Source organism: Streptomyces sp. NPDC052496, assembly GCF_040679095.1.
In the GTDB taxonomy this organism is placed as follows: Bacteria; Actinomycetota; Actinomycetes; order Streptomycetales; family Streptomycetaceae; genus Streptomyces.
The window spans coordinates 57,672-115,342 of record NZ_JBFAUH010000007.1 but is presented as its reverse complement, the minus strand read 5'-3'; the positions used below and the strand labels follow the sequence as shown (position 1 = coordinate 115,342).

The following is a 57,671-nucleotide window of genomic DNA, read 5'->3' as shown; positions in this document are numbered from 1 at the left end:
CTGTGCGAGCGGTCGTAGTCTCGCAGGAGTTGGCCGCGGGGGTACCACGAGCGCGGCCGGGACTGACGGCCGCGCTCGTGCGGACCGAGGACTCAGCCGTTCGCGATCTGGTGCAGCGGGCCCATCGCCACGTCGTTCACCGGGTCGACGGCCGTGTCGTCGGCGGGGGACTGGTGGGGGGTGGCGGGGGCTTGCCTGACGGGCTGCTTGGGGGCCTGCTTGGGGGTTTGTCCGGGAGACTGCTTGTGGGTGGTGCTGGGGGCCTGCTTGTGGGGGGTGTTGGGCGTCTGCTTGTGGGGGGTGTTGGGCGTCTGCTTCCGGGCTGTGCCGGGAGTTTGCTTCTTCGGGGTTCCGGAGGTCTGCTGCTTCGGGGTTCCGGTTGCGGGCGTCTGCTTCTTGGGGGCTTGCTGCTGCGCGCCGGTGCTTCCGGGTGAGGTGCTGCCCGCCGCCTGGGTGGCGAGCCGTGCCGTACCGTCCCCGTCGAACATCCGCCGGCCCGCGCCGAGCGGCGAACGCCCGTGGAAGGCGTCGCGGAAGGCGCCGACACCACGATCGGTCAGGGTGAACGCCATCTGGGCCCGTACCTGTCCGCCGCCCACCTTGATCCGGTTCGGATCCACGCGGAACGCCAGGAAGTCCGTCCGGCGCGCCTTGGAGCCGCCCACGCGCGCGGTGAGACGCGAGGTGGCGAGGTCGCCCCGCAGCGAGTCGACCCTCAGGTGGCGCCGGTCCTGGCGTACGAAGTCGAAGCCGCCCCCGAAGTCGAGGTGCCCGGCGGTGAAGCCGGTGTTGAACTCGCCGCCCGAGATCGGCGCGGACACGCACCGGCGTCCGGCCGGTCCGGTGAGCTTCGCCGGGGCGACCGCGGCGAGGCGGATCCCGGACTTGGCGAGCGCGCGGCCGGCCTCGGGGGTGAGACAGAAGGCGGCGGTGCCGGTGCCCACCCGCACCGTCGCTTCCCGGGGGGTCTGTGGCGCGGCGTACGCGGGTCCGGAGGCGGTCGCGGGGGAGGCGACGAGGGCGGCTCCGGCGCCCAGAGTGGCGGCGAGGGCCAAGGCGCTCGCCGAGGCGATGGGGAGCAGGCGGGGGCGGTCCGTGGGCAAGGGCATGGTGGGGTGATCCGTTCTCGCGCGGGCTCTTCCTGTCAGCAGACGTATTGACGGTGGGGGGCCCGTAGTGACGGGCGTGCGGGCGAATCACCCGGATAGCTGGGCAGCGCGTGCGACAGGGGAGCCGGTTGCCCGTGCGCGTCCGTGCAGGCGAGCTGTAGGTGGCGTGTAGGCGGCGGCTGCGACGGTCGTGTCACTGTCCCGCGCCACCGTTACCGCCGTCATACGTAACCACTCGGTGGCCCGCCCCAAGGAGACGTGTTGCAGCAGCAGAATTCCCGGCCTTCGCCCTTGCCCGTCCGTTACATCCGGGTCACCGCGGTCCGGCGCCTCTCACCGCACCTGATGCGCATCACCTTCGGCGGCCCCGACCTAGCCGGTTTCCGTCTCGACGGACCGGACCAGCAGGTGAAGCTGTACTTCCCCCGGCACGGGCAGGACACCCCGCGGCTGCCGGAGCCGTCCGGCGACGGCGACCTGATGCGGTGGTACCAGGCGTTCCAGGCGATACCCGAGGACGAGCGGCCGTGGATGCGCAGCTACACGATCCGGGCGCACCACCCTGGGGACGGCACGATCGACATCGACTTCGTCCTGCACGGTACGGACACGACGGGCAGTCCGGCGGGTGGCCCGGTGAGCGGTCCGGCGGGTGGCCCTGTGAGCGGTCCGGCGACCCGCTGGGCGGGCGCCGCCGCGCCGGGCGACCTGCTCGGCATGTTCGGCCCGTCGGCGTACTTCGCCCGGCCCGTCCCCCTCGGTACGGCCGACTGGACGCTGCTCGCCGGGGACGAGACCGCGCTGCCCGCCATCGGCACTCTGGCCGAGTGGCTGCCCGAAGGCGCCCGCGCGGTGGCGTACATCGAGGTCGCGGAGGCGGCGGACGAACAGTCCTTCGACACCCGCGGGGACCTGACCGTGCACTGGGTGCACCGCGGTACGGGTCCGGCCGGGCCCGGCGAGCTGCTGGCCGAGGCGGTGCGGAGGGCCCGGTTCCCGGCGGGGTCGGTGTTCGCCTGGCTCGCCGGGGAGGCGGGCGCGGTCCGCGCGCTGCGCAGGCACCTCGTCGAGGACCGCGGCCTGGACAAGCGGGACATCGACTTCACCGGATACTGGCGGCGCGCGCTGACCCAGGACGACGCGCCGACGGAGGAGGACCTGGCGGAGGCACGGGAACGGCTGGCCGACGCCCCGTGATGCGGGTGCCGGTCGGCTGAGGCCGATGGTCGGGGGAGCGCGCAGCCCGGAGAGCGCCGGTCAGATGCGTGCGGCGGCCTCCCGTACGGAGAGGCCGCCGCCCGCGGCCCGGGCGCGCTCGTACGCGTCCGCCGGAAGCACCGCCCGCAGTGCCGCCTCCGCCTGCCGCCGTACCCGCTCCTCGGCCGAGGGCGGCAGGGGCTGGAGGCCGAAGCCCTCGGACGCGGGCGCGTGCCGGTCGTACGCGCCCAGCAGGCGCGCCCCGTCCTCGGCCGCACCCAGATGAGCCATGGCCCAGGCCGCCGCGAGGAACTGGTGGGTGATCAGGCGGGGCGCCACCAGCGGAGCGAGACCGGCGAGCTGCCGGACGGCCCGCCGGAGGTGCTCCCGGGCGCCCGCGAAGTTCCCGTCCAGACAGTCCAGCCAGCCGTGCAGCCCCGTCACCATGCCGGTGAAGAGGTCCGGCGTCCCGGTGGTGAACGCCTGCTGTGCCTCGTGCAGCTGCTCCCGGGCGAGAGCGGTGCGCCCGGTCCGTCCGTAGTGCCGGGCCAGCAGCAGCCGCGCCGTGCTGAGCGTTTCGCCGGCGGACGCACGGGACTCGGCCACGGCCTCCAGCAGCAGCCGCTCGGCCTCCTGCACCCGGAGAGAGAGGGGCGAGCCGGCCGCTGTGCTCTCGCCGCCGCCTCCGTTCCCTTCGCTCCCTTCGTTCCCCTCGTTCCCCTCGTACCCGTCGTACGTCCCTTCCAGCCGTACGGCCGCCAGCCTCGCCTTGAACTCCGGCACCTGCGCGTGCGCCCCGATCCGGGCTGAAGACTCCATGGCACGCGCGAAGTCCGCGTCCGCCAGTGCGTACTGCCCGCGCCGCTCGTAGGAGTCGCCGCGCGCGGACAGGGACTCGGCGATGCCCCACAGGTCCCCGGCCGCCTCGAAGAGCGCCAGCGCTTCCTCCGCGTCGCGCGCCGACCGGTCCAGCCCGGCGGGCCGGCCGCCGAGCAGTTTCGTGCGCAGCAGCAGCGCCAGTCCCACGTCCCAGCCGTCGCCCACGTCCCGGCAGTGCCGCACGACCGCGTCGACGGCCTCGTCGAGTCCCGTGAACTCCCCGGCCATCAGCCGGGCGAAGAACCACATGACACCCGGCTGCCGCGCGGTCTGCGGCAGCCCCGGACGGTACGCGGCGGCGACCGCCTCAGGGCGCACCCGGCCCGCCGGCCCGGCCTGGTCACCGCTGCTCGCCAGCACCAGCAGCCGCACCCCGCGCCGGGCCTCCCACAGCCGCTCCCCGGCCCACGGCGGCGGTACTGCCGTACACCGGTCCGCCAGCGGCTCGGCGGACCGTACGGAACCGGCGGGCGGGCCGGGGGCGGCGGACGGATCGCGCCTCGCGGATGGATCGCGTCCGGCGGGCGAATCGTGACCGGCGGACGGATCGGGACCGGCGAACGGATCCGGGCCCAGTTCCGCGACGGCGGCGGCCCAGTGCCGGGCGTCCGCCTGGTGGTTGCGCAGCTGCCAGAACCAGCTCATGGACAGCGCCAGGCACAGCGCTTCCTGCTCCTCGCCCCGGCCGACCGCCGTGCGCAGCGCGGTCCGCACGTTGTCGTGCTCGGTCTCCAGTCGCTCCAGCCACGACGCCTGCTCCGGCCCGCGCAGCCCGGGATCGCCGGTACGGGCCAGCTCCCGGTACGCCGTCAGGTGCCGCAGCTCCACGCCCGCCCGCTCCCCGGACTCCGCCAGCCGCTCCCCGGCGTACTCGGCGACCGTTTCCAGCAGCCGGTAGCGCATCCCGCGCGGGCTCTCCGGCGCGGCGGCGACGAGCGACTTGTCGACAAGAGAGGTGAGGACGGGCAGGACGTCGACGGGGTGGCGCGGGCCGTCGGCCGGGGCGGGCACGGCACACACGTCCTCCGCCTGCGCCGCTTCACAGCCCCCGGAGAAGACCGACAGCCGGCGCAGCACCGCGCGCTCGTCCGCCGTGAGCAGGTCCCACGACCAGTCCACCACCGCGCGCAGCGTCTGCTGCCGGGGCAGCGCCGTCCGGCTGCCGCCGCCCAGCAGCCGGAACCGGTCGTCCAGCCGCTCCGCGATCTGCCGCGGTGTCAGCGCCCGCAGCCGGGCCGCCGCCAGTTCGATGGCGAGCGGCAGCCCGTCGAGCCTGCGGCAGATCTCCGCGCACGCGGCCGGATCGTCCTCCGTACGGAACCCGGGGCGCGCGGCGGCGCCCCGCTCGGCCAGCAGCCGGAGCGCGGCCCGCGGCGGCAGCGGCTCGACGGGGTGAATGGACTCGCCGGGGACGGTGAGCGGTTCGCGGCTGGTGGCCAGCACCGTCACACCCGGGCAGCCGGCCAGTACGGCGTGCGCCAGCCCGGCCGCCGCGTCGATCACGTGCTCGCAGTTGTCCAGTACGAGCAGCAACCGCCGCTGCCGGCAGTGCTCCACCACCTGGTCGAGCGCCGTCGGGGGGCCGCCGGCCGCGCGCAGCTCGTCGGCGCCGGGCCCCCGCACCTGCGTGGGGTGCCCGCCGAGTGCGGACAGTACGGCTTCGGGCACGCTCTCCGCGTCCCGTACGGAGGCCAGCTCGGCGACCCGTACGCCGTCGGGCCACTGGGCGGGGTGCGCGGCGGAGGCGTCCGCGGCCTCCAGGGCCAGGCGGGTCTTTCCGACACCGCCCGCTCCCAGCAGCGTCACCAGGCGTCGGCCCGCCACCTCGCGTGTGAGCGTGGCCAGTTCTTCGTCGCGGCCCACGAAGGAGGTGAGGCGGGCGCGGAGGTTCCCGAGGGGCGGGGGAGGGGTGAGGGGTGGCGCCGTGGATGGTTCCGGTGCCGGGGGTGCTTCCGGTGCCAGGGATGCTTCCGGTGCCAGGGGTGCTTCCGGAGCCGGGGGTGCTTCCGGAGCCGCGGTTCCGGCCAGCAACCGTGCGTGCAGGGCGCGCAGTTCGGCGCCGGGGTCCGTGCCCAGCCGTTCGGCGAGTCCGGTGCGTACCTCCTCGTACGCCTGCAAGGCCTCGGCCTGCCGCCCCGCCGCCCACAGCGCCCGGATGTGCAGCGCCTGCAAGGGCTCGTCCAGCGGCTCCGCCGCGGCCAGCGACGCCAGCTCGGCCACCGCGTCCGCCGCCCGGCCCAGCGCCACCTCGGCCGCCAGCCGGGCGCGGCGGGCCTCGCCGTGCCGCCGCTCGGCCCGTACGGCGAGCGGGTCGCCGACGCGGCCCGGCAGCTCCGCCAGCGCGGGGCCCTGCCACAGTGCCAGAGCCTCGTCCAGCAGACCGGCCGCCTCCGCGGGGTCGCCTGCGCGCAGCGCGGCCGTCCCCTCCGCCGTCAGCCGCTCGAAGCGGAAGAGGTCGATGTCGTCCGGTCCGGCCGCCAGCCCGTACCCGCCGGGGGACGAGGTGACCGCCGGTCCGCCGAGGGCTCGGCGCAGGCGGCCGACCAGGGCCTGGAGCGCCGCCGAGGTGTCCGCGGGCGGCTCCTCGTCCTCGCCCCACACCTGGGCGATCAGCTGAGCCGCCGGTACCGCCCGCCCGCCGCCCGCCGCGAGCGCCACCAGCAGCGCACGCAGCCGCGCCCCCTTCAGGGGTACCTCGGTGCCGTCGGTGCGGCGCGCCTGAACGGTGCCGAGCACGTGGTAGCGGTAGTTCACCGGCCCATTCTCCACAGACTCCGGCACACGGCCCGACACCGACTCCGGGGGGAGACGGGCCGACACCGACTCCGGGGGGAGACGGGCCGACACCGGCTCCGGGCGGGTCCGGGAGCCTGGTGCGCCACGGGCGCGACACGGGCGCGGCGTGAGGTGCGGCACGGCTTTGTCCTCGGAGAGGAGAAAGCTGGTACGGATCCTGTCCATACTTCTTCCCCGCCCGGACAAGCGCTGCTACGTTCCCCTCGAAAGCTCGCTCCGGCGTCGCTCGGTGCCGGACCACGTACGGCCGACGACGGCTGGAGGGGTGGCGTGAGGCGCATGACGGCGAGGCCCGCCAACGCGCACCAGGCGCGGCTCCTCCGCCTGCTCCGCGACCACGGCCCCAACTCCCGCGCCCAGCTGGGCGACCAGGTCGACCTCTCGCGTTCGAAACTGGCCGTGGAGGTGGACCGGCTGCTGGAGACCGGGCTGGTCGTCGCCGACGGCCTGGCCGCCTCCCGCGGCGGCCGCCGCTCGCACAACGTCCGGCTCGCGCCCTCGCTGCGCTTCCTGGGCATCGACATCGGCGCCACCTCCGTCGACGTGGCCGTCACCAACGCCGAACTGGAGGTGCTGGGCCACCTGACCCAGCCCATGGACGTCCGCGAGGGGCCGGTCGCCGTCTTCGAGCAGGCCCTCGCCCTGGCGGGCAAGCTGAAGGCGAGCGGGGTGGCCGAGGGGTTCGACGGCGCGGGCATCGGCGTGCCGGGGCCGGTCCGCTTCCCCGAGGGCGTGCCGGTGGCGCCGCCGATCATGCCGGGCTGGGACGGCTTTCCCGTACGGGAGGCGCTCAGCCAGGAACTGGGCTGCCCCGTCATGGTCGACAACGACGTCAACCTGATGGCGGTGGGGGAGCAGCACGCGGGCGTCGCCCGCACCGTACAGGACTTCCTCTTCGTCAAGATCGGTACGGGCATCGGCTGCGGCATCGTCGTGGGCGGCGAGGTCTACCGCGGTACGACGGGCAGCGCCGGCGACATCGGCCACATCCAGGTCGAACCGGACGGCCGCCCGTGCGCCTGCGGCAACCGCGGCTGCCTTGAGGCGTACTTCGGCGGCGCCTCCCTCGCCCGGGACGCGGCGGCCGCGGCGCGCGAGGGGACCTCACCGGAGCTGGCGGCGCGGCTGGCGGCGGCCGGTACGCTCGGCGCGCCCGAGGTGGCCGCCGCTGCCGCCTCCGGCGACCCCGTCGCGCTGGACCTGATCCGGTCCGGCGGCACCCGCACCGGCCAGGTCATCGCCGGGCTCGTCAGCTTCTTCAACCCGGGGCTGGTGGTGATCGGGGGCGGCGTGACCGGCCTCGGCCACACCCTCCTCGCCGCGATCCGCACCCAGGTCTACCGCCAGTCACTGCCGCTGGCGACGAACAACCTGCCCATCGTGCTGGGGGAGCTGGGCCAGGTGGCCGGCGTCACCGGCGCCGCCCGCCTCATCAGCGACCACCTGTTCTCACCCGCCTGACGCACCGTCCGCCGCACCACCGCCTGCCGCACCACCCTCCGCCGCACCACCTCACGTGCCCGCCTGAGCGCCTCCGCACGTCGCACCGCAGCGCTTCCGCACGTCGTACCGCAGCGCTTCCGCACTCGTACCGCAGCGCCTCCGTACCTCCGTACCGCACGCCTTCGCGCGCCAGCGCCCCCGCGCCGACGCCTGCCACGCCGCCCGCCCGCCGACGCCCGTCGAGGAGGCTGCCCGCCATGGCACCAGAGCGCCACCCCGGTCCGCCGGTCCCGGCCGGCGCGGGGAGCCCGCCCGGCCCGCCGCCGGAACCCGCCGGCCCCCTGCTGACCATGCACGGCGTCACCAAGTCCTTCCCCGGCGTACGGGCCCTGGACGGCGTCGACCTCGACGTGACGGCCGGTGAGACGCACTGTCTGCTCGGCCAGAACGGCGCCGGCAAGTCCACCCTGATCAAGGTGCTGGCCGGCGTCCACCAGCCCGACGCGGGCGAGATCCGCTGGCAGGGCACGCCGGTCGCGCCGAAGTCCCCGGCCGCCGCCATGCGGCTCGGCATCGCCACCATCTACCAGGAACTCGACCTGGTGGAACACCTGTCGGTGGCCGAGAACGTCTTCCTCGGGCACGAGCGCGCCACCGCCGGCTTCGTCCGCTCCCGCGCGGCGCGGACCGCCACCGCCGCGCTCCTCGGCCGCCTCGGCCATCCCGAGATCGACCCGGACGCGCCGGCCGGCTCACTGTCCGCCGCCGGACAGCAGATCGCCTCCATGGCGCGCGCCCTCTCCCACGACGTCCGGCTGATCGTCATGGACGAGCCGTCCGCCGCCCTCGACCCCGACGAGGTCGGCAACCTCTTCCGTATCGTCACCGGCCTGACCGGCGCGGGTGTCGCGGTCGTGTACATCTCGCACCGGCTGGAGGAGATCCGCCGGATCGGCGACCGGGTCACCGTCCTCAAGGACGGCCGAGCGGCGGCGCGCGGACTGGACGCGCGGACGACCCGTACCCAGGACATCGTGACGCTGATGACGGGCCGCGCCGTCGAGCACGCCTTTCCCGTACGGCGCGGCGGCACCGGCCCCGGCCCCACCGACGCGGCACCCGGCCCCGCTCCCACCACCGATCCCGCTCCCACCACCGATCCCGCTCCCGTCACGGACCCCGCTCCCGTCACGGACCCCGCTCCCACCCCCACCCCCGCCCTCACGGTGCGAGGGCTCACCCGCCGCGGCGAGTTCGCGCCGCTGGACTTCGACCTGTACCCGGGCGAGATCCTCGGGCTCGCCGGGCTCGTCGGGTCCGGGCGCTCGGAGATCCTGGAGACCGTCTTCGGCGCCCGCCGCCCCACCGCGGGCCGCGTCCTGGCCGGCGGGCGCCCGCTGCGCCCCGGCAGCGTCCCCGCCGCCGTACGCGCGGGACTCGGCCTCGCCCCCGAGGAGCGCAAGTCCCAGGCCCTGCTGCTCCTGGAGTCCGTCAGCCGCAACGTCTCGGTCTCCTCGCTGCCGCGCTTCTCCCGCGCCGGGTGGCTGGACCGCGCGGCGGAACGTTCCGCCGCCCGCGCCGCCGCCCGCGGCCTCTCCCTGCGGCCCGACGACCCGGACCGGCCGGTACGGACCCTGTCGGGCGGCAACCAGCAGAAAGCCGTCCTGGCCCGCTGGTTGCTGCGCGGCTGCCGGGTGCTGCTGCTCGACGAGCCCACCCGAGGGGTGGACGTCGGCGCCCGCGCCGAGCTGTACGCGCTGGTGCGGCGGCTCGCCGACGACGGTGTGGCGGTGCTGCTGGTGTCCAGCGAGATCCCCGAAGTCCTGGGCCTTTCCGACCGGGTGCTGGTGCTGCGCGAGGGCCGGGTCGTCCACGAGGACCGCGCGGCCGCGCTGGACGAGCACCGGGTGCTCGACCTGGTCATGGCGGGCGGCGCCGCAGAGCCTGCCGGAAGCGCCGAGAGTGCCGGACGAGCGCGAGGAGACCGACCGTGAACACTTCCGACGAGCGAGTACCCCGCCGGCCCCGCCACCCGGCCCCGGCCGGCACCGGCCGCACCCCGGCGCCCGACCCCGTACCGGGACCGTACGACGGGCCCCCGGCCCGTGCACCCGGCGCCCCCGGCCGGCTGCGCGTCCGTGCCGACGTACGCAACCTCTCCCTGCTCGGTGTGCTCGCGGCGCTCGTGGCCGTCGGCGCCCTCACCCGCCCCGGACAGTTCCTGAGCGTGCAGAACCTGCAACTCGTCCTCACCCAGGCGTCGGTGATCGGTGTGGTGACGGTCGGCGTCACCTTCGTGATCATCGGGGGCGGCATCGACCTGTCCGTCGGCGCGATGGTCGCGCTCGCGACGGTCTGGGCGACGACGGTGGCCACGCAGGAGTACGGCCTCGGCGGCATCCTGCTCTGCGCGCTGCTCGTCGGCCTCGGCTGCGGGCTGGTCAACGGGCTGCTGGTCTCCTTCGGCGGCATGGTGCCGTTCATCGCCACGCTCGCCATGCTCGCCGCCGCCCGCGGCCTCGCCCTCCAGATCAGCCAGGGCGGCACCCAGATCGTGTCGGTCCCGTCCGTGCTGGACCTGGGCCGGCGGGACGCCTACGTCCTCGGCGTCCCGCCCATCGTGCTGGTCTTCGCGGCCGTCACCGTCACCGGCTGGCTGCTGCTGAACCGTACGACTTTCGGGCGGCGCACCGTGGCCGTCGGCGGCAACCCGGAGGCGGCGCGGCTGGCGGGCATCGACGTACGGCGGCAGCGGCTGCTGCTCTACCTGCTGTCCGGGCTGTGCTGCGGCATCGCCGCCTTCCTGCTGATCGTGCTGACCGGATCGGGCCAGAACACCAACGGCAACCTCTACGAACTCGACGCCATCGCCGCCGCGATCATCGGCGGCACCCTGCTCAGCGGCGGCCGCGGCACCGTCACCGGCTCGGTGCTCGGCGTCCTCGTCTTCACCACGATCACCAACCTGTTCGCCCTGAACAACCTGGAGACCGCCGTCCAGCAGATCGCCAAGGGCGCCATCATCGTCATCGCCGTACTGGTCCAGAAGGGACACACGTCATGACCGACAGCACACCGGGTCCGGGCCCGTACGGCACACCGGCCGCGGACGGCGTACCGGGCCCGTACGGCAGGGCGGCGGACGCCGGGGCCGGCCGGAGCAGCAGCCGCCGGGGCGTGCTCTTCGGCGCGGCGGCCGTCTCCGCAGGTGCGCTGCTCAGCGCCTGCACGAGCAACCAGCGCGGCGACGCGCCCGCGGGCGCCACGCAGCAGCAGGCGGCCGGCGCGGACGACAAGCCCGGCAAGAAGGTCACCATCGGCTTCGCCGGGCCGCAGGCCGACCACGGCTGGCTCAACGCCATCAACCAGAACGCCAAGAGCCGCGCGGAGCGCTACCAGGACGTCACCCTCGACATCACCGAAGGCTCCAACGACACCGCCCAGCAGATCGGGCAGATCGAGACCCTCATCAACAAGAAGGTCGACGTCCTGGTGATCCTCCCCGCCGACGGCAAGGCCCTCACCCAGGTCGGGCTGAAGGCCATGCGGGCCGGCATCCCCGTCGTCAACCTCGACCGGATCTTCGCCTCCCCGCAGGCGTACCGCTGCTGGATCGGCGGCGACAATTACGGGATGGGCCTGAACGCCGGCCGCTACATCGGCGAACAGCTCAAGGACAAGCCGAACGCGACGGTCGTCGAACTGGCCGGTATCGACACCCTCGAACTGACCCGGGAGCGCACCAGGGGCTTCGACGACGCCCTGAAGAACTACCCCACCGTCCGCAAGGTGGGCCGCCAGGCCGCCGAGTTCACCGTGGAGTCCGGGCAGGCCAAGATGGCCGGGCTGCTCCAGGCGCACCCCTCCTTCGACGCGCTGTGGAACCACGACGACGACCAGGGCGTGGGCGCCGAACGCGCCATCGAGCAGGCCGGGCGGGACGGCTTCCTGATGGTCGGCGGCGCCGGCTCCCGCCGCGTCATGGAGACCATCAAGGCCGGCCGTTCCGTCCTGCGGGCGACCGTGCTCTACCCGCCGACCATGTCGGCGTCCGCCATCGACCTGGCCCGCGCCCTCGCCCAGGGCCGGGGCATCTCCGGCACCGCCGAACTGGAGATCCCCGCTTCGGTGACCCTCTACTCCGCCGTCGTCACCCGGGACAACGTCGACGCTTACCTCCCCACCGGCTTCAACTGACCCCCGCCACCCAAAAGTTCCCCGGAAGACCGCCGACCACGGCCGACCGACGAGGTGATGCATGGATGAGCACGAGGGCCATGACGAACATGAGGGCCACGACGAACATGAGGGCCACGACGATCACAACAATCATGAGGACCGCGAGGATCACGACGACCGCCTGCGGGAACCGGCACCGCACCCCGCACGCCCGGTTACGCGGGTGACCCCGCCGCGCCGGCAGCCCCCGCCGCCCGGCGGCCCGCAGGCGGAACTGGGCATCGGCATGGTCGGTTACGCGTTCATGGGCGCCGCCCACTCCCAGGGCTGGCGCACCGTGGGCCGCGTCTTCGACCTGCCGCTGCGCCCCGCGATGAACGCGGTGTGCGGCCGGAACCGGGACGCCGTCGCGGCCGCCGCGGCCCGGCACGGCTGGGCCGCCGCCGAGACCGACTGGCGGCGCCTGCTCGACCGCGACGACGTGCAGCTCGTCGACATCTGCACGCCGGGCGACAGCCACGCCGAGATCGCTGTCGCCGCGCTGGAGGCGGGCAAGCACGTGCTGTGCGAGAAGCCGCTGGCCAACTCCGTGGCCGAGGCGGAAGCGATGGCGGCCGCCGCAGGGACCGCCCGCGCCGGCGGCCGGGTCGCGATGGTCGGCTTCAACTACCGCCGCACCCCCGCCGTCGCGCTCGCCCGCCGGATGATCCGCGACGGCCGGATCGGCACCCTGCGGCACGTACGCGCCAGCTACCTCCAGGACTGGCTGGTCGACCCCGAGGCGCCGCTGACCTGGCGGCTGCGCCGGGACCAGGCCGGCTCCGGCGCGCTCGGCGACCTGGGCGCGCACATCGTGGACCTGGCCCAGTACCTGGCGGGGGAACGGCTCACCGGCGTCTCCGCGGTCACCGGCACCTTCGTACGGGAACGGCCGCTGCCGTCGGGCGGCCGCGGCACCGTCACGGTCGACGACGCCGCGCTGTTCACCGGCCGCTTCGCCTCCGGCGCGCTCGCCTCCTTCGAGGCCAGCCGGGTCGCCGCCGGCCGCAAGAACGCGCTGCGCATCGAGCTGAACGGGGAGCGCGGCTCGCTCGCCTTCGACCTGGAGCGGCTCAACGAACTGTCCTTCCACGACCAGACCGAACCGGCCGTCGCGGCCGGATTCCGCCGCATCCTGGTCACCGAACCCGGCCATCCGTACCTGAAGGCCTGGTGGCCGCCCGGCCACGGCCTCGGCTACGAGCACACCTTCGTCCACCAGGCACGCGACCTCGTGCACGCCGTCGCCGCCGGCACCGAGCCCGCACCGTCCTTCGCGGACGGGCTGCAGGTGCAGCGGGTGCTGGCGGCCGTCGAGGCCAGCGCCGCCGGGAACTGCGCGTACACGCCCGTGTCCCCGGCCGTGGCTGACTTCCCCACCTGACGCCGCGGCCCCTCTTGTCAGCCGCGGCCCGGCGCCCGATCGTGTCCCTCTCCCCACCATCCGCCCGCTGCGCCGCCGCCGTACCGTCCGCCCCGCCCGTTCCGAGGAGACCCGTATGGCCAGACCGTTCACGCTCTTCACCGGTCAGTGGGCGGACCTGCCCCTGGAGGAGGTCTGCCGGCTCGCCCGCGACTTCGGCTACGACGGGCTCGAACTCGCCTGCTGGGGCGACCACTTCGAGGTGGACCGGGCGCTGTCCGAACCCGGCTATCTCGCCACCCGGGGCCAGTTGCTCGACACGTACGGCCTGAAGTGCTGGGCCGTCTCCAACCACCTGGTGGGACAGGCCGTCTGCGACGCGATCATCGACGAGCGGCACCGTGCCATCCTGCCCGGCCGCGTCTGGGGCGACGGCGCACCGGAGGGCGTACGGCGCCGGGCCGCGGCCGAGATGGCGGACACCGCGCGCGCCGCCGCGGCCTTCGGCGTACGGACCGTCGTCGGCTTCACCGGCTCCGCGATCTGGCACCTGGTCGCGATGTTCCCGCCCGTACCGCCCTCGATGGTCGAGGCCGGATACACGGACTTCGCCGAGCGCTGGGGGCCGGTCCTGGACGTCTTCGACGCGGAAGGCGTGCGCTTCGCCCACGAGGTGCACCCCGGCGAGATCGCGTACGACTACTGGACCACCCGCCGCGCCCTGGAGGCGGTCGGCCACCGCCCCGCCTTCGGCCTCAACTTCGACCCCAGCCACTTCGTCTGGCAGGACCTGGACCCGGTCGGCTTCCTCTACGACTTCCGGGACCGGATCTACCACGTGGACTGCAAGGAGGCGCGGCGCCGCCTGGACGGCCGCAACGGCCGCCTCGGCTCCCACCTGCCCTGGGGCGACCCGCGCCGCGGCTGGGACTTCGTCTCGGCCGGGCACGGTGAGGTGCCCTGGGAGGACGTGTTCCGGATGCTGCGCTCGATCGGTTACGAGGGGCCGGTGTCGGTCGAGTGGGAGGACCCGGGCATGGACCGCCTCCAGGGCGCCCCCGAGGCGCTGCTGCACCTCAAGTCGTACGACTACGAGCCGCCCGCCGCCGCGTTCGACGCGGCGTTCGGGGCGGGGCCGTCCGATGTCGGGGATCCGTCCGGCGCCTGAAGACGGGACCGTCCGCCGGGCCGGCAGGCCGACAGGCCGACGGCCGCCAGACCGAGTGACATCCCGCTGCCCACCACCCGTAAGGGAGGCACCGTGCACCGAAGACCACGCCGAGGCACCCTGCGCCCGGCACTCGCGCTGTGCGCGAGCGCGCTGCTGGCCGCCACGTCCCTGTCCCTGGCCGGCGTCCCGGCCGCCACCGCCGCGTCTGCCGCCGCACCGGGCGCTGCCGCCGCCGAGGACTACCAGCAGGTCACCCTCGCCAAGGGCGAGCCCGAGATGGGCGAGCCGATGACGCTCGCCGTACTGCCGGACCGGTCCGTCCTGCACACCTCGCGGGACGGAACGGTTCGCCTGACCGACGCGGGCGGCACCACGAAGATCGCGGGCAGACTCCCCGTCTACAGCCACGACGAGGAAGGCCTCCAGGGCGTCGGCATCGACCCCGGCTTCGCCGCCAACCGCTTCGTCTACCTCTACTACGCGCCGCAGCTCGGCACCCCGCCCGGTGACGCCCCCGACGAGGGCACCGCCGCGGACTTCGCGAAGTTCGACGGCGTCAACCGCCTCTCCCGCTTCGTGCTCAAGGCCGACGGCACCCTGGACACGGCGAGCGAAAAGAAGATCCTGGACGTGCCCGCGTCCCGCGGCATCTGCTGCCACGTCGGCGGCGACATCGACTTCGACGCCCAGGGCAACCTCTACCTCTCCACCGGCGACGACTCCAACCCGTTCGCCTCCGACGGCTACACGCCCATCGACGAACGCGCGATCCGCAACCCCGCCTACGACGCCCAGCGCAGCGCGGGGAACACCGACGATCTGCGCGGCAAGATCCTGCGCATCAAGGTGCACGCGGACGGCACGTACACCGTTCCCGACGGCAACCTCTTCCCGGCCGGCACCGCGAAGACCCGGCCCGAGATCTACGCGATGGGCTTCCGCAACCCCTTCCGGATGAGCGTCGACAAGCCCACCGGCACCGTCTACGTCGGGGACTACGGCCCGGACGCGGGCACCGCCGACCCGAAGCGGGGCCCCGCCGGCCAGGTCGAGTTCACCCGCGTCACCAAGCCCGGCAACTACGGCTGGCCGTACTGCACCGGCGACAACGACGCCTACGTCGATTACGACTTCGCCACCGAGACCCCGGGCACCGCCTTCGACTGCGCCGCACCCAGGAACTCCTCGCCGCGCAACACCGGCCTGACCGGCCTGCCGGCCGCCCAGCCCGCGTGGATCCCGTACGACGGCGGGTCGGTGCCCGAGTTCGGCACCGGCTCCGAGTCCCCGATGGCCGGGCCGGTCTACCGCTACGACGCCGCCTCCACCTCGCAGGTCAAGTTCCCGCAGGCGTACGACGGGAACTTCTTCGCCGGCGAGTTCGGGCGCCGCTGGATCAAACGCATCGAACCGGCCGCCGACGGCACGGGCCGCACCATCAACGCCTTCCCCTGGAAGGGCACCCAGGTCATGGACATGGCCTTCGGCCCGGACGGCGCCCTGTACGTCCTGGACTACGGGACCGGCTACTTCAACGGCGACGAGAACTCCGCCCTCTACCGCATCGAGAACGCCACCGGCGGCCACTCACCGGTCGCCGAGGCCAAGGCCGACCGTACGTCCGGCCAGGCGCCGCTGACGGTGCGGTTCGGCGCCTCGGCCACCGACGCGGACGGCGACGCACTCACGTACACCTGGAACTTCGGCGACGGCACCACCTCGGCGCAGCAGAACCCCGCCCACACCTACCGCAGGAACGGCACCTACACCGCGACCGTGACCGCCGAGGACCCCGGCGGCCGGACCGGCACGGCGAGCGTCCACCTGACCGTCGGCAACACCGCGCCCAAGGTCACGCTCCAGCTCCCCGGCGACGGACAGCTGTTCACCTTCGGCGACAAGGTCCCGTTCAGGGTCCAGGTCACCGACCCCGAGGACCGCGCCGTCGACTGCGCCCGGGTCAAGGTCACCCACATCCTCGGCCACGACAGCCACGGCCACCCCGTCACCTCCGCCACCGGCTGCTCCGGCACCCTCCAGACCAGGGCGGACGGCGAACACGACCCCAACGCCAACATCTTCGGGGTCTTCGACGCCGAGTACACCGACCAGGGCGCGAACGGCCAGCCGCCCCTGACCACCCACGACCAGGCCGTCACCCAGCCCCGGCACCGCCAGGCCGAACACTTCGGCACCTCCCAGGGCGTACGGATCGTCACCCACGCACCGGCGCACGGCGGCCGGACCGTCGGCGACATCCACCACGGCGACTGGATCGCGTTCAAGCCGTACCTCGTCAAGAACGCCAGGACGTTCACCGCCCGGGTCTCCTCCGCCGGCGCCGGCGGCACGCTGGAGATCCGCGCGGGACGGGCGGACGGGCGGCTGCTCGGCAGCGTCAAGGTCCCGGTGACCGGCGGCTGGGAGACCTTCACCGACGTCTCGGCCACCCTCGGCGGCAAACCGCCGGCCGGTACCACCACCCTCTACCTCGTCTTCAAGGGCAGCGGCACGGGCGCCCTCTTCGACGTGGACGACTTCACCTTCACCACCGGCTGACCCGAGGTGGCCACCGGGGCGGGCGGACGGCGCCCGGGGCGACCGGACGCACGAGCGCCGGACGCCCGCCCCGTGGCCGGCGGAAGGAGAACCGACATGTATCCCTGTGCCCGGCTGGCCACCACCGCGGCGGCCGCCGCCACCCTGCTGGCGACCATGACCCTGCCCGGCGGCCCCGACCGCGCACCCGAGGACCGCGTCCTGGTCTTCGCCAAGACCGCCGGGTTCCGGCACGACTCGATCCCCGACGGCATCGCCGCCGTCAGGGAGCTCGGCGAGCGGCACGGCTTCACCGTGGACGCCACCGAGGACGCCGCGGCTTTCGACGACAAGCGCCTCGCCCGGTACGCCGCCGTCGTCTTCCTCTCCACCACCGGCGACGTGCTGGGGCCCGCCCAGCAGCGGGCCTTCGAACGCTACATCGCGCGCGGCGGCGGATACGTCGGTGTGCACGCCGCCGCCGACACCGAGTACGACTGGCCGTTCTACGGCGGCCTGGCCGGCGCCTACTTCCAGTCCCACCCCGCCGTGCAGCCCGCCACCGTACGCGTCGAGGACCGCGCCCACCCGGCCACCGCCCACCTCGCCGCAGCCTGGAACCGCACCGACGAGTGGTACAACTACCGCAGCAACCCGCGCGCCCGCGCCCACGTCCTGGCCGCCCTCGACGAGTCCACGTACAGCGGCGGCACGATGCGCGGCGACCACCCCATCGCCTGGTGCCAGGAGTACCGCGGCGGCCGGGCCTTCTACACCGGCGGCGGGCACACCGCGCAGTCCTTCGCCGACCCCGCCTTCCGTACGCACCTGCTGGGCGGCATCCGCTGGGCCACCGGCGCCGCACGGGCCGACTGCCGCCCGGAGACCGGCTACCGGGCCCTGTTCGACGGCACCTCCACCCGTGGCTGGCAGCAGGCGGGCCCAGGCTCCTTCACCCTGGAGGACGCCACGCTCACCTCGGACGGTGGCATGGGCCTGCTCTGGTACGCGGCCCGGGAGTTCGGCTCGTACTCCCTCAAACTCGACTGGCGGATGTCCGGCGCCGACGGCGACGACAACTCCGGGGTCTTCCTCGGCTTCCCGCCCTCCGACGACCCCTGGTCGGCCGTGAACAACGGCTACGAGATCCAGATCGACGCCACCGACGCACCCGACCGCACCACCGGGTCCGTGTACGGCTTCCAGGCCGCGGACGCCCCGGCACGCGACGCCGCGCTCAACCCGCCGGGGGAGTGGAACACCTACGAACTGCGCGTCGAGGGCGAACGGCTGCGCATCTACCTCAACGGACACCAGATCAACGACTTCACGAACACGGACCCGGCGCGCAGCCTGCGCCAGGGCCACATCGGCATCCAGAACCACGGTGCCGAGGACCGGGTCTCCTTCCGCAACATCCGGGTGAAGGAGTTCGAGGCGGCGGGGAAGGGTGGTCGGGGATGACGGGGATGACGGGGATGACGGGGAAGGCAGGGAAGGCGGGGGTGACGGGGAAGGCAGGGAAGGCGGGGGTGACGGGGAACGTGGGGTTGGCGGGGAAGGCGGGGGTGGCGGGGTCGGGATGGGGGGACGGGGGGCGTACGGGGGTGTGGCTGGTCGGGGCGCGTGGTTCGGTCGCGACCACCGTGATCGCCGGGTGTGCCGCGGTCGCCGCCGGACTGCACCCGCCGACCGGCATGGTCACCGAGACCGCGCCGTTCGACGGGGTACCGCTGCCGCCCCTGGCCTCCCTCGTCTTCGGCGGCCACGACACCGCGACGTACCCGCTGCCCAAACGGGCCGAGGAACTGGCGGCGGGCGGCGTGCTCCCGCACGACCTGCCGCGCGCCGTGCACGCCGAACTGACGGTGGCGGACGACGCGGTACGGCCCGGCGGCCCGCTCCCCGGCGACACCCGCGGGGACGCGGAACTGGTCACGGCCTTCACCGCCGACCTGCGGGCCTTCGTACGCACCCACGGCCTGGACCGCGCGGTCGTCGTCAACGTCGCCTCGACGGAGCCGGCCGCCACGGAGCCGGTCGGTACGGAACCGGCCGGCACAGAATCGGCCGGCACAGAATCGGCGTCCGGCAGCGGAGGCGGAGGCGACCGTCTCCCGCCCAGCTCCCTCTACGCCCACGCGGCGCTGCGCGCGGGCTGCCCGTACGTCAACTTCACGCCGTCCACCGGCATGCACCACCCGCTGCTCCAGCAGATGGCCGTGTGCAGCGGGCTGCCGTACGCGGGCCGCGACGGCAAGACCGGCCAGACCCTGCTGCGATCCGTCCTCGCCCCGATGTTCGCCCAGCGGGCCCTTCCCGTACGCGCCTGGTCCGGCACCAACCTGCTCGGCGGCGGCGACGGCGCCACCCTGACCGACCCGGCGGCCGCCGCCGCCAAGAACGCGGGCAAGGCACGCGTCCTCGCGGACAACCTCGGCGCGGCGCCGCCCGGCGAGGTGCACATCGACAACGTTCCGGCGCTCGGCGACTGGAAGACCGCCTGGGACCACGTCGCCTTCGAGGGCTTCCTCGGCAACCGCATGATCCTCCAGACCGTCTGGCAGGGCTGCGACTCGGCGCTGGCCGCCCCGCTGGTCCTCGACCTCGTACGCCTGGCCGCCGCCGCGCACGCGGCCGGACTCTCCGGGCCCCTCACCCCGCTGGGCTTCTACTTCAAGGACCCGGACGGCGGCCCCGCCGCACTGGCCGACCAGTACGCCGAACTGCTCGCGTTCGCGCGAGGGCTCGGGGGGCGGCGATGAGAGTGGTACCGGGGGCGGGTGGGGGAGTGGGTATGGGTGTGAGGGCGGGTGCGTCTCGTGCCGCTGGGGCTGGGGCTGGGGCTGGGATTGCGGCTGCCTCTTCCGGGGCGGGAGCGCTCGCCCCTTCTCCTGCCGGCTCTGCCTGGCTGGCACTGCTGCGTGTATCCGCGCTGTTCAGCGTGCCGGGGGATCTGCTGGCGGGGGCTGCGGCCGCCGGGTACGGGCCCGGTCCGCGCACCCTCCTCGCCGCCGGCTCGTCCCTCTGCCTCTACGAGGCGGGCATGGCGCTCAACGACTGGGCCGACCGCGACACCGACGCCGTCGAGCGCCCCGAGCGGCCCCTCCCGTCCGGTCGCATCACCCCGGCGGCCGCCCTCGGCGCGGCTGCCGGGCTGACGGCGGCGGGCCTGACCCTGGCGCGAGCCGCCGGGCGCCCGTCCCTGGTCACCGCCACCGCGCTGGCCGCCACCGTCTGGGCCTACGACCTCCGCCTCAAGAACACCCCGGCGGGCCCGCTCGCCATGGCCTGCGCCCGCACCCTCGACGTACTGCAAGGCGCCGCGTCGGCGGTCCCGGCGCGGAGGTCTGGGCGGGGGCCGGGGCCGGGGCAGGGACAGGGAGAGGGGCGGGGGGTGGGCCGGGCGCTGGCCAAGGCGTTGCCGTCGGCGGCGCTGGTCGGCACCCACACCCTCGCGGTCACCACCGTCTCGCGCCGCGAAGCCCAGGGCAGCTCACCGGCCTTGCCACTGGCCGCATGGGGCGTCATGGCGGTGGTGAGCGGGGTGGCCGGCGGAGCCGGAACCAAAGCCGCAGTGGCCACGGCCCGACTCGCGGACGCCACCCCCAAGGCCGCCGCCGCCCTCTACGCCGGGGCCGTCGCGCGCCCCTTCTTCCACGCGGCCCTCAACCCTTCGCCCTACCTCCTCCAGCGCGCCGTCGGCAGCGGGATCCGCGCGCTGATCCCGCTCCAGGCAGCCCTCACCGCACGCGCCGGCGCGCCCCGGACAGGCGCCGCGCTGCTGGCTCTGATGCCCGCCGCCCGGCGGCTGTCCCGGAAGGTCAGCCCGACATGACCACCACGCGTCCGCTCCGTCTCGCCTACGGCACCAACGGCCTGACCGACCTCCGGCTGACCGACGCGCTCGCCCTCCTCGCCGACCTCGGTTACGACGGCGTCGCCCTCACCCTCGACCACATGCACCTGGACCCCGTCGCCCCGGGCCTCGCAGCGCGAACGACCCGGCTGGCGCACCGACTCGACGCGCTGGACCTGTCCATCGCCGTCGAAACCGGCGCCCGGTACGTCCTCGACCCCCGGCGCAAACACCACCCCACTCTCCTCGACCCCGACCCGGACGCCCGCACGGCCCGCGCCGACCTGCTCCGCACCGCCGTCCGCGTCGGCGCGGACCTCGGCGCCACGGCAGTGCACTGCTTCAGCGGGCCCCGCCCTCCCGGCACGCCGGAACCCGCCGCCTGGCAACGCCTCGCCGGCGCACTCACCCCCGTACTCGACACGGCCACCACCGCCCGCATCCCGCTGGCCGTCGAACCCGAACCGGGCCACCTCCTCTCCGACCTCGCCGGTTTCCACCGCCTGCGCACCACACTCGACGCACCGCCCGCCGACGTCCTCGGCCTGACCCTGGACATCGGCCACTGCCAGTGTCTGGAACCCGACCCGCCGGCCGCGTGCGTCCGCGCCGCCGCGCCCTGGCTGCGGCACGTCCAGATCGAGGACATGCGGCGCGGCGTGCACGAGCACCTGCCGTTCGGCGCGGGCGAGATCGACTTCCCGCCGGTCCTGGCAGCGCTCCGGGACACCGGTTACCAGGGCCTGGTCAGCGTCGAGCTGCCCCGCCACTCCCACGCGGGCCCGGACCTGGCCCGCACCTCCCTCTCCTTCCTCCGCACCGCCGAACTGGCCCGGGCCGCCGACCCGGTCCGGCCCTCCGAACTGGCCCGGCCCTCCGAACTGGCCCGGTCCGCCGAGCCGGTCCGGCCCGCCGAGCCGGTCCGGCCTGCCGAACTGGCCCGGCCTGCCGAACTGGCCCGGTCCGCCGACCCGGTCCGGTCCGCCGACCCGGCCCGGCCTGCCGAACTGGCCCGGTCCGCCGACCCGGTCCGGTCCGCCGACCCGGTCCGACCTGCCGACCCGGTCCGACCCGCCGAACTGGCCCGGCCCGCCGAGCCGGCCCGGTCCGCCGACCCGGCCCGATCCGCCGAACTGGCCCGGTCCGCCGAGCCGTTACGTGCTCCCGCCCCGTCGCACCCGTCCGCCCGGCCCTCAGGAGGATCACGATGCTGACGCCGGAGGACTGGATGGCCCAGCTCCACACGGCCCTGCGCGACCGGCTCGGCGGCGCTGCGCGCGCCTGGCTCGACGAGGCACTGGACGAGGCGCACGCCGAAGCGCAAGCCGTGGCTGCGGCAGCAGCGGCCTCAGCCACAGCCGCGGCTCCAGGCGCCCAGGGCACGGCGGACGGCGACGGCGCGCTCTCCTACACCGCGTACGCCCCGCCCGTGTGGGAGATGCGGTTCGTCTCGGCGGGCCGGCACTGCACCCGCCGTGAGCCGCCGCACGCGCGGGACCGGGAGGCGGCCGAGGCGGCCCGCATCCTGCTCCTGCACACGGCCCGTGCCGACGCCCGGACCGTCACCCGGCTCTACCGGCACGGCACCGCCGCCGAACGCCGCGCCGTGCTGATGGCGCTGCCCCACCTGGACCTGGGCCCGAGCGCCCGGCCGCTCGTCGAGGACGCGCTGCGCACCGACGACACCCGGCTGGTCGCCGCCGCCGTGGGCCCGTACGCCGCCCGTCACCTCGACGCGCACACCTGGCGGCACGCCGTACTGAAGTGCCTGTTCACCGGCGTCCCGGTGACCGCCGTGGCCGGCCTGGCAGAACGCGCCCGCGGAGACACGGAGCTGGCCCACATGCTCGCCGCATACGCCCGTGAGCGCACCGCCGCGTACCGCTCCGTACCCGCCGACGTCCAGCGCGTCCTGGACCTCACCGCACCGCCCGTACCTACCGCACCGCCCGTATCCACCGCTCCCTCAGCATCCCCCTTCCCGTCACCCACCGACACCGACCGCTTCCCGATACCCGAGGTACCTCAGGTATCCGACCCGGCCGGAACCTGACCCCCACCGGTGCCGAGCCCGGCCGCCGGGCCGCCGGGCCGCCGGCACCGTGCCCCGGCACGCGAGGAGACCGATGCGCATCTTCGACCCGCACATCCACATGACCTCCCGCACCACGGACGACTACGAAGCCATGTACGCCGCGGGTGTCCGCGCCGTCGTCGAGCCCTCCTTCTGGCTGGGGCAGCCCCGCACCTCACCCGCCAGTTTCTTCGACTACTTCGACTCCCTCCTGGGCTGGGAACCCTTCCGTGCCGCGCAGTACGGCATCGCCCACCACTGCACGCTCGCCCTCAATCCCAAGGAGGCGAACGACCCCCGCTGTACCCCCGTCCTCGAAGCCCTGCCCCGCTACCTCGTAAAAGACCCGGTCGTCGCCGTCGGCGAGATCGGCTACGACTCGATGACGCCCGCCGAGGACACCGCCCTCGCCGCCCAGCTCCAGCTCGCCGTGGACCACGGCCTGCCGGCCCTCGTCCACACCCCCCACCGCGACAAGGCGGCGGGCCTCAGGCGCACCCTCGACGTCCTGCGTGAATCCGACCTGCCCCCCGATCACGTCGTCCTGGACCATCTCAATGAGACAACGGTAGGGCAGGCCACTGACAGTGGCTGCTGGCTGGGCTTTTCCCTCTATCCGGACACCAAGATGGACCCCGACCGCATGGTGCGCTTCCTGCGCCTGCACGGCACCGACCGCGTGCTGGTCAACTCCGCCGCCGACTGGGGCCGCAGCGACCCGCTGAAGACCCGGCACGTCGGCGAGGCGATGCTGGCCGCCGGTTTCTCCGAGGACGACGTGGACCAGGTCCTGTGGCGCAACCCCGTCGCGTTCTACGGCCTCAGCGGCCGGCTGGACCTCACCGCCCAGCCCCCGGGTGCCCTGCACGAGGGCAACTCCGTCCTCCGCGGCGGGGAATGAGGAGGGCGAGGGCACATGCGGTTCCGGCACCCCGACGGGTCGACCGTCCACCTGGCGTACTGCACCAACGTCCACCCCGCCGAAACCCTGCACGGGGTACTCGCCCAACTCCGCGACCACTGCGAACCCGTACGCAGACGCCTCGGCCGGGACCGTCTCGGCATCGGCCTGTGGCTCGCCCGCGACGCCGCCCGCACGCTCGTCCGCGACCCCGCCGCGCTGCGCGGGCTGCGCCGCGAACTCGGCGCCCGCGGCCTCGAAGTCGTCACCCTGAACGGGTTCCCGTACCGGGGGTTCGGCGACAGCCGCGTCAAGTACCGCGTCTACCGGCCCGACTGGACCGAGCCCGCGCGCCTGGACCACACCGCCGACCTCGCCCGGCTGCTCGCCGCGCTGCTCCCCGACGACGTGGCCGAGGGCACCGTCTCCACGCTGCCGCTCGCGTGGCGCACCGACTTCGACGCCGTACGCGACGCTGCCGGCCGCCGGGCCGCCGCACTCGGCGCGCTGCACACCCTCGCCGGCCGGCTCGACGCCCTCGAAGAACTCACCGGCCGCTCCGTACGCATCGGCCTGGAGCCCGAACCCGGCTGCCTGATCGAGACCACCGCCGACGCCGTCGACGCCCTCGGACCCGGGCGGGGCGAGCCGTCCGGACCCGCCGCGCCCCCGGCCCACCGCATCGGCGTCTGCGTCGACACCTGCCACCTCGCCACCTCCTTCGAGGACCCGCACACGGCCCTCGAAGCCCTCCGCCGGGCGCACATCCCGGTCGTCAAGGCCCAGTTGTCGGCCGCGCTGCACGCCGAACACCCCGACCGCCCGGACGTACGCGCCGCCCTGCGCGCCTTCGCCGAACCCCGCTTCCTCCACCAGGCACGCACCCGCACCCCCGACGGGCGGCTGCACGCCACGGACGACCTCGACGAAGCCCTGGCCGGGGAAGCCGCCGGCGGCCTGCCGTGCACGGCGCCGTGGCGCACGCACTTCCACGTACCGCTGCACACCCCGCCCGAGCCGCCGCTCACCTCCACGCTGCCCGTCCTCCGGGACACGCTCGCCCTCCTCGTAGGCGGACCCGTACCGCGCACCCACCACCTCGAAGTCGAGACCTACACCTGGCAAGCCCTCCCACCGGGCCTGCGCCCCCGCAGCAGGAGCCGCCTCGCCGACGGCATCGCGTCCGAACTCGCCCTCGTCCGCGACCTGCTGGCCGACCTCGGACTCAAGGAACTCCCATGAGCGCAGCACCGAACCGTCTGCTCGTCCTGGACGTCGTCGGCCTCACCCCCCGCCTCCTCACCCACATGCCGCACCTCCAAGCGCTCGCGGACACCGGCGCGTACACGCCGCTGGACACCGTGCTGCCCGCCGTGACCTGTACGGTCCAGTCCACGTTCCTCACCGGCACGCCACCCGCCCAGCACGGCATCGTCGGCAACGGCTGGTACTTCCGGGACGTCGGCGAAGTCCACCTCTGGCGTCAGCACAACGCCCTCGTCGCAGGCGACAAGGTCTGGGACGCCGCCCGCCGCGAACACCCGGGCTACACGGTCGCCAACGTCTGCTGGTGGTACGCCATGGGCGCCGGCACCGACTGGACCGTCACCCCGCGCCCCGTCTACTACGCCGACGGCCGCAAGGAACCCGACTGCTACACCCGGCCGCCGTCCCTCCACGACGAACTCACCAGCCGCTTCGGCACCTTCCCCCTCTTCACCTACTGGGGCCCCACCGCATCCCTCCCCTCCTCACAGTGGATCGCCGACGCGACCCGGCACCTGCTGCACACCCGCCGTCCCGACCTCACCCTCTGCTACCTCCCGCACCTCGATTACGACCTGCAGCGCTACGGCCCCGACGACCCCCGCGCCGCCACGGCCGCCGCCGCGCTCGACACCGTCATCGGCCCCCTCCTGGCCGACGCGCGCACCGCGGACATCACAGTCGTCGCCCTGTCCGAATACGGCATCAGGCCCGTCCGCCGCCCCGTGGACGTCAACCGCGCCCTGCGCCGCGCCGGCCTGCTGGACGTGCACACGCAGGACGGGATGGAATACCTGGACCCCACCGCTTCCCGCGCGTTCGCCGTCGCCGACCACCAGATCGCGCACGTGTACGTCCGCCGTCCCGAAGACCTCGACGCGACCCGCGCGGCCCTGGCCGGACTGCCCGGTCTGGACCGGCTGCTCGACGACGAGGGCAAGAAGGCGTACGGCCTCGACCACCCCCGCTCCGGCGAACTCGTCGCCCTCGCCGAACCCGACGCCTGGTTCACGTACTACTACTGGCTCGACGACGCCCGCGCGCCCGACTTCGCGCGCCTCGTCGACATCCACCGCAAACCCGGCTACGACCCGGCCGAACTCTTCATGGACCCCCGCGACCCGTACGTACGGCTCCGCGCGGCGACCGCCCTGGCCCGCAAGAAGGCCGGCCTGCGCTACCGCATGGCGGTCGTCCCGCTCGACCCCGAGCCCGTACGCGGCAGCCACGGACTGCTCCCCGCACCCGGCGCCGACCCGGCCGACGGCCCGCTCCTCATCTGCTCCGCATCCGACGCACCCCTGCCCACCCCCTTCGCCGCCACCGACGTGAAGTCACTGCTCCTTCATCTTGCCCGCACCCACTGACAACGCGCCCCCTCCGGCCGACCGCTACGCCGGTCCACCGCCCGGCCGGCCCACCCGACCGCCCACCGCCCACCGGACACCGCCCACCGATCAAGGAGCCCACCCGCCATGCCCGCTCACCGGAATCCCCACGACCACGACGACCCCCGCCGAGCCGCCCTCAGACGCACCCTCCACCGCCGCGGCTTCCTCGGCGTGGCCGCCGGCGCGTCGGCAGCCGCCCTCCTCGGCCCCGGGACCGGCCCCGCGCACGCCGCCCAGCACGGAACGCACCGGTCCGCCGCACCGGCCGCCCCCGCCCGGCACCCCCACCACCGCCCCGTCCTCCCGCCCGGCCGCCTCGGCATCCAGCTCTACACCCTCCGCGACCAGACCTCGTCCCTCGGCTTCGCCCGCGTCTTCGAGGACCTCGCGTGCTACGGCTACGACGAGGTCGAGTTCGCCGGTTACACCCAGGGCTCCGCCGGGACGATCACCCTGCGCCGGCTCAGGCGGCTGCTCAGCGACAACGGGCTGCGCGGCATCGGCAGCCACGTCGGGTACGCCTCGGCCGACCCCACCGCGTACACGTTCGCCACCCGCCTGACCCAGGTCCTCGACGACGCCGAGGCCCTCGGCCTGCCGTACATCGGCACCCCGTCCAGCCCCGACCGGTACGGCAACACCGTCGACGCCTGGAAACGCGCCGCCGCCGACTTCAACGCGTACGGCGCTGCCGCCCGCGCCCGCGGCATGCGTTTCTACCACCACAACCACGCCGGGGAATTCGCCTTCGCCACCGACGACCCACGCGTCCGCCTGTACGACGTCCTGCTCGCGGAGACCGACCCCCGTCTCGTCTTCTTCGAGATGGACATCTTCTGGGCCTACGTCGCGCAGTACCGTTTCTCCCGGCGCCCGGACGGCACCCCCGCCCCCTTCGACCCCCTCGCGTACGTCCTGGCGGCCCCCACCCGCTACCCCCTCTTCCACGTCAAGGACGGCGAGCACGACACCGCCACCCGGGACGGCTACCGCATGGTCGACGTCGGCGACGGCGACATCGATCACCGCCGCTTCATCTCGGCGGTGGAACGCCGCCGCGGCCGCCGCTCCGCCCACTGGATCGTCGAACGCGACGACGCCGTGGACCCGGCCGCCAACCCGGCGGGCTCCCTGTCCACCGCCCGCCGCTCCGCCCGCCATCTGCGGGGCCTGCGCGCTCCGCGCGGTTAAGCCCGCCGCCCGTGGCCGGGTAGTGTGCACAGGATCAGCACTGCCCGACCGGGGCGACCGGTACGACCAGATTGGCGAGACGTACATGAGCGAGGGGACCGCACCACTGGCGGGCGACGCGACCTCCGTGGCCGACGAGGAGGCGCGGGAGCGCCTGATCTACCTGCGCGGCAGCATCGACAATCTGGACGCCGCACTGGTCCACCTGCTCGCCGAGCGCTTCAAGTGCACCCAGCAGGTCGGCGAACTCAAGGCCCGGCACAACCTGCCGCCCGCGGATCCGGCCCGCGAGGCCACCCAGATCGCCCGCCTGCGCAAACTGGCGGAGGACGCCAAACTGGATCCGGCGTTCGCCGAGAAATTCCTGAATTTCATCATCGGCGAGGTCGTTCGCCACCACAAGGCCATCGCGGACCAGGGGACCGGCCGGGACGACGCGCCGGGACGACGCGACGAGCCCGTGAAGAGCTGACCTGACATCCAGCAGGTGCGCCGGGGCGGTGCCGTCGAGGCCGGTGCCCCCGCCACGGCCTGCCGCGATGCCGGCCGGACGCCCACCCGAACAGGATTTCCCCGCCCGGCCCGTACAACCCTCCCCAGCGGTCGCCGGTCTCCGTCTCCGTCACGGCCTGTCATGACGCCACTCCCGTAAGGCGTCTTCCCGTTCTGGGGGAACCATGTACCGCACCACCGTTTCCGCCGCCGCCCTCGGGGTGCTCTGCCTCGGGCTCGTCGCCTGCCGGCCCGCGGGGAGCGCTGCTGGAGGCGGGGGTACGGCCACGAAGGCGGCGGAGCCCAGTGTCGCCGCGGAGACCACGCCGGGGCCCGCCCCGGCGCGTCAGGCCGCGTTGCCCGACATGGTGGGGAAGGGGCTGCAGAGCGCGCAGGACGCCGCGCAGGCGGCCGGGTTCCGGCTGCTGCGGAGCCATGACGCCCTGGGGCGCGGGCGGATGCAGGCGTTCGACCGGAACTGGAAGGTCTGCTCGCAGACGCCCCGGCCCGGGCAGGCCGACACCACCAAGACGGTGGACTTCGGCGCGGTGAAGCTGGACGAGTCCTGCCCCGGGACCGACGCCGGTGCCGGGGCCGTGGCGGACGGGTCCGCCACGGCCGGCTCCGCCATGCCCGACTTCCGCGACACATCGGTGAAGGCCGCCCGGCGGGCTCTCGACGCCGGGACCAGCATCACGGTCGAGGACGCGTCGGGGCGCGGCCGGATGGTGCTCGTGGAGTCCCACTGGAAGGTGTGCCGGCAGAGCCCGGCCGCGGGCACGAAGGTGGACGGACGGCCGGTGACGCTGGAAGCGGTGAAGTTCCAGGAGGGGTGTTAGCGGGGTTCGGTGACGGCGGCCCGTAGGGCCGTGTGGTCAGCGCGGGCGGCGGGCCCGTAGGACGGTGTCGTGGGTGTGGTGCGTGCCGGCGGGGGCGGGAACCGTCCGGGGACGGGTTTCGTTGATCTGTACGGTCCAGCCGGGGTCGAGGAGCCGGGCGATGTCGGCGGGCTGGTAAAAGGCGCGCGGATCGACGTCGGGTACCGGCCGCGCGGTCGGGCCGGCGATGTCGTGACCGACGAAGAGCAGGGTGCCGCCGGGGGCGACGGCGTTCAGCAGGCCGCGCAGGGCAGCATGGCCCGGCTGGTGCGGAAGCGGGAAGTACTGGACGGACACCAGGTCGAACGCGGCGGCCGGCGGCGGTGTGACGTTCAGGTCGGCCCGCGCCCAGGCGACGCGGTCGGCGACGTCCGCGGCCGCCTCGGCGGCGCGCCGCAGGGCGACCGCGGAGATGTCGACCCCGGTGACGTGCCAGCCGTGCCGGGCGAGCCACAGCGCGTCGGCGCCCTCGCCGCAGCCCACGTCGAGCGCCTGCCCCGGCGGGCAGCCGGTGATCTCGGTGACGAGCACTCCGTTGGGCGCGCCGCTGAAGAGCTGGTCGCGGCTGCCGTACCTGTCGTCCCAGAACTGGGCGTCCATGTCTGACTCCTGTAGGGGTGCGGGGAGGGGGATGGGCGGGTGGTCACAGTCCGTGGCGCCGGTCGCCTGCCACCAGCGCGCAGACGCGGGCTTCCGCCTCGGCCGAGAAGGGGTCCTTACGGGCCCGTACCGCGCGGTGGGTGTCCTCGGTGACGAGGTCGGCGTTGATCGCCCCCGCGGCGGCCGAGCCGGAGGCGGCGGAGGCGAGGACGTTCGCGGTGAGGTCGGCGACGTTGCCCGCGACCCACACGCCCGGTACGGGCGTCAGGCCGGTCCGGTCGGCGGCGATGTACGAGCCCAGGCCGCTCGGGTGCGCGGTGGGGACCAGCCCCAGGGTGTCCAGGAACGCGGCGCGCGGGACGGCACGGGGCGCCACGGTCAGCGCCTGGAGCGGGACCGGCCCGCCGCCGCGCAGGCGGACCCCGGTGAGGCGGTCGTCGCTGATCTCCAGGCCGGTCACTTCGCCGGGTACGACCGCGATGCCGCGCGCGGCCAGCTGCTCGTACTCCTCGTCCGTGGGACGGGGACCGGTGTGCAGCAGGAGGGTGAGCCGGTCGGTCCACTGGCGGAACAGCAGGGCCTGGTGCACGCTCATCGGGCCGGTGGCCAGGACACCGATCGGCTGGTCACGGACTTCCCAGCCGTGGCAGTACGGGCAGTGCAGCACGTCGCGCCCCCACCGCGCGGCCAGGCCGGGGACGTCGGGCAGCTCGTCGGTGAACCCGGTGGTCACCAGCAGCCGCCGGGCCCGTACGGTGCGCCCCGCGTCGTCGGTGACCGCGAACAGGCCGCCGTCCCGCACCGCCGACCGCACCCGGCCGGCGCGCACCCCGACCCCGTAGGCGGCCGCTTCCCGCCGCCCCGCCGCCAGCAGCTCTCCGGGCGGAGTGCCGTCCTGGGAGAGGAAGCCGTGCAGGTGCGCCGCCGGCGCGTTGCGGGGCTCACCGGCGTCGATCACCAAGACGGACCGCCGGGCACGACCCAGCATGAGCGCCGCGCTCAGCCCCGCCGGACCGCCTCCGACGATCACCACGTCGTACCGGTCGCCGTCGTGCCGCTCCCGCGGCCGGATGTCTGAAGTCTCTCGGGTCATCGTGACCACCTCCGCTCCCCAACCTGCGCCCTCTCCCGCCGAACCGACAAAGTTCTTTGCGGAAACCGCAAAACGGGGCGCAGTGAAGAGGTGAGCGGCAGCGGGGGCGAGGGAGCGACGGCCTCGACGCCGTACTGGCCGACGGTTCACCCCCATAACCTGCGCTTATGCCCGCAGGGGATACGCAGGTGAAACCCACTCCAAAACCTTGGTATTGTTGTCCATGTCGCCGCGGGGAACGCCCCGCGAAGACCACACCTGGTCCGGGTGGCGGAATGGCAGACGCGCTAGCTTGAGGTGCTAGTGCCCTTTATCGGGCGTGGGGGTTCAAGTCCCCCCTCGGACACACACGAAGAACCCCGCGGTCCTCAGGGACCACGGGGTTCTTGTCGTTCGGTACGGCCGGCGCCTCCGATACGCCCGAGGCGATCGGGTCGGCCGATGCGGTCGCGGCAGTCGGGGTGCGCGGGGCAGTGGTGGCGATCAGGGCAGCCGGGGCGCCCGGGGTGATTGGTTCCCTGTGGGTTTTCCTGGGGTGTTTTTCTGTGTGCCCTCCGGTGATTTCCGCTACGCCCGGTGAGGGCTTCGTCAAAGCTCGCGGAGAGTCGGCCGGAGGGGAATGGTGGACTCCTGAAATACTTTCCGGGGCGGCCTGGTCGGGGGGCTCGGGCGGGGTAATGTTGAGGTAATGCGGAACATGTCGGGTGGGGCGGTCGGCGCCGGGGTGCGGACGCGGGCGGTGACTGTTCCTGGGGCCGGGAATGCCGGCCTGTGTGGATTTCCTGTGACCGTTGGAGCCGAAGGGTCGGTTGCGGCTGGATATCCGTCCAACTGAACAACACGAGTCCGGATACGGGGGTGAACCGGCTCATGAAGTTGGTGGAGCGGGACACGGAGCTCTCCGTCCTGGAGGGCCTGCTCGACGCCTGCGCGGCCGGGCGCGGGGGCGTGGTGGTGGTCAGCGGCGCGGTGGCCGGCGGCAAGACGGCCCTGTTGCGCGCCTTCCGGGAGCGGGCGGCGCCCACGGGCGCGCTGTGGTTGCAGGCCACGGCGACCGCGGCGGAGAAGGACGTGCCGCTGCGGGTGGCCGGGCAGCTGCTGCGTACCGCGGAGCCGGCCGGTGCCGGCGGGGAACCGGTGGTGTGGCTGCCGCCGCCGGCCGGCGGCGGTGACGCGCCGGCCCGGGCGGCCGCGGGGACCATTCCCGCGGAAATCGCCGTGAACGTCTTTCCACGGGTGTGCGGCATTCTGTTCGCCCAGGCCAGGAAGCGGCCGGTCGTGGTGTGTGTTGACGATGTGCAGCAGATCGACGCCTATTCGCTGGAATGCGTGTTGTACGTGGTGCGGCGGCTGGATGTCAGCAGGATTCTGGTGGTTCTCGGGGAAAGTACGGGTACGGAGTGGGAGGACAGTGCGGCGCGGCGGGAATTGCTGCGGCGTCCGGCGTGCCGATTCCTGCACGTCGGTCCGTTGCCGCGGGACGGTGTCGTCGCCATGCTGGCCGACGGGCAGAAAGGGCGGCGGTCGGCGCCGCCGGTGGCGGAATTCCACCGGCTGAGCGGCGGCAGTCCGCTGCTGATGCGGGCGCTGCTGGACGATTACGCGGACGCGGAGCCGGCCGGGAGCGCCGAGCTGGTGCCCGGTGAGGCGTACGAGCGTGCTGTGGCGCAGTGCCTGAGCCGCGGTGACCTTCTCATCCGCCGTACGGCATGGCTGCTGGCGGTGCTCGGGGAGCGGGCCATGCGCGTGGGGCCCGCCGAGTTGCTGGGCGTCTCCCGGCAGGCCGGTGAGCGCGCGCTGCGGGCCTTGCACGACATGGGGCTGCTCGCCCATGGCCGGTTCCGCCACGAGGCGGGCCGGACGGCGGTGCTGCGCCGGGCGGAACCGCCGCGCAGCGCGCGCCTGGAGGCCCGCGTCGCCCAGGTGCTGTACGAGCACGGTGCCCCGGCGGCCGTGCTGGCCCCCCACCTGGTCGCCGCGGAGACCGTGGACGCGCCGTGGGCGCTGCCCGTACTGCTGGAGGCGGCCGAGGCCGCGCTGGCCCGCGACGAGGCGGGCACCGCGCTGGACTGCCTGCGGGTGGCCAGGGCCAGCTGCGCGGACGAGGAGCAGGCGCTCGCGGTCAGGGCCGCGCTGGTGCGGGCCGGGTGGCGGGTCGACCCGTCCGCCGCCGTACCGCACCTGCCGGCGCTCACCGACGCGGCGCTGGCCGGGCGGCTCCCGGCGCGCGACGTGAAGGCGCTGGCCGGGCAGCTGCTGTGGGCCGGCCGGGCGGACGACGCCCTGGAAGTCCTCCGGGTCGCGGAGGAGGCAGGGGAGGAAGGCGAGGGGCAGGACGGGGGAGGGGGAGGAGGGCTGGAGTCGGTGCGCGTCTGGGTCGCTTACGGGTATCCGGAGTCGGCGGGGCGGTACCGCGCCGAGGTGGCCGCAGGTCCGTACCGCGCCGGGGCGGCGGGGGCCCGCGACGCAGGCCCGGCGGCCGAGCAGGACACCCAGCAGCGTGCGCTCGCCCTGATGGCCTCCGTACTGGACCAGCGGGTGACCGGGGACGTGATCGGCCGCGCGGAGCGCATCCTCCAGGAGACCCGGCCGGAGGACCGTGCCCCGGAGGCGGGCCTGGCGGCGCTGGTCGCGCTCATCGTCGCGGACGGGCTGCGGGAGGCCGCCCGCTGGTGCGACATCCTCCTCGCCGAGGCACGGGAGCACCGGACGCCGATGTGGCAGTCGCTGTTCGCCTCGGCCAAGGCGTTCATCGAGATCAGACTCGGCGAGCTGGCCGCGGCGGAGGAGTCGGCGCACACCGCGCTCACCGTCGTACCGCCGGAGGGATGGGGGGCCGCCGTCGCCGCCCCGGTCGCCGCGCTGCTGTACACGAAGGCCGCCACGGGGCGGCTGGACGAGGCGGCGGCGCACCTGAAGGTGCCCGTGCCCGACGCGGCGTTCCGGACGCCCGGCGGGCTGCTGTACCTCTGGGCGCGCGGCCACTACCAGCTCGCCGCAGGCCGCCCGTACGCCGCGCTGGAGGACTTCCACCGCTGCGGGGACCTGATGGCCCGGTGGCGCCTGGACCTGTCCGGGCTGGTGCCGTGGCGGACCGACGCCGCGCAGGTGCACGTCTCGCTGGGGGACGACCGCCGCGCCCGGGCCCTGCTGGACGAGGAGCTGGCCCGTACCGGGCCCCGCACGCTGTGGACGCGCGGCGTGGCGCTGCGGGTGCTGGCGGCGCTGGCCGAGCGCGCGGACCGCCCGCGGCTCCTGGGGGAGGCGATGGACATCCTCCAGCGCGGCGGGCACCGGCTGGAGCTGGCGTACGCGATGGCGGAACTGTCGTACAGCTACTGGGACAGGAACGACGACAGCCGGGCGCGGATGGCGGCGCGCAAGGCGCAGCAGCTGATGCGGGAGTGCGGCATCAAGGCGCCCGTCCTGAAGGCCTGGCCGGTCGGCGCGGCGAGCGCGGGCCCGCCCGAGCGGTCCGGTACGGGCGGTGCGGGCCGGCCGCCCGCCGAGCTGAGCGGCGCTGAGCTGCGCGTCGCGACGCTCGCCGCCCGGGGGCACACCAACCGGCAGATCGCCGGGGCGCTGTTCATCACGATCAGTACGGTGGAGCAGCACCTGACGCGGGCCTACCGGAAGCTGGGGGTGCAGCGCCGTACCGACCTGGCGACGCGGCTGGAGCAGGACGCCGTGGCGGACACCGGGCTCGACGGGTGCGGTGACGGGGCCGCGCGGGACTGCCTGCGTGCCGGGTAGGCGGGGCGGGCGCGAGGCGCCGGCGGGCCGCGGTGGACGTTGCGCGGTTGGACACTCCGGCGAGCGGGTGTGGAATGATTGACGACGCTACCACCACGTTCCGTGAACTCCATTGCTCAGTAAGGGAGTTGGGGCTGAACCCGGCTCCGCAGGGGTTGGCGGGTGGGGGTGCGCAGGGCCGTGGCCCGGAGGTGTCCGGGCCCGTGGGACCGCACGGACGGTGCCGCGGCGCGCGGCCGCTCGGCGCCGGCGGCGCGGTGGCCGTACCGCCTTCACGAGCCCCGGCGGCCGTTTCGGCGTACGGCGGTGCGGGCGTGCGCCGGTTTCCCGACCAACCACATCCGGCCGGCCGTTGCCGGCCGATCAACGGGAGGAACCCCTCATGGTGGTGGTGATGGCCCCAGGGGCCACGCAGGAGGATGTCGACGCCGTCGTCGGCCTGGTGCGCGCGGCGGGCGGTGACGCCTTCGTCAGCCGGGGGGTGACCCGGACGATCGTCGGACTCGTCGGTGACGTGGACGAGTTCGAGGCGCTCAACCTGCGCAGCCGCAGAGGCGTCCTCGACGTCGTACGGATCTCCGTGCCGCACAAGCTGGTCAGCCGGGAGCACCACCCCGCGCGGTCGGTCGTGCGGGTCGGCGGTGTGCCGATCGGGCCCGACACCCTGTCCGTCATCGCGGGGCCGTGCGCGGTGGAGTCCGCCGAGCAGACCCTCACCGCGGCGCGGATGGCGCAGACCGCCGGGGCGTCGTTGCTGCGCGGCGGCGCGTTCAAGCCGCGCACCTCGCCGTACGCCTACCAGGGGCTGGGCGAGGCCGGGCTGCGCATCCTCGCCGACGTACGGGCCGAGACCGGGCTGCCGGTGGTGACCGAGGTCATCGACCCCGGCAGCGTCGAACTGGTCGCCTCCTACGCGGACATGCTCCAGATCGGCACCCGCAACATGCAGAACTTCGCGCTGCTGCAGGCGGTGGGGTCCGCGGGCAAACCCGTCCTGCTCAAGCGCGGGTTCGGTGCGACGATCGACGAGTGGCTGATGGCCGCCGAGTACATCGCACAGCGCGGCAACCTGGACATCGTGCTGTGCGAGCGCGGCATCCGCACGTTCGAGACCGCGACCCGCAACACGCTGGACATCAGCGCGGTGCCGGTGGTCCAGCGGCTGTCGCACCTGCCGGTGATCGTGGACCCGTCGCACTCGGGCGGCCGCCGGGAACTGGTACTGCCGCTGATGCGGGCGGCGCTGGCGGTCGGCGCGGACGGTGTGATGATCGATGTGCACCCGGCGCCGGAGACCGCGCGGTGCGACGGCGACCAGGCGCTGCTGGAGGCCGACATGCGGGAGATCGCCAGTACGGCCACGATCCTGTCACCGCTGATGGGCCGCTCGCTCACGCAGCCGGTGCCGCGGGCCGCGGCCGTCTCCTGAGGCGCCTGCGGCTCCCGAGGTCCCCGGCCCCGGCCGGCGGGGTGCGCACCGCCGGTAGGGGTACCCCGACGGGCGGCCGGACGAAAGCGCACACGACCCACCGTCCGGCCGCTTGGTACAGGCCATTTTCCGCGCGGGCGGCCGGACGCGTGTGGCGTCCGGGAACCGGTGTTCCCCGGTGCACGGCGCCCACCGCGATAGGGGTACCGGTGCTGAACCCGTGATGTCGCCGGAGGCTGACGCGGCGCGCGCCCTGCGGTATGTCCAAGGGATGCGATACGCACAGGGCGGCGGACTGACCGCCGAGCGGCGGGAGTTCCGCGCACGGCTGCGGCTGAAGGCGGTCGAGCGGTTCGCGCGGGGCGAGACCAACGCGGTGATCGCCAGGGATCTGCGGGTGAGCGTGCGGTCGGTGCAGCGGTGGCGCAGATCCTGGCAGCAGGAGGGGGAGCGGGCGCTCGGCTCGAAGGGGCCGGCGTCCCGGCCGCGGCTGAGCCCGGCCCAGTTCCGCCGGCTGGAGGCGGAGCTGGCCAGGGGGCCGGCGGCCTACGGCTGGGCGGAGGACCGCTGGACGCTGGAGCGCATCCAGACCGTCATCGTGCGGCGGTTCCACGTCACCTACACGGTGCAGGGCGTACGCAAGCTGATGCGCCGGCACGGCTGGACGTACGTGGCACCGGCGGCCGGCGGGGGCGCCGGTGGCTGGACGCGGCGGGAGGAGGGGCGCGGCGGGGCCGCGTCGCGTGAGCCGCGGGCCAAATGATCGTCAATGTGCGGAAGCCGTCGTTCCGCGGGCGGGGGCCGGCCGTGAAGAACGCCATTCCGGAGGCCCGCGGAATGCGACATCGCGGGTTCAGGCGCGTCAGGTAGGGGTGCCCCGTAGATAAAGGCACTGTTAGAGTATGTATCTGAATGGGGGAAGATGGTTTGTTTGCATATGTGTTCCGCTTCGCATGGGGCGAATTCTGCGGTTCGGGAACCTTCCTCCCCCGCCGGGAGTTGTCACCGGTCGAGAAGCGGGGGTGGGTTCTACACACCTGAACGGCCCGGCGATGTCCTCCTCAGGCCGGCATCGCCGAAGCACGGGCCTGCCGTACGTCGTTAGGGTGCGTCGGCGCGAGCTTGCGCACGGGGGAATCACAACGCGAGGAGCCTGGAGTGGAACCTGGGCAGGCACACCTGGATATGCAGACGGTCGTCGAAGTGGAGATCGATTCACTTTCGGTGGCCGGTTCTCCGCGCATATCCGGGGAAGACGCAGAACACGTGGAAATGCTGACGGTGGCACAGGCACCGCTGCCGCCCATCATCGCGCACCGCGCGACGATGCGGGTCATCGACGGCGTCCACCGGCTACGAGCCGCGGAGCGGCGCGGCGACGACAAGATCGCGGTCCGGTTCTTCGACGGGGACGAGGCCGACGCCTTCGTCCTCGCCGTCGAATCCAACATCACGCACGGCCTTCCGCTGTCCATGGCGGACCGCAAGAACGCGGCCGAACGCATCATCCGCACCCACCCGTTGTGGTCGGACCGGATGATCGCCTCGGTCACCGGCATCGCACCGGGCACCGTCGCGGAGATCCGCCGGCGGGTCTCGGGCGCGGCGGCGGGGCGCGGCAGGATCGGCCAGGACGGCCGCTTCCGGCCGCTCAACGGCGCCGAGGGCCGCCGGCTCGCCGGCAACCTCATCGCCGAGAACCCCGGCCTGTCGCTGCGGCAGATCGCCCGGGCGTCCGGCATCTCGCCGGAGACGGCGCGCGATGTGCGCAACCGGCTGCGCCGCGGCGAGGAGCCGCTGCTGAAGGCGCGGGGCCGGCAGCAGCGGGCACCGCAGGAGCCGGTGGCCGCCGCGTCCGCCGGTGCGGGGGACGGCGCCGCGGCTCCGGCACCCGCCCGGATGCCCGTGCAGGACCGGACGGGGGTCGTCCGCCGCCTCAAGGTCGACCCGGCCCTGCGGTTCAGCGAGACCGGGCGCACGCTGCTGCGGCTGCTGAGCATTCACACGATCAGTGCGGAGGAGTGGGACGACATCATGGCAAACATTCCCCCGCACTGCAGCGGCATCATCGCCCAGCTGGCCCGGGAATGCGCGGACATCTGGGCGGACTTCGCCCAGCGGGCCGAGCGGAATGTCGCCGAGGCCGTGTGACAGGCGGCCGGACCATGTCCAAGTGAGGAAATCGACCGGTTGGACGGACTCCGGTCCGTCCAGCCGCACCTGGTGGAAATGCGCGATACGGTCGGTACCGGCGGACGGCGAAACCACGGCCGCCCGCCGGGCCGTCCGGCACCCGGCACCGTGAATTCTCCGGTGCACCGGCGTGCCGTGGACCGGTGATTCACCTTCACCTTTTCCGCGGGCCGGCGAGAAATCCCTGGAGCCGCCCCTGGCCCATCGGCCTGGCTGGCGGGGATCGATATGGGTATCGTCGCAACGGCGCACCGCACCAGGGCAATATGCCGGGCTCCGCGGCCGGTGGCCCGGATTTCACCAGAACCCGCCGAACTCGACGGCACGGGCGCCCTCGGGGTGCCGCCTTTTCCATGCGGTCGACCGCATGGCCAGGAATCCCGACCCAGGAGGTTTCCGCTGATATGTTTGCCGGACAAGGCTCGGGCATCATGCTGGCGACGTACGACGACCCGGGTAATTCCACGGCTGCGCAGCGGCTCCGGCCGGGAACGCTCCGCCGGATTCTCGCCTATGCGAAACCGCATTCCCGCGAGACCGTCCTGCTGTTGCTGCTGACCCTGGTGGACTCGCTCATCATCGTGTCCACGCCGCTGCTCCTCAAGGAGATCATCGACGTCGGCATCCTGCAGCGGGACACCTCGGTGCTGACGGTGGTCTCCCTCGTCGTCGCGGGCCTCGCCGTCCTCGACGCGGCACTGCAGCTCGCCCAGAGCTACTACGCGGGCCGGATCAGCCAGGGCGTCAGCTACGACCTGCGGGTGCAGGCGTTCACCCACGTACAGCGCCAGCCGCTGGCCTTCTTCACCCGGACCCAGACCGGATCCCTGGTCAGCCGGCTCAACACGGACGTGGTCGGCGCGCAGCACGCGCTGGGCACCCTGCTGGGTTCACTGTCCAGCGTGTTCACGCTGGTCCTGGTCCTGGCCAGCATGTTCTACCTGTCGTGGCTGGTCAGCCTGGTGGCGCTGGTGATCCTGCCGGTGTTCATGGTGCCCGGCGCGCTGGTCGGGCGGCGGCTGACGCGCTACTCCCGCGAACAGATGCAGATGAACGCCGAGATGGGCGCGACCATCGGCGAGCGCTTCAACGTGGCGGGCGCGATGCTCTCCAAGCTCTTCGGCCGCCCGCGCGAGGAGGCGAAACTGTTCGCCGAGCGCGCGGAGAAGGTGCGCAAGGTGGGCGTCACCTGGACGGTGCTGAGCCGCCTGACGGTCATCATCATGACGCTGCTCGCCGCCGTCATCACGGCTCTCGTGTACGGCCTCGGCGGCGCCATGGTGGTCAACGGCACCTTCCAGGTCGGCACGCTGGTGGCCCTGGCCGCCCTGCTGGCCCGTCTGTACGGCCCGATCACCCAGCTCTCCAGCGTCCAGGGCGACGCGCACACCGCGATGGTCAGCTTCGACCGGATCTTCGAACTGCTCGACCTGAAGCCGCTGATCACCGAGCGCCCGGACGCCACCGAACTGACCGCGCCGAACGACGGCGCGGCCCCCGAGGTCACCTTCGACCAGGTGTCCTTCCGCTACCCGCGGGCCAGCGAGGTCTCGCTGGCGTCCCTGGAGTCCCGCGCGCTGCCGGCCGGCGAGCGGGCCCAGGAGCCGCCCGAGGTGCTGCGCGACCTGAGTTTCACGGCGCCGTCCGGCAAGCTCACCGCGCTGGTGGGCCCCTCCGGTGTGGGCAAGACGACCGCCACGCACCTGGTGTCGCGGCTGTACGACCCTTCGGCGGGCAGCGTCCGCATCGCCGGGCAGGACCTGCGCGACGTCACCCTCGACTCGCTGCGCCGCACCGTCGGTGTGGTGTCCCAGGACGCCCACCTCTTCCACGACACCATCCGCAACAACCTGACGTACGCCCGGCCCGGCGCCACCGAGGAGGAGCTGATCGAGGCGTGCCGGGCCGCGCAGATCTGGGACACGATCAGTTCCCTGCCCAGCGGTCTGGACACGGTGGCGGGCGACCGCGGCTACCGCCTCTCGGGTGGTGAGAAGCAGCGCCTGGCCCTGGCCCGGCTGCTGCTGAAGGCGCCCTCGATCGTCGTCCTGGACGAGGCGACCGCGCACCTGGACTCGGAGTCCGAGGCGGCCGTCCAGCAGGCCCTGCGGACGGCGCTGCACGGCCGGACGTCCCTCGTCATCGCGCACCGGCTGTCCACCATCCGCGAGGCCGACCAGATCCTGGTCTTCGACGAGGGCGGCATCCGCGAGCGGGGCACGCACGAGGAGCTGCTGGCGGCCGGCGGGCTCTACGCGGAGCTGTACCGCACGCAGTTCGCCCGGCAGGCGGCCAACGGCAGCGGTCCCGAGCCGGACGCCCACGGCGCCGAGGAGGACCGCAGGCCGCAGGAGGCGGCCGCGCAGATGATGCCGGGCGGCATGGTCTTCTTCGACGGGTCCGGACCCGACGAGGGGGACGGCCCGGGCGGTCCGGGCGGCGGTGTGTGGCACACCACCGGTCAGGGCCCCGGCGGCCGCTGACCGACGGCCGCCCGCGGCGGCCGCGTACACGGGGAACGACGCGCCACCGCGACGGGCGACCGCCGCGGTGGCGCAGCAGGCAGGAGCGAGTAACGGGTTGTCCGTCGAAGGGGGAGACATGGAAGGCCAGGCACAGTTCACTGCGCCCCTGACCGACTGCCAGGAGGGGACGTGGCTGGCCCAGCGCGCGGAGAACCCGCCCCGGCAGTACGACATCAGGCAGTACGCCGATGTTCCGGGCCCGCTCGACACGGGTGTCTTCCAGCGGGCGCTGCGGCAGGCCGTCGCCGAGACGGAGGCGCTCCGGCTGCGGTTCACGCAGGACGGCGGGGCCCCGGCGCAGGTGATCGGGGCGGCCGGGGAGCGCACCGCGCTGCGGTACGTCGACCTCACCGCCGAGAACGCGCCGTGGGAAGCGGCGCAGGCGCTGATGCGCGCCGACGGCCGGCACCCGGCGGACCCCACCGAGGGGGACCTCGGTGCGCACATCCTCTTCAAGCTGGCCCCCGACCGGTACGTCTGGTACCAGCGCCACCACCAGCTGCTGCTCGACCACTTCGGGAGCACGCTGCTGGCCCGTCGCGTCGCCGCCCTGTACAGCGCGGTCCTGCGCGGTGAGCCGTACCGGGCCCCCGGGCACGCCCCGCTGCGGGAGCTGTGGGAGCAGGAGGCCGCCTACCGGGAGTCGCCGGACCGCGAGGCCGACCGCCGGTACTGGCACGAGCACTTCGCGGACCGCCCGGAGCCGGTCACCGTGCCGGGCCACCGGTCGGCCGCCCGCGACGCCCGCCCCCGCGCGACCGGCCGTCTGTCGGCCGCGGGCCGGGAAGCGCTGCGGACGGCCGCGGACCGTACGGGAGTCAGCCGGGGCGCGCTCGTCGTCGCCGCGGTCGCCATCTTCGTGTGCCGCACGACGGGCGCGGACGAGGCGCTGCTGAGCTTCCCGGTCGACGGCCGTACGGGCCCCGCGGCCCGGCGGACGCCCTGCGCGACGGCCAACGTGCTGCCGCTGCGGCTGCCCGCGTCGCCCGGCGACAGCCTGTCCGGACTGGCCCGCGCGGCACAGCGGGAGATCGACGGGCTGCTGGAGCACCGGCGGTACCGCGGTGAGCACCTGCACGCCGAACTGGGACGGCCGGGCGGGCGCCGCGACTTCGGGCCCTCGGTCGCCGTCCCGGCGAGCGGCACGGGCCTGCGGTTCGGCGACGTCCGGGGCGTCCTCCACGACCTGCCGGGCGGGCCCGTCGAGGCGTTCTCCGTGGTGGTGCGTGAGCTGCCGGACGACGCCGGGGCGAGCGTCGCCCTCGAAGCCGACCCCGCGCTGTACGACCAGGAGTGGGCCGGGGCCGGCCACCGGGCCTTCGTGCGGCTGCTGGAGCAGACGGCGGCCGAACCCGAGGCGCCCGTCGGCCGGTTCGGCGTGCTGGGCGCGCCGGAGCACGGGCTGGTCGTGGAGGGCTGGAACGCGACCGGCGCCGAGCGGCCGGGCACTTCGGTGCCGGAGCTGGTCGCCCGCCAGGCCGCGCGGCGGCCCGGTTCCGTCGCGGTGTCCGACGACGGACGCTCGCTGACCTACGCGGAGCTGGACGCGGAAGCGGGCCGGCTGGCCGCGTACCTGACCGGGCTGGGGGTGACGCGCGGCAGCCGGGTCGCCGTGCTGATGGAGCGGTCGGCCGGGCTGCTGGTGGCGCTGCTCGGCGTCTGGAAGGCGGGCGCGGCGTACGTACCGGTGGACGCGGCGTACCCGGCGGGACGGGTGGCGGTCATGCTGGCCGACTCCGCGCCGGCGGTCGTGCTGTGCACCGGGAGCACCCGGGCCGCGGTGCCGCCGGGCGTGCCGGGTGAGCTGGTGGTCCTGGACGACCCGCGGGTACGGGCGGCGGTGGCCACCGGCCCGGCACCCGCCCCGGCGGTCCGGGTGGGGCCCGAGGACCTGGCGTACGTGATGTACACCTCCGGCTCGACCGGGGTGCCCAAGGGCGTGTCGATGCCGCACGGCAGCGTCGCCGGGCTCGTCGGGCAGCGGGACTGGTCCGTCGGCGCGGACGACGCGGTGCTGATGCACGCACCGCACGCCTTCGACGCGTCGCTGTTCGAGGTGTGGGTGCCGCTGGTCTCCGGCGCGCGGGTGGTGGTGGACGGGCAGGGCGTGGTGGACGGGCCGCGGATCCGTGCGGCCGTGGCGGCGGGGGTCACGGCGCTCCATCTGACCGCGGGGTCCTTCCGGGTGGTGGCCGAGGAGTCGCCGGAGTGCTTCGCCGGGCTGCGCGAGGTGCTGACCGGCGGTGACGTGGTGCCGCCCGCCGCCGTGGCGCGCGTGCGCGAGGCGTGCCCCGAGGTGGCCGTACGGCACCTGTACGGGCCGACCGAGGCCGCGTTGTGCGCCACCTGGCACCGGCTGCGGCCCGGCGACCCGGTGCCGTCCGTACTGCCGGTCGGCCGCCCGCTGGACAACCGGCAGGTGTACGTCCTGGACGCGTTCCTCCAGCCCGTACCGCCGGGTGTGACGGGTGAACTGTGCATCGCCGGGACCGGGCTGGCGCGCGGCTACCTCTCCCGCCCCGGGCTGACGGCGGAGCGTTTCACCGCCAGCCCGTTCGTCCCCGGTGAGCGGATGTACCGCACCGGCGACATGGTCCGCTGGACCGACGACGGCGAACTGGTCTTCGTCGGGCGGGCGGACGCGCAGGTCAAGGTGCGCGGGTTCCGTATCGAGCCGGGGGAGATCGAAGCGGCGCTGGCGGCCCACCCGGCGGTCGGCGAGGCGGTGGTGGTGGCCCGGGAGGACCGGCCGGGCGAACGCCGCCTGGTCGCGTACGTCGTCGCGCAGACGCCGGAGCCGGCTCCCGGCGAGCCGGCGGCCGGCGGGCCGCGCGAGGGCAAGCCGCCGCGCGACGGGCAGCCGTTCCGCGACGAGCCGTCCCGGGACGGCCCGTTCCGCGACGAACCGGGCGGCGAACGGGCCGCGGCGGGCGCGGGCAGCGCCCCGGACGCCCTGCTCACCGGCGAGTCCGGCGGCAGCGCCGCCGCGGGCCGGGACACCGGCGCGCTGCTCGCCGCGCTGCGCGAGTTCGTCGGCGGCCGGCTGCCCGAGTACATGGTGCCGTCGGCGTTCGTGCCGCTGGACGGGCTGCCGCTGACCGTGAACGGCAAGGTGGACCACCAGGCTCTGCCCGCCCCCGACTTCACCGGGAGCGGGGCGGCGCGGGAGCCGCGCGGACCCGCCGAGGAAGCCCTGTGCGCACTGTTCGCGCAGGTGCTCGGCCTCGGACGGGTGGGGCCCGAGGACAGCTTCTTCGAGCGGGGCGGCGACTCGATCATGGCGGTGCAGCTCGCCGCGCGGGCCCGCCGCGCCGGGCTGGTGCTGACCACGACGCAGGTCTTCGACGAGCAGACCCCGGAACGGCTGGCCCGGGTGGCGGCCTCCCCGGCGGACGCACGGCCGGGCACGGACACCGAGACCGGCGAGGTGCCCTGGACACCGGCGGACGCCGCTCCGGGCTACGCGCGCTGGGCGGTGCTGGCGGCCCCGGACGGCCTGCGGGCGGACACCCTGCCGCCCGCCGTCACCGCCCTCCTGGACACCCACGCCGTGCTGCGCGCCCGGACGTCCCCCGAGGGCTCCGCCCCGCGCCTGGTGATCCCCGGCCGCGGCACGGTCGACGCGGCGGCCCTGACCACCCGCGAGTCCGTGGCCGCGGCCGACCTCGATCACGCCGCCGAGCGAGCGGCCCGCGAAGCGGTGGCACGGCTCGATCCGACAGCCGGCGCGAACCTCCAGGTGGTGTGGCTCGACCCGGGCCCCGCGCGGCCCGGCCGCCTGGTGCTCGCCGTCCACCACGCGGTGGCGGACGCGGCGTCCTGGCGCGTCCTGGTGGCGGACTTCGCGGCCTGCTGCGCAGCCGTCGCCGCCGGCCGCACACCCGCGCCCGGCCCGGTGGGCACCTCGTTCAGGCGCTGGGCGGACCTGCTGGCCGGACAGGCCACGCAGGAGGACCGGGCCGCGGAACTGGACGCCTGGCGCGCCGTGCTGGACGGTGACGCCGGGGCCGGTGCCCTCCCGGACGGCTTCGGACCGGCGGGTACGGACACGGAAACGGCCCCCGCCGGAACGGCGCGCCGCATGGTCTGGACGGTGCCGCCGCAGCAGGCGGCCGTGCTGGTGGACCGGGCACCCGCCGCGTTCCACTGCACCGCCGACGACGTGCTGCTGACCGCGCTGGCCGCCGCCGTGGCGTACGGGCGCGAGGACGTCCGGGCCGGTGCTCCGGCAGGCCGCCAGGCAGACCGTCCGGCCGGTGTCCTGCTGGACATCGAGACGGACGGCCGGCGCCGGGGCCCGGACGGGCTCGACCTGTCCCGTACGGTGGGCCGGTTCACCGGCGTGCACCCCGTACGGCTGGACCTGTCCGGCACCGCCCTCGGCGAGGTCCTGGCAGGCGGCCCGGCGGCCGGGACGCTGCTGAAGTCGGTCAAGGAACAGGTGCGTTCGGTCCCCGGGGACGGCTTCGGCCACGGCCTGCTGCGGCACCGCAACCCGCGGACGGGCCCCGCGCTCGCCGCCCTCCCGGCGCCCCGGATCGCGTTCAGCTGCTCGGGACGCCCGGAACAGGGCGGCCCGTACCTCTCGGCCGGAGCAGCGGCGGCCGGCCGCGCCGAACCGTCCCCGTACGCCCTGGAGGCCGGGGCGGCCGTCGGCGGGACCGCCGGCGGACCCACCCTGACGCTCACGCTCACCTGGCAGCACCGGGAGGGGGACGGGCGGACCGAGGCGGCGGTGCAGCGGCTCGGCCGCCACTGGGTGGAGATGCTGGGCGGCCTGGCCGCGCACGCCGCCCGGCCGGGAGCGGGCGGCCACACCCCCTCCGACTTCCCGCTGCTCACCCTCACCCAGGACGGCGTCGCGGAGCTGGAGGCCGCCGTGCCGCGGCCGGCGGACATCTGGCCGCTGTCGTCCCTCCAGGAAGGGCTGCTGTTCCAGTCCGCCTTCGAGGAGGAGGGCCCGGACGTCTACGAGACCCAGTGGATGCTGGAGCTGACCGGCCCGCTGGACGCCGCCCGGCTGCGCGCCTCGTGGGAGGCGCTGCTGGACCGGCACGCCGCGCTCCGCGCGAGCTTCCACCGGCGCGCGTCGGGCGAGGCCGTCCAGGTCGTGGCCCGTGACGTACGCCTGCCCTGGCGCGAGATCGACCTCTCCGGCCTGTCGGAGGCCGACGCGCTGTCCGGCATCGAGGAACTGGCCACCCGGGAGCAGGAGCGCCGCTTCGACCCGACGGCGGCGCCGCTGCTGCGGCTGCTGCTGATCCGGCTGGGCGCGGACCGGCACCGGCTCGTCGTCATCAGCCACCACATCCTGATGGACGGCTGGTCCATGCCGGTCCTGCTGTCCGAACTGGCCGAGGTCTACGCGGCGGGCGGCGACGCCGCGGCCCTCGCCCCGGCCGCGTCCTACGGCGACTACCTCGCCTGGCGCGCCCGCCAGGACACGGACGCCGCACGGGACGCCTGGGCCGCCGAGTTCACCGGCACCGACGAGCCCACGCTCGTCGCCCCGGGCGCCGTGGACCGGGGCCCCGTGGACGCCGGCCACCTCATCACCGACCTCCCCGAGGAGACCACCCGCGGCGTGACGGAGCTGGCGCGCCGCCACGGCCTGACGGTCAACACGCTGCTGCAGGGCGCCTGGGCCCTGGCACTGGCCCGCCTGGCAGGCCGTACGGACGTGGTGTTCGGCGCCACCGTCGCGGGCCGCCCGCCCGAGCTGCCCGGCATGGAGTCCATGGTCGGCCTGCTCATCAACACCGTGCCGGTACGGGTACGCCTCGACGCCGCGCAGCCGGCGCTCGCGCTGCTGCGCGACCTCCAGGAGCGGCAGGCCGCGCTGGTGGCCCACCAGCACCTGGGCCTGCCGGAGATCCAGCGCCTGGCCGGTCCCGGCGCGGTCTTCGACACGCTCGTCGTCCACGAGAACTACCCGCGCGCGGTCGCCGCGCCCGGCTCCCCGGACGCGCTCACCTTCGCCGTCCTGGGCACCCGCGAGGCGACCCACTACCCGCTGACCCTGGGCGTCATCCCGGGGGAGCGGCTGCGGGTGCACGTGGCCCACCGCCGCGGCCAGGTCCCGGCGGACCTCGCCCGGACGCTGGTCGGACGGCTGGTGCGGGTCTTCGAGCAGCTGATGGACGACTGCTCGGCGCCGGTGGGCCGGATCGGCGTCCTGGGCCCGGAGGAACGGGCGCTGGTCGTCGCCGGCTTCAACCGTACGGACGCGCCGGTGACCGTCGCGGCCATGCCCGAGCTGTTCCGGGCCCGGGCCGCGCGGACACCGGACGCCGTCGCGGTCCAGGACGGCCGGCGGGCGCTGACCTACGCCGGGCTGGAGCACGAGGCCGGGCAGCTGGCCCGGTACCTGGCCGGCCACGGCGTGGGCCCCGAGTGCCGGGTGGCGGTCGTCGTCGAGCGGTCGGTGGAGATGATCGTCGCGGTGCTGGCCGTGGCGATGGCGGGCGGGGTGTACGTACCGGTCGACCCCGAATACCCGGCCGAGCGCGTCGCGTTCGTCCTGCGGGACGCCGGACCGGCGGTCGTGGTGTGCACGACGGGCACCCGGGCCGCGGTCCCGGCCGCCGCGCACGGCAGTACGGTCGTCCTGGACGACCCGGCGGTGGCCGCGGCGGTGCGGCGCCTCGCGGGCGGCTCGCTGACCGACGCCGAACGGCGCGCGCCGCTGCGCGTGGACCACGCGGCGTACGCGATCTACACCTCCGGCTCGACCGGCGTGCCCAAGGGCGTACTGGTCCCGCACCGCGGGCTGGCCAACCTCGTCGCGGACCGCGCCGCGCGCTACCGGATCGGCGCGGACAGCCGTGTCGTCCAGCGCGTCTCACCCAGCTTCGACGTGTCCATGGGAGACATCTGGCCGGTGCTGTGCGCGGGCGGACGGCTCGTCCTGGCCCCGGCCGGACAGCAGTCCTTCGGCGCGGACCTGGCCGGCCTGCTGCGCGCGGAGCAGGCGACCCATGTGGTGCTGCCCGCGGCCTTCCTGCCCCAGCTGCCGTCCGAGGACCTGCCGCGGTTGCGGGTGCTGGTCACCGGCGGCGAGCCGATGACCGACGAGGTACGCCGCCGCTGGTCGGCCGGGCGGGAGCTGTACAACGAGTACGGCGTCACCGAGGCGACGGTCACCTCCACCGTGACCGCGCCGCTGGACGGCGACAGCGCCCCCGCGATCGGCCGCCCGATCACCAACTCCCGGGCGTACGTCCTGGACGCCTTCCTCCAGCCGGTGCCGCCGGGCGTGCTCGGCGAGCTGTACCTGGCCGGGGTCAACCTGGCGCGCGGCTACCTGGGGCGCGCGGAGCTGAGCGCGGCCCGGTTCGTGGCGAACCCGTTCGCGCCGGGCGGGCGGATGTACCGCACCGGGGACCTGGTGCGCTGGACCGCCGACGGTGAACTGGTCTTCGCGGGCCGGTCGGACGCCCAGGTCAAGGTGCGCGGCTTCCGCGTCGAACTGGGCGAGGTGGAGGCGGCGCTGGCCGCGCACCCCGCGGTGGCGGACGCGGTCGCGGTGGTCCGCGAGGACCGCCCCGGCGAACGCCGGCTGGTCGGTTACGCCGTACCCACCGGGCCGGGGCTGGACGAACGGTCCGTCCGCAGCCACGTGGCCACGACCCTGCCGGACTACATGGTCCCCGCGGCCGTGGTGGCCCTGGACGAACTGCCGCGGACGCCGAACGGGAAACTGGACCGCGCGGCACTGCCCGCGCCGGACTACGCCGGGCACGCCACCGGGCGGGCGCCGCGCACCCGGGACGAGACGGTGCTGTGCGGCCTGTTCGCCGAAGTCCTGGGCCTGGAGCGGGCCGGCGCCGAGGACAGCTTCTTCGAGCTGGGCGGTGACTCGATCATGTCGCTCCAGCTGGTGGCTCGGGCCCGCCGGGCCGGACTGCTGCTGACCTCCCGCCAGGTCTTCGACGAACAGACCCCGGAACGCCTGGCCGAGGTGGCGCGGCCGGCCACGTCCGGACCCGGCGCGCACCCCGCCGGCGCGGACACCGGCGAGGTGCCGTGGACACCGGTGATGCGGCTGCTCGGCGAGCGGATCACCGGCGGCCGGTTCGCGCAGTGGATGACCGTGGGCGCACCGGCCGGGCTCGGCCGGGACGTCCTGGCCGCCGGGCTGGCCGCCGTCCTGGACACCCACGCCATGCTGCGGGCCCGGGTGGTGCCGCGCCCCGGCGGGCCGGTGCTGGCCGTCGGCGGCCGGGGCTCGGTGGACGCCGGCGCGCTGGTCACCCGGGTCGACGCGGCCCGCACGCCGGACGCCGGACTCGACGGCCGCGCCGAACGGGCCGCACAGGAAGCGGTCGGCCGGCTCGACCCGGCCGCGGGCGTCCTCCTCCAGGCGGTCTGGCTGGACGCGGGACCGCACCGGACCGGCCGGCTGGCCCTGGCCGTGCACCACCTCGCGGTCGACGGCGTGTCGTGGCGCATCCTGCTCCCGGACCTGCGGGCTGCCTGCGAAGCGGCGGCCGGCGGACGGACACCGGAACCCGAACCGGCCGGTACGACCTTCCGGCAGTGGGCCGGGCTGCTGGCCGAGCAGGCGACCCAGCCGTGGCGGGTGGCGGAACTGCCGCACTGGACCGCCGTACTCGACGGGCCCGACCCGCTGCTCGGCACCCGCGCCCTCGACCCGGACACGGACACCCAGGCGACCGTGCGCCACCGCGCCTTCCCCGTCCCCCGCGAGCAGGCGGCGGTCCTGGCGGGCCGGACCCCCGCGGTCTTCCACTGCGGCGTGCACGAGGTGCTGCTCGCGGCGCTGGCCGCGGCGGTCGCCGGCACGCGGCCGGACGCGGACGCGGCGGCCGGGGTCCTCGTGGACGTCGAGGGGCACGGCCGGGAGCCGGTCGCCGGCGCCGATCTGTCCCGCACGGTGGGCTGGTTCACCAGCGTGCACCCCGTACGGCTCGACCTGTCCGGCGTGGACCTCGACCAGGTGGCGGCGGGCGGGCCGGCGGCCGGGGCGCTGCTCAAGGCGGTCAAGGAACAGACGCGCGCGGTGCCCGGCGACGGCTTCGGCCACGGGCTGCTGCGCCACCTGAACCCGGAGACCGCGCCCGTACTGGCCGCCCTCCCGGCCCCGCAGATCGGCTTCAACTACCTCGGCCGGTTCCCCGCGGGCGCCCCCGAAGGCACCGCCGGGCCCTGGGAGGCGGCAGGCGGCACCGCACTGGGCGGCTCCGACGACCCGGACATGCCCGCACCGCACGTCCTGGAGGCAGGCGCGGTCATCCGCGACAGCCCCGAAGGGCCCGAACTGACCCTCACGGTCGGCGGACCGGCCGGCGTCCTCGACGACGCGGCCGTCACCCGCCTCGGCCACCGCTGGCGGGAGCTGCTCGGCGGCCTGGCCGCCCACACGGCCGCGCCCGAGGCGGGCGGCCACACGCCCTCCGACTTCCCGCTCCTGGACCTGGGCCAGGACGAGGTCGAGGAGTTCGAAGCGATCGCGGCACGGCTCGAAGGGGGACTGTCGCTGTGAAGACCTCACCACCGGCCACGGGACCGGCATCCGGCAAGGGCTCGGCACTCGCCGAGGTGTGGCCCCTGTCCCCGTTGCAGGAAGGGATGCTCTTCCACGCCGGGTTCGGCGAGCAGGGGCCGGACGTCTACGTCATCCAGCGCACCCTGACGATCGACGGCCCGCTGGACACCGCCCGCTGGCGCGCGTCCTGGCAGGCGCTGGTGGCGCGGCACGCGGCGCTGCGCGCCAGCTTCCACCGCCGCAAGTCGGGCGAGGCGGTCCAGCTGGTCTCCCGCGAGGCCGCACTGCCCTGGCAGGAGACCGACCTGTCCGGTCTGCCCGAGGCCGACGCGCTCGCCGAGACCGGCCGGCTGGCCGCCGACGCGTGCGCGGAACGCTTCGACCTCGGGGTGGCGCCGCTGCTGCGGGTGCTGCTCGTCCGCCTCGGCACCGACCGGCACTGCATGGTGCTGACGGCCCACCACATCCTGCTTGACGGCTGGTCGATGCCGATCCTCTTCGACGAGGCGAGCAGGGTGTACGCGGCGGGCGGCGACGCCTCGGTGCTGCGGCGCACCGCCTCGTACCGCGACTACCTCGCCTGGCTGGGCCGGCAGGACAAGGACGCGGCGCGGGCCGCGTGGCGCGCCGAACTGGCCGGGGACGGCGAGCCGACCCTCGTCGCCCCCGCCGACCCGGCCCGTACCCCGGCGCTGCCCGACCAGATCAAGGCCGACCTGTCCGCCTCCCTCACCCGGGACCTGACCGACCTGGCCCGGCGGCACGGTCTGACCCTCAACACCGTCGTGCAGGGCGCCTGGGCGATGCTCCTGGCCCGGCTGTCCGGACGCGACGACGTGGTGTACGGCACGACCGTGGCCGGCCGGCCGCCGGAACTCCCCGGCGTCGAGTCCATGGTCGGCCTCTTCATCAACACGGTGCCGGTGCGGGTACGGCTCGACGCCGGACAGCCCGTGGTGGAGATGCTCAAGGACGTACAGGCCCGCCAGTCCGCGCTGCTGCCCCACCAGCACCTGGGCCTGGCCGACATCCAGAAGCACGCCGGGCCGGAAGCGGGCTTCGACACGCTGGTGGTGTACGAGAACTACCCCCGCCCGGCCGACGAGCCGGCCGGGCCCGGCACGCTCTCCTTCACCACGCTGGGCCTGCGCCAGGCCACCCACTATCCGCTGACCCTCGGCATCCTTCCCGGCGACCGGCTGGAGGTGGAGGTCTCCTACCGGCCCGACCTGATCCCGGCCGGGCCCGCCCGCGCGCTGACCGGACGGCTGGTGCGGGTACTGGAGCAGCTGGTGGCGGACCCGGCGGCGCCGGTGGGACGTGTCGGCGTCCTGGACGCGGCGGAACGGCACCGGGCCGTGGCGGAGTGGAACGCCACCGCGGCGGAGGCGGTGACCGCCACGGTGCCGCAGCTGTTCGCGGCCCGGGTGGCGTCCGCGCCGGACGCCGTGGCCGTGACGGACGGGCGTCAAAGTGCTCAATATGGCGGGTTGGACACCGCGTCGGACCGCCTTGCCGCGTACTTGGACGGTCTGGGAGTGGGGCGTGGGGGCCGGGTGGCGGTGGTGATGGAGCGGTCCGTCGATCTGATCACGACGCTGCTGGCGGTGTGGAAGGCGGGAGCCGCGTATGTGCCGGTGGACGCCGGGTATCCGGCGGAGCGGGTGGCGTTCCTGCTGGCGGACTCGGGCCCGTCGGTCGTGCTGTGCACGGAGGCGACGCGGGCGGCGGTGCCGGCGGATGTGGCCGGGCAGGTCGTCGTGCTGGACGATCCGGAGGTGCGGGCGGCGGTGGCGGAGGCCACTGGTTCGCAACCGGCGCTCAGCGCTGACGACTTGGCGTATGTGATGTACACCTCCGGTTCCACCGGTGTGCCGAAGGGTGTGGGTGTGCCGCACGGCAGTGTGGCCGCGCTGGTCGCGGACCGCGGCTGGGCGCTCGGCCCGGACGACGCGGTGCTGATGCACGCCCCGCACGCCTTCGACGCGTCCCTCTTCGAGATCTGGGTGCCGCTGGTCTCCGGTGCCCGGGTCGTCGTGGCCGGGGCCGGTGCGGTGGACGCGCAGCGGGTGCGGGAGGCGGTGGCGGCGGGTGTCACGGCGGTGCACCTGACCGCCGGTTCCTTCCGGGTGGCCGCGCAGGAGGACCCGGAGTGCTTCGCGGGGCTGCGGGAGGTGCTGACCGGTGGTGACGTGGTTCCGGCCGGGTCCGTCGCCCGCGTACGCGCGGCGTGCCCCGAGGTGGCCGTACGGCATCTGTACGGGCCGACCGAGACCACGCTGAGCGCCACCTGGCACCGGCTCCCGCCGGGCGGTTCCGCTCCGGACGTGCTGCCGGTCGGGCGTCCGCTGGCCAACCGGCAGGCGTATGTGCTCGACGCGTTCCTCCAGCCCGTACCGCCCGGTGTGGACGGTGAGTTGTATCTGGCGGGCACCGGTCTGGCGCGCGGCTATCTCGACCGTCCGGGGGCGACGGCCGAGCGGTTCGTGGCCTGCCCGTTCCCGCCCGGCGGCCGGATGTACCGTACGGGCGACCTGGCGCACTGGACGTACGACGGTGAGCTGGTCTTCGCCGGGCGCGCCGACACCCAGGTCAAGGTGCGCGGCTACCGGGTCGAGCCGGGCGAGGTCGAGGCCGCGCTCGCCGCGGCGCCGGGAGTCGCCCAGGCCGCCGTCGTCGCCCGCGAGGACCGGCCCGGCGAGCGGCGGCTGGTCGGTTACGTCGTGGCGGCCAAGGAGTACGCGGACGGCCCCGCGCTCGAAGGCCAGGCCCTGCGCGAGCACGTCGCCCGCACCCTGCCGGACCACATGGTGCCCGCCGCCGTCCTCGTCCTGGACGCGCTGCCGGTCACGGCCAACGGCAAGGTGGACCGCAAAGCCCTGCCCGCCCCCGACTTCGCCGGGAAGGCGGCCGGACGCGCACCGCGCACGGTGGCGGAGGACATCCTGTGCGGGCTCTTCGCCGAACTGCTGGGCCTGGAACGGGTCGGCGCGGAGGACGGCTTCTTCGCCCTGGGCGGCGACTCGATCATGTCGATGCAGCTCGCCACCCGGGCCCGCCGGGAAGGGGTGCTGTTCAGCGCCCAGGACGTGTTCGAGCAGGAGACGCCGGGCGGGCTGGCCGCCGTCGCCCGGCTCGCCGACGCGGTACGCGCGGCCCCGGACGCGGGCGTGGGCGAGGTGGCCTGGACGCCGGCCATGGCGGCGCTGGGGGAGTACGCGCTGAGCGGCGAGTTCGCGCAGTGGATGGTCGTCACCACCCCGGCGGGCCTGCGGCCGGACGTCCTCACCGGCGGGCTGGCCGCCGTCCTGGACACGCACGACATGCTGCGGGCCCGGGTGGCGCACGGGGAGGGCGGACCGCGCCTGGTGGTGCCCGGACGCGGCACGGTCGACGCGGCCGCGCTGCTCACCCGTGTCGACGCGGCGGACACCCCGGCCGGCACCCTCGACGACCTCGCCGACCGCGTGGCCCGGGAGGCGACCGGACAGCTGGACACCGCGGCGGGCCGGCTGGTGCGGGCCGTGTGGCTGGACGCCGGGCCCACCGAGCCCGGCCGGCTGGCGCTGGTGGTGCACCACTTGGTGATGGACGGCGTGTCCTGGCGCATCCTGCTCCCCGACCTGCGGGCCGCCTGTGAAGCGGTGGCGGCCGGGCGTACGCCGGAACTCGACCCCGTCGGCACCTCGTTCCGGCAGTGGGCGGGCGCCCTCGCGGCCCAGGCCACCGGCGACCGCCGGGCCGCCGAACTGCCCGCGTGGACCGCCCTGTTCGAGGACGTGGCGCCACCGCTGGGCGGCCGGGCGCTCGACCCGGCCGTGGACACGCTGGCCGGCCTGGAGTGGCACACCTGGACGGTGGCGGGAGCGACGGCGGCCACCCTCGTCGGCAAGGCCCCCGGAGTCTTCCACTGCGGCGTGCACGAGGTACTGCTCGCGACGCTGGCGGGCGCGGCGGCCCACGACCGGCCCGCGGCGGCGCTCGTCGTGGACGTCGAAGGGCACGGGCGCGAACCGGTCGACGGGGCGGACCTGTCCCGGACGGTGGGCTGGTTCACCAGCGTCCACCCGGTCCGCCTGGACGTCTCCGGGATCGGCCTGGACGAGGCGCGGCAGGGCGGCCCGGCCGCCGGTGAACTGCTCAAACGCGTCAAGGAGCAGGCGCGGGCGGTGCCCGGCGACGGCCTCGGCCACGGCCTGCTGCGCCACCTGAACCCGCACACCGCACCGGAGTTGGACACCCTGCCGGACGCCCACATCGGGTTCAATTACCTGGGCAGGTTCGCGGGTGCGGGCCGGGCCGGAGCGCCGGGGGACGCCTGGCAGCCGGCCGGCACCTCGGTGGTCGGCAGTTCGGCCGACCCCCGCACGCCCGCCCCGCACGCCCTGGAAGCAGGGGCGTACGTCCAGGACACCCCGGACGGGCCGGAACTGACCCTCACGCTCGGCCGGCCCGCCGGACTGTGGCCGCACGAGGCCGTCGAGCGGCTGGGCCGGCGCTGGCTGGACCTGCTGGCGGGCCTGGCGGCCCACACCGGCGACCCGGCAGCGGGCGGACACACCGCCTCCGACTTCCCCCTGCTGGACCTCGGCCAGGACGAGGTCGAGGAGTTCGAAGCCGGCTTCGCGGACGGCGCCCCGTAGCGCGCCCCACGAGCCGCCGGCCGCACCTCGTAGCCCGATGAACGCATGCCGTTTTGAGGAGTAAGCGATGACCCGATCTCTTGTCGAGGACGTGTGGCCGCTCTCGCCGTTGCAGGAAGGGCTGCTGTTCCACGCCGCCTTCGACGAGGAGGGCCCGGACGTCTACCAGGGCCAGCGCTCGCTGGCCCTGGACGGCCCGCTGGACGCGGACCGGCTGCGCGCCTCCTGGGAGGCGCTGGTCGCCCGGCACCCGGTGCTGCGGGCGGGCTTCCGGCGGCGCAGGTCGGGTGACGCGGTACAGGTCGTCGCGCGCGAGGTGACCCTGCCGTGGCGGGAGGCCGACGTGTCGGGCCTGGACGCGGCGGAGGCCGCCGCCGAGGCCGGGCGGCTGGCGGCGGAGGAGCGGGCCGAGCGGTTCGACCCGGCGGTGCCGCCGCTGCTGCGCCTGCTGCTGATCCGGTTCGGCGCCGAACGCCACCGGCTGGTCGTCACCTCCCACCACGTCCTGATGGACGGCTGGTCGATGCCGGTCCTGCTCAACGAGCTGACCACGGTGTACGCGGCGGGCGGTGACGCCCGCGGCCTGCCCGGGGCGCCCCGTTACCGCGACTACCTGGCCTGGCTGAACCGCCAGGACAAGGACGCGGCCCGGCAGGCGTGGCGGGCCGAGCTGGCCGGCAACGACGAGCCGACCCTGGTGGCACCGGCCGACCCGGCCCGGCTGCCGGTGGTCCCCGAGAGCCTGATCAGCGAGATCCCCGAGGACCTGACGCGCGGCCTGGTGGGACTGGCCCGCGCCCACGGGCTGACCGTCAACACCGTGGTGCAGGGCGCCTGGGCGCTGCTCCTGGCGCGGCTCGCCGGGCGCGACGACGTGGTGTTCGGCGCCACGGTGGCCGGCCGCCCCGACGAACTGCCCGGCGTCGAGTCGATGGTGGGCCTGTTCATCAACACCCTGCCGGTACGGGTCCGGCTCGACGGCGGACAGCCGCTGCACCGGCTCCTCAGCGGCATCCAGGAGCGGCAGACCGCGCTCATGTCCCACCAGCACCTGGGCCTGGGGGAGATCCAGAAGCTGGCCGGGCCCGGGGCGGTCTTCGACACGCTGGTGGTGTTCGAGAACTACCCGGCGGCACCCGCCGGGGCCACCGGCCCGGACGCCTTCACCCTGCGCTTCCTCGAAGGGCGCGAGACCTCCCACTACCCCTTCACGCTGGTCGTCGTGCCCGGTGAGCGGATGCTCTGCAAGCTCGACTTCCGCCCGGACCTCTTCGACCGCCGTACCGCCGAGGCCGTGTTCGCCCGGCTGGTACGGGTGCTGGAGCAGCTGGTGGCGGACCCGTCGGCGCCGGTGGGCCGGACCGGCGTCCTGCGGGCGGACGAACGGGACCTGGTCGTCGAGGGCTGGAACGCGACGGCGGCCGAGGCGGCGGGGCCGTCGGTCCCGGAGCTGATCGCGCGGCGCGCGGCGTCGGCGCCGGACGCCGTGGCCGTCAGGGACGAGCGGCGGACGCTGACGTACGGCGGGCTGGCGGCGGAGGCGGGGCGGGTGGCCGCGTACCTGGCGGACGCCGGGGTGCGGCGCGGCGATCGCGTCGCGGTGCTGATGGAACGGTCCGCCGACCTGGTGGTGGCCCTGCTGGCGGTGTGGCGGGCGGGTGCCGCGTACGTGCCGGTGGACGCCGGGTACCCGGCGGAACGGATCGCGTTCCTGCTGGCCGACGCGGAGCCGGCGGCCGTCGTGTGCACGACGGCGACCGCTGCGGCGGTCCCGGTGGACGCGGGGGGCCGCCTGGTGGTGCTGGACGCGCCGGAGGTCGCGGTGTACGGCGGTCCGGGCCCGCAACTGCCGCTCGGCGCCCACGACATGGCGTACGTGATGTACACCTCCGGCTCGACCGGTGTGCCGAAGGGCGTGTCCGTGCCGCACGGGAGCGTGGCGGCGCTGACGGGGAGCCGCGGCTGGGCGCTCGGCCCGGACGACGCGGTGCTGATGCACGCCCCGCACGCCTTCGACGTGTCGCTGTTCGAGATCTGGGCGCCGCTGGTGGCCGGCGGCCGGGTCGAGGTGGCGCGGCCGGGCGCGGTGGACGCGCAGCGGATCCGCGAGGCCGTGGCGGGCGGGGTGACGGCCGTGCACGTCACGGCGGGCCTGTTCCGGGTGGTCGCGGAGGAGGACCCGGAGTGCTTCGCGGGGCTGCGCGAGGTGCTGACCGGCGGCGACGTGGTCCCGGCGGCATCCGTCGCCCGCGTCCGCGCGGCGTGCCCCGAGGTGGCCGTACGGCATCTGTACGGACCCACCGAGGTCACCCTGTGCGCCACCTGGCACGTCCTGCGGCCCGGCGACGAAGCGGGCGGGGAACTGCCGGTCGGCCGCCCGCTGGACAACCGCCAGGCGTACGTCCTGGACGCGTTCCTCCAGCCGGTGCCGCCGGACGTGGTCGGCGAACTGTACGTGGCCGGCACCGGCCTGGCGCAGGGGTACTGGCAGCGCGCCGGGCTCAGCGCCGAACGCTTCGTGGCGTGCCCGTTCGCCGACGGCGGGCGGATGTACCGGACCGGTGACCTGGCGCGCTGGACGCCCGAGGGCGAGCTGGTCTTCGCCGGGCGGGCGGACGCGCAGGTCAAGGTGCGCGGCTTCCGGGTCGAACTGGGCGAGGTGGAGGCGGCGCTGGCCGCGCACCCGGCCGTCGGCCAGGCCGTGGTCGTGGCCCGCGCGGACGGCCCCGGCGAGCGGCGCCTGGTGGGCTACGTGGTGCCCGACGGGCAGCAGGCGGACGCGGACGAGATCCGCGAGCACGTCGCCAAGGTGCTGCCGGACTACATGGTCCCGGCGGCCGTGCTGGTGCTGCCGGCCCTGCCGGTGACGGTCAACGGCAAGGTGGACCGGGTGGCGCTGCCCGCCCCCGACTTCGCCGGGCGGGTGTCCGGGCGGGCCCCGCGCACCGCGGCCGAGGAGGTCCTGTGCGGCCTGTTCGCCGAGGTGCTCGGCCTGGACCGGGTAGGGGCCGACGACAGCTTCTTCGCGCTGGGCGGCGACTCCATCGGCTCGATGCAGCTGGTGTCACGGGCCCGCCGCGCCGGACTCGTCCTGACACCGCGCCAGGTCTTCGACCTCAAGACGGCCGGGCGGCTGGCGGCGGTGGCGGCCCGTACCGGTG

At 74.8% G+C, this 57,671-nt stretch carries 30 protein-coding genes, 1 tRNA gene and 1 pseudogene (1 of these 32 only partly in view); 28 read left to right on the top strand and 4 right to left on the bottom strand.

The window, feature by feature from the left end; genetic code table 11:
- Positions 1-92: 92 nt before the first annotated feature.
- Positions 93-1,109 carry a hypothetical protein gene (locus AB0L45_RS12025; RefSeq protein ID WP_365838713.1) on the bottom strand — a complete coding sequence of 339 codons (1,017 nt, stop codon included), beginning with the start codon at positions 1,107-1,109 and terminating at the stop codon, positions 93-95.
- A gap of 261 nt (positions 1,110-1,370) precedes the next feature.
- Here AB0L45_RS12025 and AB0L45_RS12020 point away from each other — a divergent pair, with 261 nt between their 5' ends.
- A complete protein-coding gene (locus AB0L45_RS12020; RefSeq protein ID WP_365838711.1) occupies positions 1,371-2,306 on the top strand; it encodes a siderophore-interacting protein in 936 nt (311 codons plus the stop codon).
- Between the two features lie 60 nt (positions 2,307-2,366).
- On the opposite strand, the gene AB0L45_RS12015 is transcribed toward AB0L45_RS12020, so the two are convergent.
- A complete protein-coding gene (locus AB0L45_RS12015; RefSeq protein ID WP_365838709.1) occupies positions 2,367-5,939 on the bottom strand; it encodes a BTAD domain-containing putative transcriptional regulator in 3,573 nt (1,190 codons plus the stop codon).
- 321 nt (positions 5,940-6,260) lie between these two features.
- Between AB0L45_RS12015 and AB0L45_RS12010 the strand changes: the two genes are divergently transcribed.
- The 18 genes and pseudogenes from AB0L45_RS12010 (at position 6,261) to AB0L45_RS11925 (ending at position 28,727) form a co-directional block, all read left to right on the top strand.
- Positions 6,261-7,442, top strand: a complete 1,182-nt coding sequence (locus tag AB0L45_RS12010; protein WP_365838707.1) for an ROK family transcriptional regulator — start codon at positions 6,261-6,263, stop codon at positions 7,440-7,442.
- 332 nt (positions 7,443-7,774) lie between these two features.
- Positions 7,775-9,418: an ATP-binding cassette domain-containing protein gene (locus tag AB0L45_RS12005; RefSeq protein WP_365839035.1), complete on the top strand. Its 1,644-nt coding sequence runs from the start codon at positions 7,775-7,777 to the stop codon at positions 9,416-9,418.
- Between the two features lie 134 nt (positions 9,419-9,552).
- The gene (locus AB0L45_RS12000; RefSeq protein WP_365839033.1) at positions 9,553-10,488 is read left to right on the top strand and encodes an ABC transporter permease; all 936 of its coding nucleotides are present in this window, start codon (positions 9,553-9,555) and stop codon (positions 10,486-10,488) included.
- Complete coding sequence (locus AB0L45_RS11995; RefSeq protein ID WP_365838705.1) at positions 10,485-11,621, top strand: substrate-binding domain-containing protein; 1,137 nt, start codon at positions 10,485-10,487, stop codon at positions 11,619-11,621. The genes AB0L45_RS12000 and AB0L45_RS11995 overlap by 4 nt, the downstream gene beginning before the upstream one ends.
- A gap of 268 nt (positions 11,622-11,889) precedes the next feature.
- On the top strand, positions 11,890-13,026 hold the full coding sequence (locus tag AB0L45_RS11990; protein ID WP_365839031.1) for a Gfo/Idh/MocA family oxidoreductase: 1,137 nt from the start codon (positions 11,890-11,892) through the stop codon (positions 13,024-13,026).
- A gap of 115 nt (positions 13,027-13,141) precedes the next feature.
- The gene (locus AB0L45_RS11985) at positions 13,142-14,173 is read left to right on the top strand and encodes a sugar phosphate isomerase/epimerase family protein (RefSeq protein ID WP_365838703.1); all 1,032 of its coding nucleotides are present in this window, start codon (positions 13,142-13,144) and stop codon (positions 14,171-14,173) included.
- A 93-nt stretch (positions 14,174-14,266) separates the two neighbouring features.
- Positions 14,267-16,735 (top strand): PQQ-dependent sugar dehydrogenase, encoded by a 2,469-nt coding sequence (locus AB0L45_RS11980; RefSeq protein WP_365838701.1) that lies wholly within the window; start codon positions 14,267-14,269, stop codon positions 16,733-16,735.
- A 156-nt stretch (positions 16,736-16,891) separates the two neighbouring features.
- Positions 16,892-18,178 carry a ThuA domain-containing protein gene (locus tag AB0L45_RS11975; RefSeq protein WP_365839029.1) on the top strand — a complete coding sequence of 429 codons (1,287 nt, stop codon included), beginning with the start codon at positions 16,892-16,894 and terminating at the stop codon, positions 18,176-18,178.
- 14 nt (positions 18,179-18,192) lie between these two features.
- On the top strand, positions 18,193-19,479 hold the full coding sequence (locus AB0L45_RS11970) for an inositol-3-phosphate synthase (RefSeq protein WP_365838699.1): 1,287 nt from the start codon (positions 18,193-18,195) through the stop codon (positions 19,477-19,479).
- Positions 19,476-20,552: an SCO3242 family prenyltransferase gene (locus AB0L45_RS11965; protein WP_365838697.1), complete on the top strand. Its 1,077-nt coding sequence runs from the start codon at positions 19,476-19,478 to the stop codon at positions 20,550-20,552. The genes AB0L45_RS11970 and AB0L45_RS11965 overlap by 4 nt, the downstream gene beginning before the upstream one ends.
- A pseudogene (locus AB0L45_RS11960) lies at positions 20,549-21,400 on the top strand (sugar phosphate isomerase/epimerase family protein); the annotation flags it as partial. The gene AB0L45_RS11965 and the pseudogene AB0L45_RS11960, both read left to right, overlap by 4 nt.
- Positions 21,401-21,780: 380 nt before the next feature.
- The gene (locus AB0L45_RS11955; protein ID WP_365838695.1) at positions 21,781-22,626 is read left to right on the top strand and encodes an EboA domain-containing protein; all 846 of its coding nucleotides are present in this window, start codon (positions 21,781-21,783) and stop codon (positions 22,624-22,626) included.
- Positions 22,627-22,699: 73 nt separating this feature from the next.
- Positions 22,700-23,548, top strand: a complete 849-nt coding sequence (locus AB0L45_RS11950) for a TatD family hydrolase (RefSeq protein ID WP_365838693.1) — start codon at positions 22,700-22,702, stop codon at positions 23,546-23,548.
- Positions 23,549-23,563: 15 nt separating this feature from the next.
- Positions 23,564-24,790, top strand: coding sequence for a metabolite traffic protein EboE (eboE, locus tag AB0L45_RS11945; protein ID WP_365838691.1), 1,227 nt, complete (start codon positions 23,564-23,566; stop codon positions 24,788-24,790).
- Entirely contained in the window at positions 24,787-26,181 is a 1,395-nt protein-coding gene (locus AB0L45_RS11940; protein ID WP_365838689.1) for a nucleotide pyrophosphatase/phosphodiesterase family protein, read from the top strand. Before eboE ends, AB0L45_RS11940 begins: the two co-directional genes overlap by 4 nt.
- A 108-nt stretch (positions 26,182-26,289) precedes the next feature.
- The gene (locus AB0L45_RS11935; protein ID WP_365838687.1) at positions 26,290-27,396 is read left to right on the top strand and encodes a sugar phosphate isomerase/epimerase; all 1,107 of its coding nucleotides are present in this window, start codon (positions 26,290-26,292) and stop codon (positions 27,394-27,396) included.
- 85 nt (positions 27,397-27,481) lie between these two features.
- Positions 27,482-27,868 carry a chorismate mutase gene (locus AB0L45_RS11930; RefSeq protein ID WP_365838685.1) on the top strand — a complete coding sequence of 129 codons (387 nt, stop codon included), beginning with the start codon at positions 27,482-27,484 and terminating at the stop codon, positions 27,866-27,868.
- Between the two features lie 205 nt (positions 27,869-28,073).
- Positions 28,074-28,727 (top strand): hypothetical protein, encoded by a 654-nt coding sequence (locus AB0L45_RS11925; RefSeq protein WP_365838683.1) that lies wholly within the window; start codon positions 28,074-28,076, stop codon positions 28,725-28,727.
- 36 nt (positions 28,728-28,763) lie between these two features.
- On the opposite strand, the gene AB0L45_RS11920 is transcribed toward AB0L45_RS11925, so the two are convergent.
- The gene (locus tag AB0L45_RS11920; RefSeq protein ID WP_365838681.1) at positions 28,764-29,366 is read right to left on the bottom strand and encodes a methyltransferase domain-containing protein; all 603 of its coding nucleotides are present in this window, start codon (positions 29,364-29,366) and stop codon (positions 28,764-28,766) included.
- Positions 29,367-29,409: 43 nt separating this feature from the next.
- Complete coding sequence (locus tag AB0L45_RS11915) at positions 29,410-30,459, bottom strand: NAD(P)/FAD-dependent oxidoreductase (RefSeq protein WP_365838679.1); 1,050 nt, start codon at positions 30,457-30,459, stop codon at positions 29,410-29,412.
- Positions 30,460-30,720: 261 nt separating this feature from the next.
- Here AB0L45_RS11915 and AB0L45_RS11910 point away from each other — a divergent pair.
- The 9 genes from AB0L45_RS11910 to AB0L45_RS11870 all read left to right on the top strand — a co-directional run.
- Positions 30,721-30,805: transfer RNA gene (locus AB0L45_RS11910), tRNA-Leu, on the top strand.
- A 524-nt stretch (positions 30,806-31,329) separates the two neighbouring features.
- Positions 31,330-34,212 carry an AAA family ATPase gene (locus tag AB0L45_RS11905; protein WP_365838677.1) on the top strand — a complete coding sequence of 961 codons (2,883 nt, stop codon included), beginning with the start codon at positions 31,330-31,332 and terminating at the stop codon, positions 34,210-34,212.
- 382 nt (positions 34,213-34,594) lie between these two features.
- The gene (gene aroF / locus AB0L45_RS11900; protein ID WP_365838675.1) at positions 34,595-35,641 is read left to right on the top strand and encodes a 3-deoxy-7-phosphoheptulonate synthase; all 1,047 of its coding nucleotides are present in this window, start codon (positions 34,595-34,597) and stop codon (positions 35,639-35,641) included.
- A 271-nt stretch (positions 35,642-35,912) separates the two neighbouring features.
- Positions 35,913-36,404 (top strand): winged helix-turn-helix domain-containing protein, encoded by a 492-nt coding sequence (locus tag AB0L45_RS11895; RefSeq protein ID WP_365838673.1) that lies wholly within the window; start codon positions 35,913-35,915, stop codon positions 36,402-36,404.
- Between the two features lie 509 nt (positions 36,405-36,913).
- Positions 36,914-37,792 carry a ParB N-terminal domain-containing protein gene (locus AB0L45_RS11890; protein WP_365839027.1) on the top strand — a complete coding sequence of 293 codons (879 nt, stop codon included), beginning with the start codon at positions 36,914-36,916 and terminating at the stop codon, positions 37,790-37,792.
- A gap of 446 nt (positions 37,793-38,238) precedes the next feature.
- On the top strand, positions 38,239-40,317 hold the full coding sequence (locus tag AB0L45_RS11885; protein WP_365838671.1) for an ABC transporter ATP-binding protein: 2,079 nt from the start codon (positions 38,239-38,241) through the stop codon (positions 40,315-40,317).
- A gap of 118 nt (positions 40,318-40,435) precedes the next feature.
- Positions 40,436-49,864 (top strand): amino acid adenylation domain-containing protein, encoded by a 9,429-nt coding sequence (locus AB0L45_RS11880; protein ID WP_365838669.1) that lies wholly within the window; start codon positions 40,436-40,438, stop codon positions 49,862-49,864.
- Positions 49,861-54,510: an amino acid adenylation domain-containing protein gene (locus AB0L45_RS11875; protein ID WP_365838667.1), complete on the top strand. Its 4,650-nt coding sequence runs from the start codon at positions 49,861-49,863 to the stop codon at positions 54,508-54,510. The genes AB0L45_RS11880 and AB0L45_RS11875 overlap by 4 nt, the downstream gene beginning before the upstream one ends.
- Positions 54,511-54,577: 67 nt before the next feature.
- A protein-coding gene (locus tag AB0L45_RS11870) for an amino acid adenylation domain-containing protein (protein ID WP_365838665.1) crosses the window boundary here: on the top strand, positions 54,578-57,671 show its 5' portion. 11,855 nt of this gene lie beyond the right edge of the window; the window shows 3,094 of its 14,949 coding nt (coding positions 1-3,094); it begins with the start codon at positions 54,578-54,580; the stop codon falls past the right edge of the window.

What these genes read in the sequence shown, in the direction of transcription:
- AB0L45_RS11985 (WP_365838703.1), top strand. Translation starts at nt 13,142, where the DNA reads ATGGCCAGACCGTTCACGCTCTTCACCGGTCAGTGGGCGGACCTGCCC.
- AB0L45_RS12025 (WP_365838713.1), bottom strand. Translation starts at nt 1,109, where the DNA reads ATGCCCTTGCCCACGGACCGCCCCCGCCTGCTCCCCATCGCCTCGGCG.
- AB0L45_RS11950 (WP_365838693.1), top strand. Translation starts at nt 22,700, where the DNA reads ATGCGCATCTTCGACCCGCACATCCACATGACCTCCCGCACCACGGAC.
- AB0L45_RS11940 (WP_365838689.1), top strand. Translation starts at nt 24,787, where the DNA reads ATGAGCGCAGCACCGAACCGTCTGCTCGTCCTGGACGTCGTCGGCCTC.
- AB0L45_RS11970 (WP_365838699.1), top strand. Translation starts at nt 18,193, where the DNA reads ATGACGGGGAAGGCAGGGAAGGCGGGGGTGACGGGGAAGGCAGGGAAG.
- AB0L45_RS11930 (WP_365838685.1), top strand. Translation starts at nt 27,482, where the DNA reads ATGAGCGAGGGGACCGCACCACTGGCGGGCGACGCGACCTCCGTGGCC.
- AB0L45_RS11885 (WP_365838671.1), top strand. Translation starts at nt 38,239, where the DNA reads ATGTTTGCCGGACAAGGCTCGGGCATCATGCTGGCGACGTACGACGAC.
- AB0L45_RS11920 (WP_365838681.1), bottom strand. Translation starts at nt 29,366, where the DNA reads ATGGACGCCCAGTTCTGGGACGACAGGTACGGCAGCCGCGACCAGCTC.
- AB0L45_RS11995 (WP_365838705.1), top strand. Translation starts at nt 10,485, where the DNA reads ATGACCGACAGCACACCGGGTCCGGGCCCGTACGGCACACCGGCCGCG.
- AB0L45_RS11895 (WP_365838673.1), top strand. Translation starts at nt 35,913, where the DNA reads ATGCGATACGCACAGGGCGGCGGACTGACCGCCGAGCGGCGGGAGTTC.
- AB0L45_RS11915 (WP_365838679.1), bottom strand. Translation starts at nt 30,459, where the DNA reads ATGACCCGAGAGACTTCAGACATCCGGCCGCGGGAGCGGCACGACGGC.
- AB0L45_RS11880 (WP_365838669.1), top strand. Translation starts at nt 40,436, where the DNA reads ATGGAAGGCCAGGCACAGTTCACTGCGCCCCTGACCGACTGCCAGGAG.
- AB0L45_RS11890 (WP_365839027.1), top strand. Translation starts at nt 36,914, where the DNA reads ATGCTGACGGTGGCACAGGCACCGCTGCCGCCCATCATCGCGCACCGC.
- AB0L45_RS11955 (WP_365838695.1), top strand. Translation starts at nt 21,781, where the DNA reads ATGCTGACGCCGGAGGACTGGATGGCCCAGCTCCACACGGCCCTGCGC.
- AB0L45_RS11925 (WP_365838683.1), top strand. Translation starts at nt 28,074, where the DNA reads ATGTACCGCACCACCGTTTCCGCCGCCGCCCTCGGGGTGCTCTGCCTC.
- AB0L45_RS11965 (WP_365838697.1), top strand. Translation starts at nt 19,476, where the DNA reads ATGAGAGTGGTACCGGGGGCGGGTGGGGGAGTGGGTATGGGTGTGAGG.
- AB0L45_RS12010 (WP_365838707.1), top strand. Translation starts at nt 6,261, where the DNA reads ATGACGGCGAGGCCCGCCAACGCGCACCAGGCGCGGCTCCTCCGCCTG.
- AB0L45_RS11990 (WP_365839031.1), top strand. Translation starts at nt 11,890, where the DNA reads ATGGTCGGTTACGCGTTCATGGGCGCCGCCCACTCCCAGGGCTGGCGC.
- eboE (WP_365838691.1), top strand. Translation starts at nt 23,564, where the DNA reads ATGCGGTTCCGGCACCCCGACGGGTCGACCGTCCACCTGGCGTACTGC.
- AB0L45_RS11975 (WP_365839029.1), top strand. Translation starts at nt 16,892, where the DNA reads ATGACCCTGCCCGGCGGCCCCGACCGCGCACCCGAGGACCGCGTCCTG.
- AB0L45_RS11905 (WP_365838677.1), top strand. Translation starts at nt 31,330, where the DNA reads ATGAAGTTGGTGGAGCGGGACACGGAGCTCTCCGTCCTGGAGGGCCTG.
- aroF (WP_365838675.1), top strand. Translation starts at nt 34,595, where the DNA reads ATGGTGGTGGTGATGGCCCCAGGGGCCACGCAGGAGGATGTCGACGCC.
- AB0L45_RS11935 (WP_365838687.1), top strand. Translation starts at nt 26,290, where the DNA reads ATGCCCGCTCACCGGAATCCCCACGACCACGACGACCCCCGCCGAGCC.
- AB0L45_RS12005 (WP_365839035.1), top strand. Translation starts at nt 7,775, where the DNA reads ATGCACGGCGTCACCAAGTCCTTCCCCGGCGTACGGGCCCTGGACGGC.